Annotated in this window: 42 protein-coding genes and 1 riboswitch (1 of these 43 running past the window's edge); of the genes, 21 read left to right on the forward strand and 21 right to left on the reverse strand. The window is 67.6% G+C overall.

Annotated elements, in window-relative coordinates:
* Positions 1–28: 28 nt before the first annotated feature.
* Both ARC23_RS12880 and ARC23_RS12885 read right to left on the reverse strand, forming a co-directional pair.
* Positions 29–2671 carry a hybrid sensor histidine kinase/response regulator gene (locus ARC23_RS12880; RefSeq protein WP_057497562.1) on the reverse strand — a complete coding sequence of 881 codons (2643 nt, stop codon included), beginning with the start codon at positions 2669–2671 and terminating at the stop codon, positions 29–31.
* A 66-nt stretch (positions 2672–2737) separates the two neighbouring features.
* On the reverse strand, positions 2738–3907 hold the full coding sequence (locus ARC23_RS12885; RefSeq protein ID WP_057497563.1) for an OprO/OprP family phosphate-selective porin: 1170 nt from the start codon (positions 3905–3907) through the stop codon (positions 2738–2740).
* Positions 3908–4239: 332 nt separating this feature from the next.
* Between ARC23_RS12885 and ARC23_RS12890 the strand changes: the two genes are divergently transcribed.
* Together ARC23_RS12890 and ARC23_RS12895 are read left to right on the forward strand one after the other, a co-directional pair.
* On the forward strand, positions 4240–5583 hold the full coding sequence (locus ARC23_RS12890) for a dicarboxylate/amino acid:cation symporter (protein WP_057497564.1): 1344 nt from the start codon (positions 4240–4242) through the stop codon (positions 5581–5583).
* 230 nt (positions 5584–5813) lie between these two features.
* Positions 5814–8105, forward strand: coding sequence for an NADP-dependent malic enzyme (locus ARC23_RS12895; protein ID WP_057497565.1), 2292 nt, complete (start codon positions 5814–5816; stop codon positions 8103–8105).
* A gap of 450 nt (positions 8106–8555) precedes the next feature.
* Here the strand turns inward: ARC23_RS12895 and ARC23_RS12900 are convergent, their stop codons facing one another.
* Entirely contained in the window at positions 8556–9299 is a 744-nt protein-coding gene (locus tag ARC23_RS12900; protein ID WP_057497566.1) for a basic secretory protein-like protein, read from the reverse strand.
* On the reverse strand, positions 9296–12640 hold the full coding sequence (locus ARC23_RS12905) for a GH92 family glycosyl hydrolase (RefSeq protein WP_057497567.1): 3345 nt from the start codon (positions 12638–12640) through the stop codon (positions 9296–9298). Before ARC23_RS12905 ends, ARC23_RS12900 begins: the two co-directional genes overlap by 4 nt.
* Before the next feature lie 387 nt (positions 12641–13027).
* Between ARC23_RS12905 and ARC23_RS12910 the strand changes: the two genes are divergently transcribed.
* From ARC23_RS12910 to ARC23_RS12920, 3 genes are read left to right on the forward strand one after another with little or no spacing between them, the layout of a single operon-like run.
* The gene (locus tag ARC23_RS12910; protein WP_057497568.1) at positions 13028–13225 is read left to right on the forward strand and encodes a zinc-finger domain-containing protein; all 198 of its coding nucleotides are present in this window, start codon (positions 13028–13030) and stop codon (positions 13223–13225) included.
* A 15-nt stretch (positions 13226–13240) separates the two neighbouring features.
* A complete protein-coding gene (locus ARC23_RS12915; RefSeq protein WP_057497569.1) occupies positions 13241–14356 on the forward strand; it encodes a glycosyltransferase in 1116 nt (371 codons plus the stop codon).
* Positions 14337–15668, forward strand: coding sequence for an O-antigen ligase family protein (locus ARC23_RS12920; RefSeq protein ID WP_057497570.1), 1332 nt, complete (start codon positions 14337–14339; stop codon positions 15666–15668). The genes ARC23_RS12915 and ARC23_RS12920 overlap by 20 nt, the downstream gene beginning before the upstream one ends.
* Positions 15669–15768: 100 nt before the next feature.
* Here ARC23_RS12920 and ARC23_RS12925 read toward each other — a convergent pair whose 3' ends face one another.
* Positions 15769–16686, reverse strand: a complete 918-nt coding sequence (locus tag ARC23_RS12925) for an LpxL/LpxP family Kdo(2)-lipid IV(A) lauroyl/palmitoleoyl acyltransferase (protein WP_057497571.1) — start codon at positions 16684–16686, stop codon at positions 15769–15771.
* Positions 16687–16746: 60 nt separating this feature from the next.
* Here ARC23_RS12925 and waaA point away from each other — a divergent pair, with 60 nt between their 5' ends.
* Together waaA and ARC23_RS12935 are read left to right on the forward strand one after the other, a co-directional pair.
* Positions 16747–18045 carry a lipid IV(A) 3-deoxy-D-manno-octulosonic acid transferase gene (waaA, locus tag ARC23_RS12930; protein WP_057497572.1) on the forward strand — a complete coding sequence of 433 codons (1299 nt, stop codon included), beginning with the start codon at positions 16747–16749 and terminating at the stop codon, positions 18043–18045.
* Positions 18046–18263: 218 nt separating this feature from the next.
* The gene (locus ARC23_RS12935) at positions 18264–19505 is read left to right on the forward strand and encodes a hypothetical protein (protein WP_057497573.1); all 1242 of its coding nucleotides are present in this window, start codon (positions 18264–18266) and stop codon (positions 19503–19505) included.
* A 96-nt stretch (positions 19506–19601) separates the two neighbouring features.
* On the opposite strand, the gene ARC23_RS12940 is transcribed toward ARC23_RS12935, so the two are convergent.
* The 3 genes from ARC23_RS12940 to ARC23_RS12950 all read right to left on the reverse strand — a co-directional run bounded on the left by ARC23_RS12940 (position 19602) and on the right by ARC23_RS12950 (position 22441).
* Complete coding sequence (locus ARC23_RS12940) at positions 19602–20960, reverse strand: TolC family outer membrane protein (protein WP_057497574.1); 1359 nt, start codon at positions 20958–20960, stop codon at positions 19602–19604.
* 16 nt (positions 20961–20976) lie between these two features.
* A complete protein-coding gene (locus ARC23_RS12945) occupies positions 20977–21624 on the reverse strand; it encodes a protein-L-isoaspartate O-methyltransferase family protein (protein ID WP_057497575.1) in 648 nt (215 codons plus the stop codon).
* A gap of 136 nt (positions 21625–21760) precedes the next feature.
* On the reverse strand, positions 21761–22441 hold the full coding sequence (locus ARC23_RS12950) for a TetR/AcrR family transcriptional regulator (RefSeq protein WP_057497576.1): 681 nt from the start codon (positions 22439–22441) through the stop codon (positions 21761–21763).
* Between the two features lie 119 nt (positions 22442–22560).
* On the opposite strand from ARC23_RS12950, the gene ARC23_RS12955 reads away from it, so the two are divergent.
* Positions 22561–23691 (forward strand): efflux RND transporter periplasmic adaptor subunit, encoded by a 1131-nt coding sequence (locus tag ARC23_RS12955; protein WP_057497577.1) that lies wholly within the window; start codon positions 22561–22563, stop codon positions 23689–23691.
* Between the two features lie 4 nt (positions 23692–23695).
* Positions 23696–26857, forward strand: coding sequence for an efflux RND transporter permease subunit (locus tag ARC23_RS12960; protein WP_057497578.1), 3162 nt, complete (start codon positions 23696–23698; stop codon positions 26855–26857).
* 90 nt (positions 26858–26947) lie between these two features.
* Here ARC23_RS12960 and ARC23_RS12965 read toward each other — a convergent pair whose 3' ends face one another.
* Entirely contained in the window at positions 26948–27853 is a 906-nt protein-coding gene (locus tag ARC23_RS12965) for a LysR family transcriptional regulator (protein WP_057497579.1), read from the reverse strand.
* A gap of 117 nt (positions 27854–27970) precedes the next feature.
* Here ARC23_RS12965 and ARC23_RS12970 point away from each other — a divergent pair, with 117 nt between their 5' ends.
* Positions 27971–28744 (forward strand): SDR family oxidoreductase, encoded by a 774-nt coding sequence (locus tag ARC23_RS12970; RefSeq protein WP_057497580.1) that lies wholly within the window; start codon positions 27971–27973, stop codon positions 28742–28744.
* 107 nt (positions 28745–28851) lie between these two features.
* Here the strand turns inward: ARC23_RS12970 and leuB are convergent, their stop codons facing one another.
* The 9 genes from leuB to ilvC form a co-directional block, all read right to left on the reverse strand.
* The gene (leuB, locus tag ARC23_RS12975; RefSeq protein ID WP_057497581.1) at positions 28852–29913 is read right to left on the reverse strand and encodes a 3-isopropylmalate dehydrogenase; all 1062 of its coding nucleotides are present in this window, start codon (positions 29911–29913) and stop codon (positions 28852–28854) included.
* Positions 29903–30481 carry a 3-isopropylmalate dehydratase small subunit gene (leuD, locus tag ARC23_RS12980; RefSeq protein ID WP_057497582.1) on the reverse strand — a complete coding sequence of 193 codons (579 nt, stop codon included), beginning with the start codon at positions 30479–30481 and terminating at the stop codon, positions 29903–29905. The genes leuB and leuD overlap by 11 nt, the downstream gene beginning before the upstream one ends.
* On the reverse strand, positions 30481–31899 hold the full coding sequence (gene leuC / locus ARC23_RS12985; RefSeq protein WP_057497583.1) for a 3-isopropylmalate dehydratase large subunit: 1419 nt from the start codon (positions 31897–31899) through the stop codon (positions 30481–30483). The genes leuD and leuC overlap by 1 nt, the downstream gene beginning before the upstream one ends.
* Positions 31900–31959: 60 nt before the next feature.
* Positions 31960–32739, reverse strand: coding sequence for a class I SAM-dependent methyltransferase (locus tag ARC23_RS12990; RefSeq protein ID WP_057497584.1), 780 nt, complete (start codon positions 32737–32739; stop codon positions 31960–31962).
* Between the two features lie 10 nt (positions 32740–32749).
* Positions 32750–34339, reverse strand: coding sequence for a 2-isopropylmalate synthase (locus ARC23_RS12995; RefSeq protein WP_057497585.1), 1590 nt, complete (start codon positions 34337–34339; stop codon positions 32750–32752).
* Complete coding sequence (locus ARC23_RS13000) at positions 34336–35427, reverse strand: threonine dehydratase (RefSeq protein WP_057497586.1); 1092 nt, start codon at positions 35425–35427, stop codon at positions 34336–34338. The genes ARC23_RS12995 and ARC23_RS13000 overlap by 4 nt, the downstream gene beginning before the upstream one ends.
* A gap of 96 nt (positions 35428–35523) precedes the next feature.
* Positions 35524–35775, reverse strand: a complete 252-nt coding sequence (locus ARC23_RS13005) for an ACT domain-containing protein (protein ID WP_049428486.1) — start codon at positions 35773–35775, stop codon at positions 35524–35526.
* A complete protein-coding gene (gene ilvG / locus ARC23_RS13010) occupies positions 35759–37495 on the reverse strand; it encodes an acetolactate synthase 2 catalytic subunit (RefSeq protein WP_057497587.1) in 1737 nt (578 codons plus the stop codon). The genes ARC23_RS13005 and ilvG overlap by 17 nt, the downstream gene beginning before the upstream one ends.
* Before the next feature lie 39 nt (positions 37496–37534).
* Positions 37535–38509: a ketol-acid reductoisomerase gene (gene ilvC / locus ARC23_RS13015; RefSeq protein ID WP_057497588.1), complete on the reverse strand. Its 975-nt coding sequence runs from the start codon at positions 38507–38509 to the stop codon at positions 37535–37537.
* A 696-nt stretch (positions 38510–39205) separates the two neighbouring features.
* Here ilvC and ggt point away from each other — a divergent pair.
* On the forward strand, positions 39206–40924 hold the full coding sequence (ggt, locus tag ARC23_RS13020) for a gamma-glutamyltransferase (protein ID WP_057497630.1): 1719 nt from the start codon (positions 39206–39208) through the stop codon (positions 40922–40924).
* A gap of 493 nt (positions 40925–41417) precedes the next feature.
* Here ggt and ARC23_RS13025 read toward each other — a convergent pair whose 3' ends face one another.
* Positions 41418–42995, reverse strand: a complete 1578-nt coding sequence (locus ARC23_RS13025) for a BCCT family transporter (protein WP_057497589.1) — start codon at positions 42993–42995, stop codon at positions 41418–41420.
* A gap of 264 nt (positions 42996–43259) precedes the next feature.
* Positions 43260–43361: riboswitch (TPP riboswitch) on the forward strand.
* Between the two features lie 82 nt (positions 43362–43443).
* Between ARC23_RS13025 and thiC the strand changes: the two genes are divergently transcribed.
* From thiC to ARC23_RS13050, 5 genes are all read left to right on the forward strand, one after another.
* Entirely contained in the window at positions 43444–45288 is a 1845-nt protein-coding gene (thiC, locus tag ARC23_RS13030) for a phosphomethylpyrimidine synthase ThiC (RefSeq protein WP_057497590.1), read from the forward strand.
* Between the two features lie 94 nt (positions 45289–45382).
* Positions 45383–46054, forward strand: a complete 672-nt coding sequence (locus ARC23_RS13035; protein WP_057497591.1) for an ion channel — start codon at positions 45383–45385, stop codon at positions 46052–46054.
* A gap of 259 nt (positions 46055–46313) precedes the next feature.
* Positions 46314–48629: a winged helix-turn-helix domain-containing protein gene (locus ARC23_RS13040; RefSeq protein WP_057497592.1), complete on the forward strand. Its 2316-nt coding sequence runs from the start codon at positions 46314–46316 to the stop codon at positions 48627–48629.
* 115 nt (positions 48630–48744) lie between these two features.
* Positions 48745–49644: a helix-turn-helix transcriptional regulator gene (locus ARC23_RS13045; RefSeq protein ID WP_057497593.1), complete on the forward strand. Its 900-nt coding sequence runs from the start codon at positions 48745–48747 to the stop codon at positions 49642–49644.
* Positions 49645–49693: 49 nt separating this feature from the next.
* Positions 49694–52543, forward strand: a complete 2850-nt coding sequence (locus ARC23_RS13050) for a TonB-dependent receptor (RefSeq protein ID WP_057497594.1) — start codon at positions 49694–49696, stop codon at positions 52541–52543.
* 145 nt (positions 52544–52688) lie between these two features.
* On the opposite strand, the gene ARC23_RS13055 is transcribed toward ARC23_RS13050, so the two are convergent.
* Both ARC23_RS13055 and ppa read right to left on the reverse strand, forming a co-directional pair.
* Positions 52689–53810 (reverse strand): HDOD domain-containing protein, encoded by a 1122-nt coding sequence (locus ARC23_RS13055; RefSeq protein ID WP_057497595.1) that lies wholly within the window; start codon positions 53808–53810, stop codon positions 52689–52691.
* A 151-nt stretch (positions 53811–53961) separates the two neighbouring features.
* Positions 53962–54498, reverse strand: a complete 537-nt coding sequence (gene ppa / locus ARC23_RS13060; RefSeq protein WP_057497596.1) for an inorganic diphosphatase — start codon at positions 54496–54498, stop codon at positions 53962–53964.
* Between the two features lie 184 nt (positions 54499–54682).
* On the opposite strand from ppa, the gene ARC23_RS13065 reads away from it, so the two are divergent.
* The 5 genes from ARC23_RS13065 to ARC23_RS13085 all read left to right on the forward strand — a co-directional run.
* Positions 54683–55174: a hypothetical protein gene (locus tag ARC23_RS13065; protein ID WP_057497597.1), complete on the forward strand. Its 492-nt coding sequence runs from the start codon at positions 54683–54685 to the stop codon at positions 55172–55174.
* A 26-nt stretch (positions 55175–55200) separates the two neighbouring features.
* Positions 55201–55665, forward strand: coding sequence for a hypothetical protein (locus ARC23_RS13070; RefSeq protein ID WP_152985268.1), 465 nt, complete (start codon positions 55201–55203; stop codon positions 55663–55665).
* An 85-nt stretch (positions 55666–55750) separates the two neighbouring features.
* Positions 55751–56251, forward strand: coding sequence for an RNA polymerase sigma factor (locus tag ARC23_RS13075; RefSeq protein WP_057497599.1), 501 nt, complete (start codon positions 55751–55753; stop codon positions 56249–56251).
* Between the two features lie 104 nt (positions 56252–56355).
* Positions 56356–57288: a FecR family protein gene (locus tag ARC23_RS13080; RefSeq protein ID WP_057497600.1), complete on the forward strand. Its 933-nt coding sequence runs from the start codon at positions 56356–56358 to the stop codon at positions 57286–57288.
* Between the two features lie 227 nt (positions 57289–57515).
* A protein-coding gene (locus ARC23_RS13085; protein WP_057497601.1) for a TonB-dependent receptor crosses the window boundary here: on the forward strand, positions 57516–57671 show its 5' end (the start). It continues 2763 nt past the right edge of the window; only the first 156 of its 2919 coding nucleotides appear in the window; its start codon is at positions 57516–57518; its stop codon lies beyond the right edge, outside the window.

Raw genomic sequence — 57671 nt, forward strand, 5'->3', positions numbered from 1 at the left:
CCACGAGGGGCTGCGCCGTTGGCTGGAATCACCCGCGATGCCGGATCAACAACTGACTCATCAGCGCCCGCAGCGCCGGCGGCTTCACCGGCTTGGCCATCATGCCCCAGCCACGCTCGGCAGCCATCTCACGTAATCCCGCATCGCGCTCGGCAGTGACCAGCACCACTGGCGGGCGGGCCTGCCACAGCACCGCCAGCGTCTCGTACAGCACCGGCCCGTGGTGATCGCCCATGCGCACATCCAGCAGCACCAGCTCCGGTGCCGCGCCTGTTGCCGCCAGCTGCAGCGCCGCCTGCGGGCCGTCGGCCAGCGCCACGTCGCAGCCCCAGCGTTCCAGCAACGCGCGGCTGGCGGCGCAGACGTGCGGATCGTCGTCGATCACCCACACCCGGCGCCCTCGCAGCGGATTCTCCGCGGCCGGCTCCTGCACCAGCACCGGCGCGGGTGCCGTGGCGGGAATCGCGCTGGCGTCGCCGAACGGCACACCCACCGCGAACACGCTGCCCTGGCCCACGTGCGAGCGCAGCCGGATCGGATGCCCGAGCAGGCGGCCGATGCGATCCACGATCGCCAGGCCGAGGCCGGCGCCGCGCTGCTGGCCGTCGTGCAGGCGGCGGAACTCCTCGAAGATCTCGCCCTGCAGCGCATCGGGAATGCCGGGGCCCTGGTCGTGCACTTCGATCCACAGCAGCCCTTCGCGGCGCCGGCATCCGAGCAGCACGCGACCACGTTCGCTGTAGCGCAGCGCGTTGGACAGGAAGTTCTGCAGGATGCGGCGCAGCAACGCTTCATCGCTGACCACCACCGCACCGGTGTCAATCCAGTCCACCACCAGCCCGCGTGACTGCGCGGTGATGCCGAACTCGCGGGCCAGCGTCTGCAGCAGCGGACCCAGCCGGAATGCCTGCACGCGGGTGGGCAGGCTGCCCGATTCCAGGCGCGCGATATCCAGCAGGCTGTTGAGAATCGCGTCCTGCGCGGCCAATGCTGCGTCGATATGGTCGGCGGTCTGCTGCTGCGCCGGGTCGCTCAGTTTGCCGCGCAGCACCGAGACGAACATGCGCGCGGCGTTGAGCGGTTGCAGCAGGTCGTGCACCGCCGAGGCGACGAAGCGGGTCTTGTAGCGGTTGGCCTGCTCGGCTTCGCGGCGCGCCTCATCCAGATCACGGGTGCGTTCGGCGATGCGGTGCTCCAGCGCGTCGGCCAGCGAGCGCAGTTCGCGCGCGGCATTCTTGTAGCTGGTGATGTCGGCGTAACTGGTGACGAAGCCGCCGTCGGGCAGCGGGTTGCCGCGGATCTCCAGCACCGTGCCGTCGTCCTTCTCGCTCTCGCGCATGTGCGGGCGGCCACTGCGCAGGTGATTCAGGCGGCGCTCGATGGCTTCATCGACCGGACCGGGCCCGAGCAGGCCGCGGCGGGCATTGAAACGGAACAGCTCCTCGATCGGACGCCCGACGCGCACCAGGTCTGCCGGGAACCGGAACAGTTCCAGATAGCGCGCATTCCATGCCACCAGCCGCAGTTCGCGGTCGATCACCACCACGCCCTGCGGCAGGTGCGCCAGGCTGCGGCTGAGCCCGCTGTCGGCATCGGTAGCGGCCTGCAGCAGGCCATCCTGTGCGGTGCGCAGTTCCTGTGCGTGCTGCTTGAGCAGGGTCTCCAGCTCGCGGCGGCTGCGCAGGCGATGCTTGGCCAGGCGCCGGCGCTGTTGCACGAACAGCACCAGGAACCCCAGTGCCAGCCACGCCGCGCCCCCGGTGACGGCGGCGGCCCGGCCGGCGCTGCTGGCGGCGCCGGCGTCGTGCAGCAGGTGCAGGTTCCAGCCCTCGGCCGGCAGCACCAGGGTCTGCCACAGCATCGGCTGCGGCAATGCCGGGTCGAGCAGGCGCACCATGCGTCCGCCGTCGGCCAGCACGTCTTCGGTACGCGCGCGCAACGGCTGCAGGGCACGATCGGCGTACTGGCGGGCGTCGAGCATCTCGCGGCGTTCGTCGGCACCCAATGGGCGCAGCAGCCGGTAGCGCCAGGCATCGCGGTTGGCCAGGAACACCACATCGTGGTCGTCGCTGGCCAGCACCACGTCGGGGCTGCTCAACCATTCCTGTTCCAGCGCGGACAGCTCGACCTTGATCACCACCACGCCCAGGCGCTGGCCGTCTTCCTCGATCGCCTGCGACAGGTAGTAGCCGGGCACGCCGGTGGTCATGCCGATGCCGTAGAAGCGGCCACGGCCCTGGGCCAGCGCCTGGCGGTAGTAGGGCCGGTAACTGTAGTTCTCGCCGACGTTGCTGGTCGGCTGGTCCCAGTTGCTGGCCGCCACCGCTACGCCGTCGTGGCCGACCAGGGTCAGCGTGGAGGCGCGGGTAACTTCGTTTGCACGTTGCAGCTTGAGGTTCAGGCGCTGCCGTTCGGCAGGCGAGGGCGGCACGCGCAGGGCGTGCAGCAGGTCTGGATCAAGCGCCAGCACCTGCGGCAGGGTGCCGAAGCGGTCGATGCGCTGCTGCAGTCCCTGGCCATACAGCTGCAGCTGGCGTTGCACCTGGCTGCTTTCTTCGCCAAGCGCGCGCCGCCAGGCGTAGTGTCCCGCCGCGACCGCGCACAACACGGTGCCACCGACCATCGCCAGCAGGGTCAGCAACAGCATCCGGTGGCGGCTCAGCCAATACATGGCGGCAGTCTACGCAGGGCCGGCGGGCGTGGCGTGCACGCCCGCCGGGGTCTGACGTGGAAGGGGTCAGAAGTGCATCTGCGCGCGCAGTTCGAAGATCTCCGGCGTGCTGTGCACGCCACGACGGCTGGCGTCGACCTTCACGTAGTTGGCCTGGAACTTGAAGTGGCTGGTCAGGTACCAGTTCGCGCCCAGGGTCAGGTCGTGCTGGCGGCCACCGAGGATGCTGCCATCGTCGAGGTCCATGCGGCTGTAGCGGGCCACCAGTTCCACCGCGCCGTAGTCGTGTGCCGGCTTGATGTTGGCCACGGCACCGGCGTTGTACGGGCGGGATTCGCCGGTCAGTACCCAGCTGGCCATCGCGTACTGGCCACTGCCGGTGTAGTCGGGCTTGCCGTCATGGCGGGTGACCGTGGCGCGCAGCGCTTCGGCCTGCAGCGAGAACGGGCCGCGGATCCAGATGCCTTCCAGGCCGGTGCGGCGGATCTGGTCGGCGGTGACCAGCGCGCCGGAATCGACATAACGGATGTCGGTCAGGCCGGCTTCGGGGCGTGCGCGCAGGCGCGCGCTGGCTTCGTGGTGCACATCGCGGCCATCGCTGTAACCGCGCGGATTTTCCTGCGAGTAGGCCAGGCCCAGGTGGATCACATCTCCCGGCGCCTTCACCGGCGTCCACACCGCACGCACCGCCTGGGTGGTGCCGGGGTTGTCACCCTGCAGGTCCTTGCCGCCATAAGCGCCGGCCTGCAGCAGGTACTGCGGGCGCTCCAGCACCCATTCCACACCCGTGCGGCGGCCTTCGTAGAAGGCCTGCACAGGCAGTGCGGTTTCCAGGAAGCTGCCGGCGCGCGAAGACGTGTTCGCATCCAGGCCGACCGGGGTCTTCATGTAGCCGAAGCGGAAGCGGCCGATGTCGCGGCCGAAGAAGGCCTTGCTTTCAAAGCGCACGAACACGTCCAGCCAGGTATCGGACTGGAAGTCGTAGTAGACCATTGCGTCGTAGACGCCCTTCTTCTTCAGCGTCGCACCGAATTCCTTGCGGCGCACGGCGTCGTCGTCCTCAAGGCCGCTGGCCGAGGAGAAATCGTTGTAGTCGTAGGCGATGTTGGCGGTAGCGGCCAACTCGGTGCCGTCGCCGAAGGCGTACTTGGTCGGCCAGTTGTCGAAATCGGCAGCCGAAGCGAAGGCGGGAAGCGCGGCCAGCGACAGGGCCAGCAAGGTGGGAATCGGGCGCATGTTGGGTGCGGCTCTCTCAGATTGCGTGTGGACAGGACAACAACGGCCGCAAGGGCCGGAACTTTCGCAATGACGCGCCCAGCCGTTCAGCTCGGGCCACCGGCCTCCCCGTGATCGGGCGGTGCGGCGCCAGTGTAGGCATCGCAGCCACCTGAACCGGGGGGCTAGTACCAATAGGTTATCTGCGCCAGCGTGCCCGGCGCGTACAAAGGCGTCCATTGGTCGCACCCCCTGCGCGTGCAGTACAGGGCCTGCGGTCAGTTTCCACGGTAACGGTTCCCGTGCAGTCCCGGGGCCGTACGTGCCTGAAAACGCCCCTTCCGGAGTCCGCCATGCACATCCCGACCGCAGCACCGGTGCCTGCAAAGCCGTTGCCGATCTATCGCCAGCTGTACTTCCAGGTGATCGTGGCGATCGTCCTGGGCGCCATCCTCGGCCACTACGAACCGTTGATGGGCGAGAAGATGAAGCCGCTCGGCGATGCCTTCATCAACCTGGTGAAGATGATCATCGCCCCGGTGATCTTCCTGACCATCGTCACCGGCATCGCCGGCATGACCCACCTGCGCACGGTGGGCCGGGTGTTCGCCAAGGCGATGGCGTACTTCCTGTTCTTCTCCACGCTGGCACTGATCGTCGGCATGATCGTGGCGCACGTGGTGCAGCCCGGCGCCGGCATGAACATCAATCCGGCCGAGCTGGACCAGACCGCGGTGCACAGCTACGTCGAGAAGTCGCATGACCTGACCCTGGTCGGCTTCCTGATGGACATCATTCCGAAGACGCTGCTCAGCGCCTTCGTCGACGGCAACATCCTGCAGGTGCTGTTCGTGGCCGTGCTGTTCGGCATCGCACTGGCCTCGGTGGGCGAGAAGGGCAAGCCGATCGTGAACTTCCTGGAGGCGCTGGTCGCTCCGGTGTTCAAGCTGGTGCACATCCTGATGAAGGCCGCTCCGATCGGTGCCTTCGGCGCAATCGCCTTCACCATCGGCAAGTACGGCGTCGGCTCGCTGATCAACCTGGCCTGGCTGGTGGGCTCGTTCTACCTCACCGCCTTCCTGTTCGTGGCGGTCATCCTGGGCCTGGTCTGCCGCCTGTGCGGGTTCTCGGTATTCAAGCTGGCGCGCTACCTGAAGGCCGAGCTGCTGCTGGTGCTGGGCACGTCGTCGTCGGAATCGGCGCTGCCGTCGCTGATGGAGAAGATGGAGCGCGCCGGCTGCAGCAAGTCGGTGGTGGGCCTGGTGGTCCCGACCGGCTACTCGTTCAACCTGGACGGCACCAACATCTACATGACCCTGGCCGCGCTGTTCATCGCCCAGGCCACCAACACCGAACTGACCCTGGGCCACCAGATTGCCCTGCTGCTGGTCGCCATGCTCAGCTCCAAGGGCGCGGCCGGCGTCACCGGCGCCGGCTTCATCACCCTGGCCGCCACCCTGGCCGTGGTGCCGGAAGTGCCGGTGGCCGGCATGGCGCTGATCCTGGGCGTGGATCGCTTCATGAGCGAATGCCGCTCGCTGACCAACTTCATCGGCAATGCGGTGGCGACCGTGGTGGTCTCGCGCTGGGAAGGCGCGCTGGACCGCAACCGCCTGCAGCTGGCGCTGGATGGCCGCGAAAGCGAACTGCCGCCGCCGGTCGATGCGCTGCCCGAGGCGCTGCCGGCCAAGGGCTGACCCAGGTGTGTGGTACCGCGGGGCCGATCACGACAGTGGTACGGCCCCGCGGCGTTTCAGGGCGTCCCCTGGCTGTCATGGGAGGCGCCGAAGCTGGTATCGCGGTACCGTCGCATACGGCACGGAATTGTGCGGTCGCAGCATGGCTGCGACAGGATAGCGACAGGTCCGGACGCTCCAACGGGGGTATCATCCCCTGTCCCTTCTGCCCATTCATGTAACCCACATCGATGTCCAACGAAGATTTCAAACAGGCCGCCCTCGATTACCACCGGATGTCCCCGCCGGGAAAGATCAAGGTTTCCGCTACCAAGCCCATGCTGACCCAGCGCGACCTGTCGCTGGCGTATTCGCCGGGCGTGGCGTACGCCTGTGAAGCGATCAAGGCCGACCCGCAGCAGGCCAGTGAGCTGACCGCACGCGGCAACCTGGTGGCGGTGATCTCCAACGGCACTGCGGTGCTGGGCCTGGGCAACATCGGTGCGCTGGCCGGCAAGCCGGTGATGGAAGGCAAGGGCGTGCTGTTCCAGAAGTTCGCCGGCATCGATGTGTTCGACATCGAGGTGGATGAAACCGACCCGGACAAGCTGGTCGACATCATCGCCTCGCTGGAACCGACCTTCGGCGGCATCAACCTGGAAGACATCAAGGCGCCGGAATGCTTCGTGGTCGAGCGCAAGCTGCGCGAGCGCATGAAGATCCCGGTGTTCCATGACGACCAGCACGGCACGGCAATCATCGTCGGCGCGGCGGTGCTCAACGCGATGGCGATCACCGGCAAGAAGATCGAGGACGTGAAGCTGGCGACCACGGGCATGGGCGCGGCCGGCATCTCCTGCGTGAACATGCTGGTGCAGCTGGGCCTGAAGCCGGAGAACATCCTGGCCTTCGACCGCGAGGGCGTGATCCACACCGGCCGCACCGACCTGGATCCGGAAAAGCAGCGCTATGCGCGCGACACCGACAAGCGCACGCTGGCCGAGATCGTCGACGGCGCGGATATCTTCCTGGGCCTGTCGGCACCGGGCATCCTGACCGCCGACATGGTCAAGACCATGGCGCCGGATCCGGTGATCTTCGCGCTGGCCAACCCGACCCCGGAAATCATGCCGGAAGTGGCGCGCGCCGCGCGTCCGGACGCGATCATCGGTACCGGCCGTTCGGACTATCCGAACCAGGTCAACAACGTGCTGTGCTTCCCGTACCTGTTCCGCGGTGCGCTGGACGTGGGCGCGACCGCGATCAACGAGGAAATGAAGATCGCCTGCGTGCGCGCCATCGCCGCGCTGGCGCGCCGTGCCGCCACCGACATGGGCTCGGCCTACGGCGGCGAGACCCCGAGCTTCGGCCGTGAATACCTGATCCCGCGTCCGTTTGACCGCCGACTGCTGGTGGAGCTGTCGGCCGCCGTAGCGCATGCCGCGATGGATTCGGGCGTGGCCGCACGCCCGATCGCCGACATGGGCGCCTACCGCGACAAGCTCGCCCAGTTCGTCTACCGCACCAGCCTGATGATGAAGCCGGTCTACGACCGCGCGCGCAGCGACAAGCAGCGCGTGGTGTACGCCGAAGGCGAAGAGGAAGTGGTGCTGCAGGCGGTGCAGAACGTGGTCGATGACGGCCTGGCGCACCCGATCCTGATCGGTCGGCCGGAGGTGATCGAATCGCGCATCGAGCGCCTTGGCCTGCGCCTGAAGATCGGCGAGAACGTTGAAGTCACCAACATCAACGACGATCCGCGCTTCAACGAGTACTGGCAGTACTACCATGGCCTGACCGGCCGTCGTGGCGTGACCGTGGCCGCAGCCAAGAACCTGATGCGTTCGCGCCCGACCCTGATCGCGGCGGTGATGGTGGCCCGTGGCGAAGCCGATGCGATGCTGACCGGCATCGTCGGCCGCTTCCACAAGAAGCTGGGTTACGTGCGCAGCGTGCTGCCGCTGGAACCGAAGGTCACCTCGACCTCGGCGATGACCGGGGTGATCAACCAGCAGGGCGTGTTCTTCTTCGTCGACACCCACGTGCAGGAAGACCCGACCGCCGAACAGCTGTGCGAAGCCACGTTGCAGGCGGCCTACCGCATGAAGCTGTTCGGCATCGAGCCGAAGGTGGCGCTGCTGTCGCACTCCAACTTCGGCAGCCACGACTCGAAGGATGCGCTGAAGATGCGCCAGGTGCGCGAGCTGCTGCTCAAGCGCAACCCGCGTCTGAACGTGGACGGCGAGATGCAGGGCGACACCGCGTGGGATGAAGCACTGCGGCAGAAGCTGCTGCCGGGCTCGACCCTGCAGGGCCGCGCCAACCTGTTCGTGCTGCCGAACCTGGAAGCGGCCAACATCGCCTACAACCTGGTGCGCGTGTTCACCGACGGCGTGGCGATCGGCCCGATCCTGATGGGCGTGAACAAGCCGGTGCACATCCTGACCACCAGCGCGACCTCGCGCCGGATCCTGAACATGACCGCGATTGCGGCGGTCGATGCGCAGATCAGGAAGCAGATCGAAGCGGAGAAGAAGGCCTGAGGCCTTCTTCCCGGTTCGATCTGCAGAAGCGCGCCCCCGGGGCGCGTTTCTGTTTCCGCAAAGCGGAAACGGGTAGAGTCGACTGTTAGTCGACTGCCTTTCGTACAACCACCGAAAATCCCGCGCGATCGCGCGATAGTCGACTAACAGTCGACTCTACCGGTCCCGATGCCGGTCCCACCGCTGCCACACGCACTACGCAACCCGGTCATTTGCCTGCAACCCCGCTGAGGCCCAATACGCCCACGCGGCCCGGCCGTGGGAAGGGACCGGACCGGCCTTCCCACCCTGGGCCCGACCAACTTTCCATGGGCGAGGGTGTCATGCGCAATCGAGTGACGCGGCGGTACTTCCAGCAACTGTTCGCGCTGTACGCCGGCTTCGTGCAGTCGCGCTGAGGCGCCGACGACAGCGCCGGGCAATGCCCGGCGAATCGGCGGTACGTGGGTGTCAGTGCCGCTTGTCGCGCCGCCCAGGGGCCGGCGGCGGTGCATCCGAACGCGGCCTGGCGTACTGCGCCCACAGCACCGGCAGTGCCTTGCCGGTGTGCTTCTGCCACAGCGCCGGTGCATAGCGGCCGTCGCGCAGGGCCTTGTCCAATGCCAGCACCAGGCCCGGGTATTCGGCGTCGGCCCACTTCAGGAACGCGCCGGTCACCCGGTAGCCGCTGTCGACGTTCTGGCCCTTCTCGACCTTGACCGGCAATGCCCAGCCGGCGGCGGCGTTATCCCTGCCATAGCGGTCGCGGGCGTAGTCGGCGATGCCTTCCACCAGCCAGCCCGGTACCCGCGCATCGCCGTAGCCGGGATACCCCTGCACGATGTGCATCGCTTCATGGGTGACCAGGTCGATGTCGTTGGGGTGCTGCACCAACCAGCCCGGATTGATGGTGATCGTTGCTGCCTGGTCCTTGTCGCCGACGAAGGCGATCCCGGTGTAGGCCGGATCGATCACGATGCGCACTCTCGACGGCGCCGCCGGGTGAAAATCGGCGCGTTCGCGCACGTAGGCGGAGTAGAACGTATCGATCACCCGTTCCCGCTGCGGCGCGGCCAGGGCGCCGCGGGCGTCCTGGTAGTTCAGCGTCACGCCTTCACGGGTCAACTGCGTATCGAACGCCTGGGCCTGGCCGACGCTGGAAAAGGAGAGGGCGGCAAGGGCCACGGGCAACAGGCGGAAGCGCAGGAGGGTCATTGCACGGCACCAGGTGCCAGCAGTTCGATCTCCGCCAGCGGCATCCTGCCCGGTGCCACCAGGCGCAGGCGGTACTCGCTGTAGCGACCGGGCCTGGCGATGCGGAACGGCCGGGTCTGGCGGGCCGATTCGAAGTCTTCGCCGCTGCGCTGGTCGAGCAGCGTCCAGCTGCCGTCGCCGCTGCGGGCCTCCAGCGCCCATTGGCCACCGCGGATGCCGCTGTCGCCGCTGGTCAGCGTGTACAGCGTCGGGGTGCCCTCGGCCAGGCCGGTCAGCGCGATGGTTGCGCCGCCGCCCAGGCCGACCGTGGTGCCGGCATCGTCATCGACCAGCGCCGGCAAGGCGCGGCCATCGGCCAGCGTCGCCCTCGCGCCGGTGCCGAGCAGGTCATGCAGCAGCTGCGGGCGCTGGCCGCGCGCGGTCAACGAGCGCGGCACGTCATCCACGCCACTGCCCCAACGCGACGGCTGCGGTCCCATCACGAAGTCGAGGGTCGCGCCCTTGGCGATCAGCTCGTGCGGCACCCAGGTCTTCGTCCACGGCTTGCCGTTGATCTTCAGCGACTGCACGTAGACGTTCTCGCGCGAATTGTTGGCCGCGTTCACGGTCAGCACCGCGCCGCCCTGCAATTCCACCCGCGCGTGGCGGAAGGCCGGCGAGCCGATCACATACTCCGGGGCGCCCATGCGCAGCGGGTACAGGCCCAGCGAGGCCAGCACGTACCACGCCGAGGTCTCGCCGTTGTCCTCGTCGCCCGGATAGCCCTGGCCGATCTCGCTGCCCACATACAGGCGCGACAGGATCTCGCGCACGTGCTGCTGGGTCTTCCAAGGCTGCCCGGCGTACAGGTACATCCACGGGATGTGGTGCGCCGGCTGGTTGCTGTGCGCGTACATGCCCATGCGCACGTCGCGCGCTTCGGTCATCTCGTGGATGGTGCCGCCATAGGAGCCGGCCAGTGCCGGGTCCGCGGTTTCCGGCGTGGCGAAGAAGGCATCCAGCTTCGCCGCCAGCTTGTCGCGGCCTCCGTACAGCGCGGCCAGGCCTTCGCCATCGTGGGCGGCGGTGAAGGCGAACGTCCAGCCGTTGGATTCGGTGTAGTCGTGGCCCCACACACGCGGGTCGTAGTGCGCGGCGTCCACGCGCCAGCGGCCATCGGCGTTGCGGCCCTGGAAGAAGCCGGCGGCCGGATCGAACATCGTCGCGTAGCTGGCGGCGCGATGGCGGAAGTAGTCGGCCTCGGTGCGGTAGCGCTCGCGCGCGGCCGGTGTGGTCGCACGCTTGGCCAGGGCATCGGCCATGTTGGCGATGCCGAAGTCGTTGAGCGCGCCTTCCATCGTCCACGACATGCCTTCATGCACCTCCGCGCTGGCGTAGCCACGGAAGGTCGAACGGTCCATGCCCTTGCGGCCGACATGGCGGTCGGGCGGTACCACGGTCGCGTTCTTCAGCGCAGCGGCATACGCCTCGGCCGGATCGAAGCCGCCGATGCCCTTCAGCCACGCATCGGCAAAGGCCACATCCGAGCTGGTGCCGACCATCAGATCGGCGTAACCCGGCGACGACCAGCGCGCGATCCAGCCACCGGCGCGGTACTGCTCGATGAAACCCTGCACCAGCTGCCCGGCATCGTCGGGGGTGAACAGTGCATAGGCCGGCCAGGTGGTGCGGAAGGTGTCCCAGAAGCCGTTGTTGACGAACACCTTGCCATCGCGCACGCCGGTGAAGCTGCGGTTCGCGTTGCCCTCGGTGTTGTCATCGCTGGCGCTGGCCTGGTTGGCGTAGCGCCAGTCAGGCGCGGCCGCGCTGCCGGCGTTCTCGTGGCCGGAGTTGGGGTACAGGTACAGCCGGTACAGGCTGGAGTACAGCGTGGTCTTCTGGTCGTCGCTGGCGTCGCCGATGTCGAAGCGGGCCAGGCGTGCGTCCCACGCATCCTGTGCGCGGCCGGCCACGCTTTCCAGGGTATCGGTGGCGGCGATTTCCAGGGCGAGGTTGTGCCGTGCCTGCTCCAGCGAGATCAGCGAGGTGGCGATGCGCATGGTCACCCGCCGCTCGCTGCCGGCGTCGAACTTGATGTAGCCGGTCGGGCGGCCGGTCTCAAGACGCCCACTGCTGCGCCAGGGCCTGTCGAAGCTGGCCACCACGTACATGCGGCTGGCGCCGTTGGACAGGCCGCTGCGGGTATCGGTGTAGCCGCTCAGGGTCTGCGTGGCCGCATCCAGGGTCAGGCCACCGCGTGCATCGACATTGTCGAACAGCAGGTTGGCGTCGCCGCCCTCGGGGAAATCAAAGCGGAACAGCGCGGCATGATCGGTCGGCGCGATGGCGGCCGCGATGCCGTTGTCGAAGCGAACGTCGTAGCGATAAGGGCGCGCGCTTTCGTGGCTGCGGTCGAACGACAGCGCGCGCTTGCGGCGGTCGGCCTCCGGCACACCACGACTGGCCGAGGGCATCACCTGGAAGGTCTGGCGGTCGCCCATCCACGGGCTGGGCTGGTGGCTCAGTGCGAGCGCCTGCAGTTGCGGGCGATTGCGGGCGTCATTCTGCTCGTTCCAGCGATACAGCCAGTTGAGCGCACCGGCATCGGTCACCGGCGTCCAGAAGTTGAAGCCATGCGGCACCGCCGTGGCCGGGAAATTGTTGCCGCGCGAGAAGGTGCCGTTGGCCTGGGTGCCGCGGGTGGTCAACACCCAGTCGGAGACGCGCTGAGGCGTCTGCCGCGGCTGCGCATCCAGCTGCACATCGTCGATCCAGCCCGACACAGGCGCGCCGTTGGCGCTGGCCACCTCCAGCTCGATCGCCACCACACGGCGGCCCTTCAGCGCCGGCACATCGCCCAGGCGAACCGACTTGCGTGCCCACTGCTGCGGGTACAGCGTCTTCGATTCGCCCTGCGCGCGCGCACCGAGCGCCACGCCGTGCTGGTCGCGCGCCGCGCCGGCTGAAACGCGGCTGCCATCGTCCAGGCGCAGATCCAGCGACACATAGGTCGAGGCGACGCTGTCCTTGCCGACGATCTCCGGCAGCACCAGCCACGACAGGGTGGTATCGGCCTCGATCGGCAGGTCGGTCTTGAACAGCTCGCGCCGCGCGCTGCCGCCTTCGCTGCTGTAGCGCAGTGCATGCAGGCCGCTGTAGCCGGCGTTGCGCTTGGCGGCGTAGGGCGCGTCCGGGCCGCTGCCGATGGCAACCTGCAAGGCAGCGGCGGCCGCAGCCGGGGCCGGTTCGCCGGGTTCGAACGAGGTCTGCAGTCCCTGTGCCAGTACCGGCATCGCAGTGGTCGCACAGGCCAGGGCCAGGGCGAGCGGAAGCAGGGCGCGGCGTGGGTCGGACAGGGTCATGCAGGGGTCTCCCGGAAGGGCAGGCGGCGGGCAGAACCCGCATCGGCGGACACCACGGACAGCAGCACCCCGCCCGCCATGATCGCAGCGGAAGAGGAGATGCTGGTCCGGTGGGGGCGGGCCATGCGATCGGGTCGGATTGGACAGGTCGAGTGCTGACCTGGCCCGATCCTGCAACAGCCGCCGCAGCCTGACAAGTGCCATTTAGTTCGATCCAAATGCGGGAAATATGCCCAAGGCCCGTTTGGTGCCTGGAACCGGCGGATCGATGCAGGCATTTTCCCGGTGCAGGCCTGCCGGCACGCCCGGCCACCTGCGGCGGCGCAATGTCCGGGCGGCCCGGATGCTAGAATCACAGCCCTCGCAACCCGTCCATCGACTTCCGCCATGAGCCATACCGCCACCGCGCCCGCCAACGCCGAGAAGCGCTACACCGTGCACCGCAGCGAGCTGCCGCTGAGCTGCCCGACCCCGGAAATGGCGCTGTGGAACTCGCATCCGCGCGTGTACCTGCCGATCGAAGACGAGCCCAACGGCGAAGCGCAGTGCCCGTACTGCGGTTCCGTGTTCGTGCTGGCCGACTAAGCGGCCGCCGCTTCGATGCGCCGATTGACCGTGGTGCAGTTGCTGCCGGCGCTGCACTCCGGCGGCGTCGAGCGCTCGACCCTGGAAATCGCTGCGGCCCTGGTCGCTGCCGGCCATCGCGCGCTGGTGGTGTCCGCCGGTGGCCGCCTGGTGCAGCCGCTGCTGGACAGTGGTGCCGAGCATCTCACCCTCGACATCGGCCGCAAGTCGCTGCTCACGCTGCGGCATCTGCCGACCCTGCGCAGGCTGTTTGCCGAGGTGGGTGCAGACATCGTGCATGCCCGCTCGCGGCTGCCGGCCTGGCTGGGCCTGTACGCGATCCGCGCCATGCCCGCAGCGCAGCGCCCGCACTGGGTGACCACCGTGCACGGCCTGAATTCACCCAGTCGCTACAGCGCGGTGATGACCAGTGGTGAACGTGTGATCTGCGTGTCCAACACCGTGCGCCAGTACGTGCAACGGCATTACCCGACCGTGCCCGGCGCCAGGCTGCAGGTGATTCCGCGCGGCGTCGATGTCGGCCAGTTCCCGCGCGTGGCACGTGCCGACCGCCGGCCGCGATTGGCGCTGGCCGCCGATCATCCGTGGCTGGCCCAGGTCGAGGGCCCGCTGCTGCTGCTGCCGGGGCGCGGCACCCGCCTGAAGGGCCACGCCCACGCGTTGCAGCTGCTGGCCGATGTGCGCGCCGCGGGCGTGCCGGCCCAGCTGTGGATGCTGGGCACCGATGAACCCGGGCGGGAAGCCTACGTGGCCGGCCTGCGCCGGCAGGCCGCCGCGCTGGGCGTGGCCGAGGCCGTGCAGATCAGCACGCCGACCACGCGCATTGCCCAGGCCTATGCGGCCAGCGATCTGGTGCTGCAGTTGTCGGACAAGCCCGAAGCATTCGGCCGCACCGTGGTCGAAGCGCTGTCGGTGGGTCGTCCGGTGCTGGGCTGGGACCATGGCGGCGTGGGCGAACTGCTGCGGCAGCTGCAGCCCAGCGGCGCGGTGGCGTTGGGCGATGCGCGCGCGCTGGGTGAACGTGCGCTGGCCCTGCTGGCGCAGCCACCGTCCTTGCCGGGCCGTATCCCGTTTACCCTGCAGGCCATGCAGCGTGACACCCTCCGCCTCTATGCCGACCTCGCCGGCTGATCCCACTGCCATCGTGCGCGAGGACCGTGCCGGGCGCTGGGCGCCCTGGTGGGTGCTGGCGTACGTCGCGCTGTGGCCGTTGCCGGGCATCGCCGAGACCGTGCTCGGGCTCGGCGCGCTGTATGCCGCCGCGCGCATGGTCACGCGCCGCTTCCAGCGCCGGCCGCATCTGCTGAGCACGGCCGCCTGGGCGCTCACCTCGATCCTGTTCCTGGGCTATTGGCTGCCGCAGGCGTTTTCCGCGTTCGATGCCATCGACCCGGCGGCCTCGTGGACCAAGGCGGCCGCCGGCCTGCGCTACCTGCCGTTCATGTGGCTGGTGGCGATCGCGGTGGCCACGCCGGCACTGCGGCGGCTGACTTTCGCCGGGCTGGCGCTGATCATCGGCGCATGGACGCTGGATGCGCTGGTGCAGGCGGTGGCCGGCACCAGCCCATGGTTCTGGTCGCTGGATCAGCTGAAGCTGGCGGTGAGTGGTCACGCCTTGTGCCCGGCCGGCGAAGCGGCACGGGTCGACCGCCTCAGCGGTGCGCTGGGACCGTGCAACCTGAAGTTCGGCCAGGTGCTGGCCAGCCTGTCACCGTTCCTGCTGCTGCCGGTGGCGCGTCGCTTCGGCACCCCGGGATGGCTGCTTGCGGCCGCTGCGCTGGGCTGCGTACTGCTGTTGGCCGGTTCGCGGGCGTCGTGGATCACCTTCGCGCTGGTGCTGGCCTACAGTGGCATGCGCCAGTTGGGTTGGAAACGATTGGCGGTGCTGGCACTGATCGCCCTGCTCGGCGCCAGTGCGCTGACCGCCAGCGTGCCGCAGCTGCGCGAACGCGTTGCGCGCACGGCAATGGCCTGGGACGGTGGCGAACGCGGTGTCGACCAGGCGTTGTCCGGGCGTGCGCGGATCTGGGAAGCGGCCGCGTGCATGATTGAAGAACACCCGTTCAACGGCGTCGGTGCCCGCGGTTTCCGCGATGCCTACCCGGCCTGTGTGGCCGGCGAGGGGCCCGCCGTGTGGGGGGACCTGCCGGCGCTGCATGCCCATCAGATCGTGCTGGAGATCCTCGCCGAAACCGGGGTGCTGGGCCTGCTGCTGTGGCTGGCGGCCGTGGCCCAGGCCTGGCGTGCCTGGCGCTATGCCCCGGCCGCTGCACGTGAGCGGGCGCGACCGGCGATGCTGGCCCTGGCGGTCACCGTGTTCCCGCTCAATACGCACCTGGCGTTCTATTCGGCGTTCTGGGGCGGGCTGACCGTGCTGTTGGCAGCGCTGTTCGCCGGCAGCCTGCTGGCGCGCGAGGCGGACGAATCCGCGCCGATGCAGTAGTTGCCAACCTTGGTGGGCTCCCCGGGACCGGCCTCGGTTCATCGGCGCCAACCAAGGTTGGCGACTACCCCGGGCACGCCGGCCCTTCCACCGCATCCGGTTACTTGTAGAAATCGCTCCGGCCGCCGGGCTGGCGCTTGAACCGGCGGTGGATCCACAGGTACTGGTCAGGCGCTTCGCGCACCATGGCTTCGATGGCCTGATTGACCCGCGTGGTATCGGCTTCCACATCCTCGCTGGGGAAGTTCTGCAGCGGCGCGCCGATCTTCAGGAAATACTTCCCGCCTTCGCGGCGATGGAAATACGGAATCACCGCGCAACCGGTCATCCGCGCCAGCTGGTGGGTGGCGGTGATGGTCGAGGCGGTGTGGCCGAAGAACGGCACGAACACGGTGTCCTTGCCACGCATGTCCTGGTCCGGCGCATACCAGAGGAAACCGCCCTTCTTCAGGTGGCGCACGGTGGCGCGGATGTCCTCGTTGGCGAACATCGCCTTGGCATAGCGCAGGCGGCCGAACTTCACCGCCCACTCGTAGACCGGGTTCTTGTGCTTGCGGTACATGCCGGACAGGTCGACGTAGTCGCACAGCAGGCGCCCGCACATTTCCAGGGTCATGAAGTGGCCGGACACCAGCAGCACACCACGGCCCTCGGCCTGCATCTGCCGCAGGTGTTCCAGCCCTTCGATCCGCACCTGCGGGCGCAGGCTGTCGATGCTGCCCCACCAGGCGCGGATGCACTCGAACACGCCCACGCCCAGCGCATCGAAACTGTCGCGCACCAGGCGCTGGCGCCAGGCTTCGTCCTTCTCGGGGAAGCACAGCTTCAGGTTGACCTCGGCGGCGCGGCGGCGGCTGCCGAGCAGGCGCCAGCTGATCCAGCCGACGCCGCGGCCAAGCGCCCGCTGCAGCAACCACGGCAGGCGGGCGAGGGCGAAGGCGCCGAGCATGGCGGCGAACATCGGCCAGTTGCAGGGATCGCGCAGCGACGGGCGGATGGCGGTGGTGGCATCGGACATTGCCCCATTCTACCAACCCGGCTGCGTGTCTTTCCCGGGGGGCTCCCGTATCCTTGCCGCATGCGTAAAGACCCTGTCGAATGGATCCTGCGTGGCCTGTACTCGGTCGTGCTCTACATCCTGCTGCCGATCACCGTGTACCACCTGGTCTGGCGCGGTTTCCGGGTCCGCGAGTACTTCCGGCGCTGGGACGAGCGCTATGCCTCCTATCCGCAGCCCAGCGGCCAGCCGCGGGTCTGGCTGCACGCGGTCTCGGTGGGCGAGGTCAATGCCGCTGCACCGCTGGTCAATGCATTGCGCGAGCAGCGCCCCGACATCCGCTGGGTCATCACCACCATCACCCCGACCGGCTCCGAGCGCGTGCGCGCGCTGTGGGGCGATGCACTGGACCACGTCTATCTGCCTTACGACGTACCGGGCAGCGTCAACCGCTTCCTCGGCCACTTCCAGCCCAGCCTGGCGCTGATCCTGGAAACCGAGCTGTGGCCGAACATGCTGTTCGGCTGCCGCGACCGTGGCATTCCGGTCTACATCCTCAACGCACGCCTGTCGGCGCGCTCGTTGCGCGGCTACCGGCTGCTGGCGCCACTGATCCGGCGCGCACTGCGTACCGTCACCTGCGTGGCCGCGCAGTCGCACGACGACGCCGAGCGGTTCGTGCAGCTGGGGGCAGCGCCGGAACAGGTGCAGGCGCTGGGCAATCTGAAATTCGACATCACCACCCCCGACGTGCAGGGCTTTGTCGGGCAGTTCCATGAGCGCATCCCGGCCGGGCAGCCGGTGTGGATCGCCGCCAGCACCCATGAAGGCGAAGAGCAGGCGGTGGTCGAGCTGCACCGGCGCCTGCGCCAGCAGCATCCGGACCTGCTGCTGCTGTGGGCGCCGCGCCACCCCGAACGGTTCCCGAAGGTGGAAGCGCTGGCGCGCGAACAGGGCTGGAATGTGGCCACCCGCCGGGTAGAGCGGTGGCCGCAAAGGGGGACCGATGTGTTCGTCATCGATACCCTGGGCGAACTGATGCCGTTCTACGCCTGCGCCCAGGTTGCCTTCGTCGGTGGCAGCCTGCAGGCCATCGGTGGCCACAACCTGCTGGAGCCTGCGGCCATGGGGACCGCGTCGGTGACCGGCCCGCACCTGCACAACTTCGCCGAAATCTCCCGGCGCATGCGCGAGGCCGGCGCGCTGCTGATCGGCGAGGACGCGCAGGCCGTTGGCGATCTGCTGCAGCATCTGCTCGACAACGCCCAGGCCCGCCAAGACATGGCCCGTGCCGGGTGCACGCTGGTCAGCAATGGCCGCGGCGCGCTGCAGCGGACCCTGGCCCTGGTGGCGCCGCATCTGCCGCCACCGCGTGAGTGACCTCTGCGCTGCGGTGATCAGGCGGCGCACTGTCGTGATCGACTTCATCAAATCCACTTAGCGATGCCTGGCCTGTCGCGGCTGGACCGGCTCCGCCGCTTGCAGCGTGCCTGTGATCACAACATGGCGCATGCGGAACAGATTTCGATATCGCGCCGGCGGTGCAGCCTGCCAGCCTGATGTCCACCGCGCTTGGGTGGATATCAAGGGAACTTGGGATGGACGGCAACGGCGGCAGGGACGGCATCAATGACGATCGGCCGGGACTGGACCACCTGGCAGTGGTGGCATTGACGCTGCTGGTCGGCGGCAGCGTGATCGCGCTGGTCGGGCAGCACACGGCCGCGCAGGCCGGCCCGGCCATCGTGCTGAGCCTGCTGCTGGCCGCGCTCGGGGCAGGCCTGGTGCTGTGTTGCCTGCACGATCTGGTGGTGCGGCAACCCGACGCGCAGGGCCTGCATGGGTTGCTGGTGGCCGGCTGGGGGCCGCAGCTGGCCGGCGTGCTCGGCGGTGTGCTGCTGCTGGAACTGGTGGTGACCGCGGCGGGTGCGGCGCAATCCTCCGCCAGCCACCTGCACGCAATGCTGGCCCTGTTCGGAGTCCAGGCCGATCACACGGTGCCGGTACAGCTGACCGCCACGGTGGCATTGCTGGTGCTGGGCGCAACCGCCCTGCTGCCAGCGCGGGTGGTGGCGCTGGTGGCCTGTGCGCTGCTGACGGTAAAGATCGGCATCGGGCTGCTGCTGCTCACGCTGGCGGCGCGGTATGTGCACTACGCGCACTGGGTTCCCTGGCTGCCGGACGCCACCGCACCGTATCGCTTCGGTCTGGGCGGCGTGCTGGCCGCTGCGGTGCCGCTGCTGGGCGTGTTTGCCAGCGTCGGGTTGGCACTGGGCTTTCCCGCGCTGCGGCGGCAACAGCGGCGCGGGCATCCCGGCGTACTGACACTGTCGTCGCTGCTGGCGATGGTATGGCTGATCCTGCTGGCGGCGCTGCAGGCTGGCCTGGTCGAGTTTCCGGCGCTGGCCAGTACGCGGCCGTTGTCGGTGGCCCTGCAGGGCCATCCGCCGTTGCAGTGGATGCTGCCGCTGCTGCCGTTGGCCGGCGCCGCTGGCCTTGCCGCGTTGCAGGTGGTGCTGCTGACGCTGGCGGTGCAGCTGGCGATGGCACTCCGGCCTGCACCGTATGCCACTGCGTGGCGACCAAGGCTGGTGGCGGTGGTGCTGTCGGCGACGTTGCTGGCGTTGTGGGTACCGGCGGGGGCGTTGCCGGTGCTGCCGGGCGCAGCCGCGCTGCTGGTGATGGGCATGCTGTGCCTGGCGGTGCTGCGACCGCGCCCGCCTGCAGCGGCGCAGGGTCCGTTGCGCTGGCCGGCCCTGCTGATGCCGTTGCTGGCGCCGATGGCGGCGATCCTGTGCCTGCTGGCGGCACTGGCGCGGCTGCGGGCGTGGCCGGGCTGAGCACAGGCTGCGCCCGGCGTGCAGGCGCCCACGCCATCGGCCACAAAAAAAGCCACCCTTGCGGGTGGCTTCTTCGTTGCAGGCGGGGGCCCCGACTCAGCGCGTGGTCGTGGCCGGATTGCCGGCATCCTGGGTCAGCAGGCGGTTGACGTCCTGCAGCTCGGCCACGTCCAGTGCGCCCAGCGACTGGCTCAGCAGCAGCCGGTTCTGCAGGAAGGTGTAGCGGGCCTGGGCGTAATCCAGCTGCGCCGAGAACAGGATGCGCTGGTTCTGGATCACGTCCAGCACGGTACGGGTACCGACTTCCAGGCCGACCTGCGAGGCGTCGTAGGCGCTCTGTGCCGAGACCACGGCCAGACGGCGCGCTTCCACCTCGCTGATGCCCTGCACCAGGGTCTGGTAGGCATTGCGGGTGTTGCGGTCCAGCGCACGCTTCTGCTGCTCGTAACCGTCCTGGGCAATGTCACGCTGGGCCAGCGCCTGGCGCACGCCGGACTGGGTGGCACCGCCGGAGAAGATCGGCACGCTCAGGGTCAGGCCGATGCTGTTGGTGCGTGCGTCCGGCGACAGCGAGCCGGCACCGGTGCTGTCACCCCAGGTGGCGGACTTGCCCCAGCTGCCGCCCAGCGACAGGGTCGGGTAGTGGCCACCACGGGCAGCCTGCACGCCGGCTTCGGCCGCGCTGACTTTCAATTCCTGCGCCTTCAGCGCCGGATTCTGGGTCGTGGCCTGCTGCACCAGCTCATCGATGTTGCCGCGGTTGGCCGGCACTTCCGGGCGGAAGTCCGCCGGCAGGCCGCGCAGGTTGACCACCGGCTGGCCGGTCAGTTCGGTCAGGGCCTGATAGTTATCGGCCAGGGTGTTCTGCGCAACGATGGTGTTGGCACGCGCCTGGTCGTACTGGGCGCGTGCTTCGTGCACGTCGGTGATCGGCGCCAGGCCCACTTCCAGGCGCTTGTCGGCGAAGTCGAACTGCTTCTTCGCGGCCGCTTCGTTGGTCTGTGCGGCGTTCAGCGATTCGATCGCCACCAGCACGTTGAAGTAGGCCGCCGAGGTGCGCACGATCAGGCTGTCGTTGGCCGAATCGAGGGTGAAGTCCGCCGCCTTGCTCAGCTCGCGCTGCGAACGCAGGTTGTTGATCTGGGTCCAGTTGAACAGCGTCTGGCTGCCGTCGATCGTGTAGGTGCGGCGCTTGCTGGTGACCGTGCCGGAGTTGGCATCGGCATTGGCTTCGCTGCGCGAACGGTTCAGCGTGGCCTGGCCGTTGATCTGCGGCAGCAGGGCGGCGCGCGCCTGCACGGCGCCTTCCTTGTCGTACAGCCGGGTCGATTCGGCGGCAGACAGCTGCGGATCGCCGTTGCGCGCCATTTCGTAGACCTGCAGCAGGTCGGCGGCATGGGCGGACAACGGCAGCAGGGCAGTGGCCAGCGCAACAGCGAGGGATCGGCGGATCATTGCGGCTTCCTTGGACTCAGAGGTGGAACTGGGGTGCCGGGGCGGCACCGCGCAGGTAATCGATATCAGTCTCGAACAGGGACTCGGTGCTGCCGTCGGCCTTGACCAGCAGGGCCTCCATCGCCGGCGAACGGCCGTGGATCACGAACAGGCGGCCACCCGGACGCAGCCACGAAGCAAACTGTGACGGCACCACGTCGACCGCACCAGTGACACAGATCACGTCAAAACGGCGGTCGGTCTGCCACGACAGGGCGTCGGCCACCTCCACGCGGATATTGTTGCCCAGGCCGGAGGCGTCCAGGCGCGCGCGCGCGGCAGCGGCCAGTTCGGCATCGATTTCCAGGCTCAGCACATCGCGCGCCAGCGCGCCGATGCAGGCGGCCAGGAAGCCGCTGCCGGTGCCGATTTCCAGCACTTCGTCACCCGGCTGCAGATCCAGCGCCTGCAGGGTACGGCCCTCGATGACCGGCTTCATCATCTTCTGGCCATGGCCGATCGGCAGTTCGACATCGGCGTAGGCCAGTGCCCGGTGTGCATCGGCGACAAAGGCCTCGCGCGGCAGGCGGGCCAGGACGTCGAGCACCTTGATGTCCAGCACGTCCCAGGGACGGATCTGCTGTTCCACCATCAGTTCGCGGGCGTGGGCGTAATCAATCGTCATGAGGTTCAAATCCAGCGCAGTGGGCCGGCCATTTTACCGGTGCCGGAGGCCGGCGGCGCGCCCAGAGCATCAGCTGCCGGGTGGCCGGGGTCGCAGTGCCGGAAGTCATCGCGACCTCCGGTTCGTTCAGTTTTGGTTATTCAGCCGTCCCGGCCCCTCGCGGCGCATAGGCGCGCAGGAAGAAGTCGATGCTGGCGGTCACATGGGCAAGAGGGTCACACGCCACCGGTGACAGTGGCATGCCGCACATCATATGCATGTGCACTTCGCCCTTGACCAGGGTCAGGAACTGCTCGCCCGCTAGCGAATAATCAGTGATGTCCAGTTCGCCGCGCTCGGCGCGTGCCCGCAGGAAGTCAGCCAGGGCTTCGCAGGTACGTTCCGGGCCTGCCTTCCAGAACAGCTCGCGCAGGCGTTCGTCGGTCTCTGGCGCCATCATCATGCGCTGGATCGAGATTGCCGCGTCGGAGGTGATCAGTTCGAAGAAGGCCAGTCCGATGCCGATCAGCTGGTCGCGGAGCGGGCCGTCCGCATCGGCCACGAACAGGGCATCGGGCAGCATTTCAATGCACTTTGACTGCACGGCCTCGGAGAACAGGGTCTCCTTGTCGCCGAAGTGGCTGTACACAGTCAGCTTCGAAACGCCCGCCTGAGCAGCGATGGTGTCCATGCTCACGCCGGTATAGCCCTGTTCGATGAACAGTGCCTTGGCTGCTTCAAGGATCGCCGCGCGCTTGCCGAGGTCCTTGGGACGCCCGGGTCCGACGGCCTTGGCAGCGGGCTTGGCCGACGGCTTGCGGGAAGTGGGAGAACTCATCGCGACAATACTAGACCAAGCGGTTCGATATTTATACTATACCGGCCGGTTTATTAAATTGGGCCGGCAGTCGCGGCTCTCCCCTTAGTTGCAACCCTGCGTTTTCAGGACGTTGACCGATGAAGATCGTGCGCTGGATGGGCGGTATGGTGTGGGTGGCTGCGCTGGCAGCCTGTTCGGGACAGGAACAGGCGCCACAGGCGGCCGTGCCGGTACTGGTGGTTCACCCCGGCGAACAGGCCGGGCAGGCCCCGGCGGCGTTCCCGGGCACGGTACGTGCCCGCCAGGAAAGCCCGCTGTCGTTCCGTGTCGGTGGCAACCTGGTCAAGCGTCATGTCGATGCTGGCCAGCGGGTGAAGAAGGGCGACGTACTGGCCGAGCTGGACGTGGCCGACTTCGCACTGCAGGCGCGTGCCTCGCAGGCCCAGCTGGCCGCGGCCGAAGCCGATCTGGTGCGTGCCCGTGATGACCTGAAACGCTACCAGGTGCTGGCCGACCAGCAGCTGGTCAGCCGTTCACAGCTGGACCAGCAGTCTGCCGCCTTCAAGGCGGCGCAGGGCCAGGCCAATGCCGCCCGCGCCAACCTCGATGTACTGCGCAACCAGGCCGACTACGCGCAGCTGCGCGCACCGGCCGACGGTGTGATCGCCAGCCGCGAGGCCGAGGCCGGGCAGGTGGTCTCCGCCGGCCAGACCATCTTCAACCTGGCTGCCGACGGCGGGCGCGAAGTGCTGATCGATCTGCCCGAAGCCACCATCCGCGACTACGCGGTCGGCCAGCCGGTCGAAGTGGAGCTGTGGAACCGTCCGGGCCAGCGCCTGCCGGGCACGATCCGCGAGATCGCCGCCGCCGCCGATCCGCAGGCACGCACCTACGCCACGCGGGTCAGCCTGGCCGCCGATGCGCTGGCCGATGTCGAACTGGGCCAGAGTGCGCGCGTCTACAGCAGCGCCGGCCGCCACGGCACGCTGCAGTTGCCGCTGGGCGCGCTGCAGCGTGGTGCCAATGGTGCCGCCAGCGTGTGGGTGGTCGATCCGGCCAACAGCACATTGAAGGCTGCCGCGGTCACCACCGGTGCCTACGGCAGCGAGACGGTGCCGGTGCTGTCGGGTGTGGGCGCGGGTGACTGGGTGGTGGCTGCGGGTGGCCATCTGCTGCGCGCCGGCCAGCCGGTGATCGCCGTGGACCGGCAGAATCGTCCCGTGCTGAAGCCGGCCGCGCCGCCGGCTGCCGCCAAGGCCAAGGAGTAAGCCGGTGCGCCGCTTCAATCTTTCCGAGTGGGCGCTGGCCAATCGTCCATTGGTGCTGTTTGCGATGCTCGCCTTCGCCCTGATCGGTGCGTGGTCGTACAAGCATCTGGGCCAGTCCGAAGATCCGCCCTTCACCTTCAAGGCGATGGTGGTGCGCACGTTGTGGCCGGGGGCCACCGCCGAGCAGGTCTCGCGGCAGGTGACCGAGCCGATCGAGAAGGCGTTGATGAACACCGGCGAGTACGAGTTCATCCGCTCGTATTCGCGCCCGGGTGAATCCCAGGTCATCTTCATGGCCCGCGACAGCCTGCGTTCCAGGCAGATTCCGGACCTGTGGTACCAGGTCCGCAAGCGCGTGGGCGACATCCGCGCGACGCTGCCGCGCGAGATCGTCGGCCCATTCTTCAACGATGAGTTCGGCGACACCTACGGCAACATCTATGCGTTGACCGGCAAGGGCTTCGACTACGCGGTGATGCGCGACTACGCCGACCGCATCCAGCTGGAACTGCAGCGCGTGCCCGACGTCGGCAAGATCGACCTGGTCGGCCTGCAGGACGAGAAGGTGTGGATCGAGTTGTCCAACACCCGGCTGGCAACGCTGGGCGTGTCAATGCAGCAGGTGCAGCAGGCGCTGGCCGACCAGAATGCGATCACCGGCACCAGCTTCTTCGAGACCGCCACCGATCGCGTGCAGCTGCGCGTGACCGGCCAGTTCAACGATATCGAAGCGATCCGCCAGTTCCCGATCCGCGCCGGTGACCGCACCGTGCATCTGGGCGACATCGCCGAGGTCAAGCGCGGCTTCGCCGATCCGGCGTCGCCGAAGATGCGCTTCATGGGCGAAGAGGCCATCGGGCTGGCCGTGGCAATGAAGGATGGCGGTGACATCCTCAAGCTCGGTGCCAACCTCGATGCCGAGTTCCAGCGGCTGCAGAAGACCCTGCCGGCCGGCATGCAGCTGCGCAAGGTGTCCGACCAGCCGCAGTCGGTGGAGGAGTCGGTCGGCGAGTTCGTGCAGGTGCTGACCGAAGCGGTGGTGATCGTGCTGCTGGTCAGTTTCTTCTCGCTGGGCCTGCGCACCGGCCTGGTGGTAGGCGTGACCATTCCGCTGGTGCTGGCGATGACCTTCTTCGTCATGCACTACTTCGACATCGGCCTGCACAAGATCTCGCTCGGCGCGCTGGTGCTGGCGCTGGGCCTGCTGGTGGACGATGCGATCATCGCGGTGGAGATGATGGCCACCAAGATGGAGCAGGGCTACGACCGCCTGCGCGCGGCCAGTTTCGCCTGGGAATCGACCGCGTTCCCGATGCTGACCGGTACGTTGATCACCGCTGCCGGCTTCCTGCCGATCGCCACGGCGGCATCGAGCACCGGTGAATACACCCGCTCGCTGTTCCAGGTGGTGACCATCGCGCTGGTGGTGTCGTGGATCGCAGCGGTGTTGTTCATCCCGTACCTGGGCGACAAGATGCTGCCGGACCTGTTCAACCCGCAGCCACCGAAGCCGGGCAGCCTGTCCGCGCGCTGGCACGCCAAGCGCCAGCAGTGGGCTGACCGCTACCCGGCGCTGGCCAACCTGATCGCGCCGCCGCAGCACGGGCACGACCATGATCCGTACCAGCGCCCGTTCTACCGCAGCTTCCGTCGCTTCCTCGACGCCTGCCTGCGCCGTCGCTGGTGGGTGATTGCCGCGACCGTCGCGCTGTTCGTGTTCTCGCTGATGATGTTCCGCTTCGTGCCGCAGCAGTTCTTCCCGGATTCGACCCGGCCGGAACTGATGGTGGATATCGAGCTGGCCGAGGGCGCGTCGCTGCGCTCGACCCAGGCCCAGGCCGAGAAGCTGGAAAAGCTGCTGCAGGGCCGCCAGGACATCGCCAACTACGTGTCCTATGTGGGCACCGGCTCGCCGCGCTTCTACCTGCCGCTGGACCAGCAGCTGCCGGCGACCAACTTCGCCCAGTTCGTGATCCTGGCCAAGGACACCAAGGCGCGTGAAACCGCCCGCAGCTGGCTGCTGAAGGAGGTGATCCCGCAGTTCCCGGACGTGCAGATGCGCGTGACCCGCCTGGAAAACGGCCCGCCGGTCGGCTACCCCGTGCAGATGCGCATTTCCGGCGAGCACATCGAGCGGGTGCAGGCGATCGCCCGCCAGGTCGAGGCCAAGGTGCGCGAGAACCCGCACGTGATCAACGTCAACCTGGACTGGAGCGAGCCGAGCAAGGTGGTGCGCCTGGTGATCGACCAGGAGCGCGCCCGCGCGCTGGGCGTGAGCAGTGCCCAGGTCAGCCAATTCCTGTCCAGCTCGCTGGCCGGGCAGTCGGTAAGCGTGTACCGCGAAGGTAACCGCCAGATCGAGATGCTGCTGCGTGGCCCGACCGACGAGCGCAACCAGCTGGAGCTGCTGTCGAGCCTGTCGATGCCGACCGCCAACGGTGGCAGCATCACGCTGTCGCAGGTGGCGACGATGGAGTACGGCTTCGAGGACGGCATCATCTGGCATCGCAACCGCCTGCCCACGGTGACCGTGCGTGCCGACATCGGCGATGGCATGCAACCGCTGGACGTGGTGCACCAGATCCTGCCGACGCTGGACGGCATCCGTGCCGAGCTGCCGAATGGCTACCTGCTGGAAACCGGCGGTACGGTGGAGGATTCGGCGCGTGGCCAGAACTCGATCAAGGCCGGCATGCCGCTGTTCCTGGTGGTGGTGGCCACGCTGCTGATGCTGCAGCTGCGCAGCTTCTCGCGTGCGGCGATGGTGCTGGTGACCGCGCCGCTGGGCATCATCGGTGCGACCCTGTTCCTGCTGCTGTTCCGCGCGCCGTTCGGCTTCGTGGCCTTGCTGGGCACGATCGCACTGGCCGGCATGATCATGCGCAACTCGGTGATCCTGATCGACCAGATCCAGCAGGACATCGATGCCGGGCATGATCGCTGGCATTCGATCATCGACGCCACGGTACGCCGTTTCCGCCCGATCGTGCTGACCGCGCTTGCCGCGGTGCTGGCGATGATTCCGCTGTCGCGCAGCGCGTTCTACGGCTCGATGGCGATCTCGATCATGGGCGGCCTGATCGTGGGTACGGTGCTGACCCTGGTGTTCCTGCCGGCGCTGTACGCGGCCTGGTTCCGGGTCAAGCCGGACGAATCCGGGGCGTAACCCTTTGGGTTCGCCCGTCGGGGTCGGATCCCTTTCCCTCTGGGAAAGGGATCCGACCCCATGCATGAAGCATCCACGCAGGCCGTGGTTCTACTGCAGGTGCAGGCCGATCCGCAGCACCGGCAGCAGCCATTCAATGAACACCTGCACGCGCAGCGCACGGTGTTGCCGATGCGGTTGCAACAGGGTCACCGGCAAGGGCTGCGCCACGTACTGCGGCATCACCTCCACCAATGCGCCTGATTCCAGTTCGGCCTGCACGTCGTAGCGCGGAATCTGCAGCAGCCCCAGTCCGGCCACGCAGCACGCGATCGACGCCTCGGCGCTGTTCACCCGCACCCACCCAGGCATCGGCAGCGTGCGCAGCTGGCCGCCCTCCTGCCATTCCCACGGTTCCACCCGCGCCGTGGTCGGCGATGCGTAGTTCACCGCGCGGTGCTGCTGCAGGTCGTCAGGATGCTGCGGTACGCCGTGCCCGCGCAGGTAGGCCGGTGCGGCAACGTTGACGAAGTGGAGCTGGCCCAGCGTGCGGGCCACCAGGCTGGAATCGCCCAGCTGGCCAACCCGCAGCACCGCATCGCAACCGTCTTCGATCAGGTTCACCGCGCGGTCGGTCATGCCCAGGTCCACCTCCACCTGCGGATACCGCGCGAAGAAATCCGGCAGCGCCGGGGCGATGATGCGACGGCCGATGCGGCTGGGCACGTCGATCTTCAGCAGGCCCATCGGTTGCGCGTCGTCCTGGCGGAACAGGGTTTCGGCGTCTTCAACCTCGGCGATCAGGCGCAGGCAGCGGGCATGGAACACGTCGCCGTCGTGGGTGGTGGACACCCGTCGGGTCGAGCGCTGCAGCAGGCGGGTGCCGAGCCGCTGCTCCAGCTCCGCAATGGCCGCCGAGACGGTGGAGCGGGGCAGGCCGAGCTGGTCGGCGGCGCGGGTGAAGCTGGCGCACTCCACGACCCGGGTGAAGATGCGGAAGCGATCGATCCGGTCCATTGTTCGCTGGCTCTGGAAAGTTAAGTCAATGTGGCGGGCTTTATCCGCATTTTCTGCACGATATCGTCGTCAGGGCAGGGTTGCCACCCCGGGCAGCCCCCTCCCGAGACCGAAGCCATGACCGACCATTCCCTCAAGGGCAAGACCGTGCTGATCGCCGGTGGCGCCAAGAACCTGGGCGGACTGATCGCCCGCGACTTCGCCAGCCAGGGCGCCAAAGCCATCGTCATCCACTACAACAGCGCCGCCACCCAGGCCGAAGCAGAGGCGACCGTCGCCGCCGTGCAGGCCGCCGGCAGCAAGGCGGTGGCCCTGCAGGGCGACCTGACTTCGGCGGTGGCGATGGAGCGCTTGTTCGCCGATGCCGTGGCCGCAGTCGGCCGTCCCGACATCGCCATCAACACGGTGGGCAAGGTACTGAAGAAGCCGCTGCTGGACATCAGCGAAGCGGAGTACGACCAGATGAGCGCGGTCAACGCCAAGGCGGCGTTCTTCTTCCTCAAGGAAGCCGGCCGCCACGTCAACGACGGCGGCCGGATCTGCACCCTGGTCACCTCGCTGCTGGGTGCGTTCACGCCGTTCTACTCCAGCTATGCCGGCACCAAGGCGCCGGTGGAGCATTTCACCCGCGCGGCATCGAAGGAGTTCGGTGAGCGCGGCATCTCGGTGACCGCGATCGGGCCCGGTCCGATGGATACGCCGTTCTTCTATCCAGCCGAGAGTGCCGACGCGCAGGCGTATCACAAGACCGCAGCGGCGCTGTCGGCGTTCACCCGCACGGGCCTGACCGACATCGCCGACATCGTGCCGTGGATCCGTTTCCTGGTCACCGATGGCTGGTGGATGACCGGGCAGACCATCCTGGTCAATGGTGGGTACACCACCAAATAATGCAGCCACGCGTGGCGTGGCTGCGGCCTCCCTGTAGAGTCGAGCCGTGCTCGACTCAGGCAACAGCAGTCGAGCATGGTTCGACTCTACAGGTGTTGCCGGACAGGTCAGCCCAGCCTGGCCAGCACCGCGTCGGTCGCGGCGGCGGTGCTTACCGCCTGGCCCTTGGCGGCCAGATCGGCGGTGAACACGCCGTCGTCCAGCACCGCGTGCACGGCCGCTTCCACCGCCGCAGCCTCTGCTTCCAGCCCGAGCGAATGGCGCAGCAGCATCGCGGCGCTGAAGATCGTCGCGTACGGATTGGCGATGCCCTTGCCGGCGATGTCCGGGGCCGAACCGTGGATGGGTTCGTAGATGCCGACCGCACCCGCCTCGCCCAGCGAGGCCGAGGGCAGCAGGCCCAGCGAACCGGCCAGCATCGAAGCTTCGTCGGTGAGGATGTCGCCGAACATGTTCTCGGTCACGATCACGTCGTACTCGCGCGGCTTGGCCAGCAGGTGCATGGCCATCGAATCGACCAGCTGGTGTTCCAGCGCCACGTCCGGGAACTCCTCGCGGCCGATGCGCGCGGCCACGTCACGCCACAGGCGCGAGGTTTCCAGCACGTTGGCCTTGTCCACCGAGGTGACCTTGCCGCGGCGTTGCCGGGCCAGGCCGAACGCACTGCGCAGCACGCGTTCGATTTCGGCCACGGTGTAGCGGCACAGGTCGCTGGCGCTGTCGGCGTCGCGGGTCTTGTCACCGAAGTAGATGCCGCCGGTCAGTTCGCGTACCACCACGAAGTCCACGCCCTGCAGCAGCTCAGCCTTGATCGGCGAGGCGTGCAGCGCGGCCTCGTGGGTGCGCACCGGGCGCAGGTTGGCGTACAGGCCCAGTGCCTTGCGGATCGCCAGCAGGCCCTGTTCCGGGCGCACCTTGGCGTTCGGATCGGACCACTTCGGGCCGCCGACCGCGCCCAGCAGCACCGCGTTGGCGGCCTTGCAGGCTTCCAGGGTCGACGCCGGCAGTGGCTCGCCATGGCGATCGATGGCGATGCCACCAATGTCATGCTCGCTGAAGGTGAAGGTGTGGTTGAAGCGTTCGGCGACGGCCTTCAGGACGGCGACCGCCGCGGCGGCCACTTCCGGGCCGATGCCATCACCGGGCAGGACAACAATCTCAGCGTGCATGCTCACTCTCGTAGCGTTCGATTTCGGGGACACGGCCCAACAGATAGCCCAACTGGTCGACACCTTCCAGCAGGCAGGTCTGCGAGAAGCCATCCAGCGGGAAGGAATAGACGCGGCCATCCGGCGTGCGCAGTTCGCGCGCGGCCACGTCGATGGTCAGCTCATCGTCCGGGCGCTGCATCAGCGCCTGCACGTCGGCTTCGTCCAGCACGATCGGCAGCAGGCCGTTCTTCAGCGAGTTGCCGCGGAAGATGTCGGCGATCTCGCTGCTTACAATGGCGCGCAGGCCGAGGTCGGTCAGCGCCCACGGTGCATGCTCGCGCGATGAGCCGCAGCCGAAGTTGCGGCCCGCCAGCAGGATGCTGCGGCCGGCATTGCGCGGCTGGTTGAAGGCAAAGTCGGCCACCGGCGCACCATCGGCCTGCCAGCGCCAGTCGTTGAACGCATTGCGGCCCAGGCCGGCACGCTCGGTGGTGGACAGGAACCGTGCCGGAATGATCTGGTCGGTGTCGATGTTGGTCTGGCGCAGCACCACGCTGGCCGAGGTCAGGGTACGGAAACCGGCCATCACGCCACCTCCTGTGCGAACAGTTCGCGGGTATCGGCAACGTGCCCGTTCACTGCGGCCCACGCCGCGCTCATCGGCGAGGCCAGCAGCGTGCGCGAACCGGGACCCTGGCGGCCCTCGAAGTTGCGGTTGCTGGTGCTCACGGCCAGCTGGCCGGGCGCCACCAGATCACCGTTCATGGCAATGCACATCGAGCAGCCCGGCTCGCGCCATTCGGCACCCGCAGCGCGCACGATCTCGTGGATGCCTTCGGCTTCAGCCTCGCGCTTGACGATCTCCGAGCCCGGCACCACCAGCATGCGCACGCGCTCGGCGACGCGGCGTCCACGCAGCACCTGCGCCACTTCACGCATGTCGCTCAGGCGGCCGTTGGTGCACGAGCCGACGAACACCACGTCCACCGGCGTGCCGGCCAGTGCCTTGCCGGCCTGGAAGTGCATGTAGTCCAGGCCCTTCTGTGCGGCGGCATCGTTGGCGGCGGGAATCGGTGCATCCACCGCGATGGCCGTGCCCGGATGGGTGCCCCAGGTCAGGGTCGGGCGGATGTCGGCGGCGTCGATGTGCACCTCGCTGTCGAAGCGCGCACCGTCATCGCTGCGCAGCTGTTGCCAGCGGGCGACGGCGGCATCGAAGTCGGCGCCCTTGGGGCCGCGCGGGGTATTGGCGACGAAGTCGAAGGTGACCTGGTCCGGGGCGACCATGCCGGCACGCGCGCCGGCCTCGATCGACATGTTGCACAGGGTCATGCGCTGTTCCATGTCCATCGCTTCGATGGTGCTGCCACGGAACTCGATCACATGCCCGGTGCCGCCGTTGACGCCGATCACGCCGATGATGTGCAGGACCACGTCCTTGGCGCCGACGCCGGATGCCAGCGCACCGTCAACGGTGATTGCCAGGGTCCTGGCCTTGCGCTGCAGCAGGCACTGGGTGGCCAGCACGTGGCCGACTTCACTGGTGCCGATGCCGAACGCCAGCGAACCGAACGCGCCGTGGGTGGAGGTGTGGCTGTCGCCACAGACGATGGTCATGCCGGGCTGGGTGAAGCCCTGCTCGGGCGCGATCACGTGGACGATGCCGCGGTTGTCCGAAGCCATGTCGAACAGCTCGATGCCGTGCTCGGCGCAGTTGCGCGCCAGCGTGGCGACCTGCGCTTCGGAGGCGGCGCTGGCATAGGGCAGCGTGCCGTCGGCGCCGGCCGGCAGGGTCGGCGTGGAATGGTCCATCGTCGCCTTGGTACGGTCCGGGCGGCGCGGCGACAGGCCACGCTCGCGCAGCTCGGTGAACGCCTGCGGCGAGGTCACCTCGTGGATCAGGTGCAGGTCGATGTACAGCACGGCGGGCGCGCTTTCAGATTCGGGAACCACCACGTGGGCGTCCCACAGTTTGTCGTACAGGGTGCGGGGTGCGGAAGTCATGCGTATGCCTGGCAGAAGTACGAAATAGCGGACATCAGGAAAGATAGCGAAAAGGTCATGTCAGCGGCGGCGGGCGAGCACGCGCAGCCGCACGTAGTCGGCCAGCGGCTGGCCGGTGGCGCTGCGCGGCAGATCGGCCAGCAGCGCGGTGGCGGCCTCGCGCACGGTGGCGCGGGCATCGGCCGGCAGGTCATCCAGCAGCGGCGCGGCGAACACCCGCAGCCAGCCGGCAACGCCGGTCGGCAGCGCGGTCGGGCGCGGCGTGCACTCGATCAGTTGAATCTGGAAACCATGCTGGCGCAGGCGGTCGGCGTAGGCATCGGCCGTCGGGAAATACCACTGGAACGTGCTGGAACCGTGGCCGTGGGCCACGCGCGCAGCCTGTACCGCAGCAATGATCGTTGCGACGTTGCCGTGGCCGCCGAACTCGGCGACGAAACGTCCACCCGGGCGCAAGGCCCGGCGCACGCCTTCCAGCACCCGGTCGGGGTTGCCCATCCAGTGCAGCGCGGCGTTGCTGAACACCGCATCGAATTCACTGTTGAAGGTCAGCGCGTGGCCATCCATCACCTGCGCATCGACGCCACGCGCGCGGGCGGCGACCACCAGTTCCGGCGAAGCATCCACGCCGTGGATGCGTGCACCGCTCAGGGCCAGCTCGGTGCTGAGCACGCCATCGCCACAGCCCAGGTCGAGGATGCGCTCCCCGGCGCGCGGGTCGAGCAGGCGCGCGACCGCACCGCCGAGCAACGGCACGAAGCCGGCGTCGATCGCATAGTCCTGGGCGTTCCACTGCTGGCCAGCGGCGCTGGCCGGGGTGGGGGTGTCGAAGGCGCTCATCTCGGCTTCCTCAGGCGGTGGCGGCGGTGGCAGCGTCGGTGCTGCTGCTGTGGGCGGTGGCCTGGCGCTGGCGCAGCAGGCGGTTGGCCACGTCCAGCCAGGCCAGCGCGGAGGCTTCGATGATGTCCTTGCTGGTGCCGGTGCCGTCGTACTCCACACCCTCGTGGCGTACGCTCAGATTGGCTTCGCCGCGCGCATCGGCGCCGATGCCCACGCTGTGCACGTGGTAGCTGTCCAGCATCAGCTGCACGCCGGTGGCGGCTGACAGTGCGCCGAACAGCGCATCGACCGGACCGTCGCCCTGCGCGGTCTCGGCCACGCGGTTGCCGTCCGGATCGGACAGTTCCACCAGCGCGTTGGCGCGGCTGCCGACGTCGCTGATGGTCATCGAGGCCAGGCGGTAGCCCTGGGTGTTGGAGCCGCCCTGCATCAACGCCTGCAGGTCGGCATCGGTGACCACGCGCTGCTGTTCGCACAGGCCCTTGAACTGCTCGAACACCAGCTTCAGTTCGTCCTCCTCCAGCCAGAAGCCCAGCGCCCGCAGGCGCGCTTCGACGGCGGCGCGGCCGCTGTGGCGGCCCAGCACCATCTGCGAATCCTCCCAGCCCACATCCTCCGGGCGCATGATTTCGTAGGTGCCGCGGTGGCGCAGCATGCCGTGCTGGTGGATGCCCGATTCGTGGGCGAATGCGTTGGCACCGACGATGGCCTTGTTGCGTTGCACCGGCATGCCGACCAGGCGTTGCAGCAGCTGCGAAGTGCCGACGATGCGCGGGGTATTGATCGCGCTGTCCTGCTCGTAGAAAGCCTGGCGCACCTTCAGCACCATCGCGATTTCTTCCAGCGAGCAGTTGCCGGCGCGCTCGCCGATGCCGTTGACGGTGCATTCGACCTGGCGCGCGCCGCCTTCGATGGCGGCCAGCGAGTTGGCCACGGCCAGGCCCAGGTCGTTGTGGCAGTGCGCGCTGAAGATCACATTGGCCGCGTTCGGTATGTCGGCGACGCCGGCGATGACCTGCTGGAACATCGCGCGGATTTCCTCCGGCGTGGTGAAGCCGACGGTGTCGGGCAGGTTGATGGTGGTGGCGCCGGCGGCGATGGCCACGCGCGAGACCTCGATCAGGTAGTCCAGCTCGGTACGGGTGGCATCCTCGGCCGAGAACTCGACATCGTCGATGTAGGAGCGGGCCAGCGAGACGTGCTTGCGTACCGATTCCAGGACCTGCTCGCGGCTCATGCGCAGCTTGTGCTCGCGGTGCAGTGGGCTGGTCGACAGGAACACGTGCAGGCGCGGATTGGCGGCGGCTTCCAGGGCCCGCGCCGAGGTCTCGATGTCGGCCTGCAGGCAGCGTGACAGCACCGCCAGGCTCAGGCTCGGACGGCGCAGTTCGCGGCCGATCAGTGCCATCGCCTCGCGGTCGGACTGCGAGCTGGCCGGGAAGCCGGTCTCGATGATGTCCACGCCCAGTTCGTCCAGCGCACGCGCCATCACCAGCTTCTGCGGCGGGCTCATGCTGCAGCCGGGGGACTGCTCGCCGTCACGCAGGGTGGTGTCGAAGATGCGGATGCGCGGGGTGGTAATTCGTTCGATGGTGGTCACAGGGAAATCTCCTCGACAGCGGGTGCGACGGCTTGCAGGGGGGAAGGGGAAGATGTGCGGGATGGGGGCGCGCTGGCCTTGGCTGGCGAGCGCGGGGGTTCGCTGCGCCGTCGCCGCGGTTTGCGCGGCGGGCGTGGACGGATGTCGGTGAGCAGGCCGGCCAGTACGCCGGCATCGATGTTGCCGCCGGACACCACCGCGCACTTGCGACGGCCTGCGACGCGACGACCGGCCGCCAGCGCCAGCGCGCCGGCGCCCTCGGCGATGATGTGTTCTTCCAGCGCCAGCCGGACCAGGGTTTCGCGCAGTTCGGCCTCGCGCACGATCACCACATCGTCCAGCAGCGAGCTGCACAGGCGGCGGGTCAGGAAGCCGGGGATCTTTACCCGCACGCCGTCAGCCAGCGAGGCTGCGGGGGCAATGTCGCGCAGATCACCGCGGATCGCGCGCGCCATCGAATCGACACCTTCCACCTGTGCGCCGATCACGCGCACGCCCTGTGATTTCAGCGCCAGCGCAACGCCGGAGGCCAGCCCGCCGCCGCCGATCGGCACGATCACCACGTCGGGAGCGTGCGCGGCCAGCTCGATGCCGACCGTGCCCTGGCCGGCGATCACGTCGGCATCGTCGAACGCGGACAGGAAACGGTAGCCATGGCGCTGTGCCAGTTCCACGGCGAAGGCATAGGCCTCGTCATAGCTGTTGCCGTGCTGGCGCACGGTGGCGCCCCAGTGGGCGACACCAGCGATCTTGGTGGCCGGGGCGCCGTGCGGCATCACGGTGATCGCCGGCACGTCCAGGCGGTAGGCGGCCCAGGCCACGCCCTGGGCGTGGTTGCCAGCCGAAGCGCAGATCACCGGCCGGCTATCGCCGCGCTCGCGGCCGGCCAGCAGCGCGTTCAGTGCACCGCGCACCTTGTAGGAGCCGGTGCGCTGCAGGTTCTCCAGCTTCAGCCAGGTACCGAAGCGTTCGGCATGGTGCAGTGGGGTGGGCGGCAGGAAGCGGCGCAGGCGGGCCTGCGCGGCCAGGACATCGGCGACGCTTACGTCGCCGACATCGCTTTCCTGGCTGGTATCAGCGGCCGGCATGGGCCACCGGCGGGGTGCGGGCGACCACCGCATGCGGGCACGGGCGGCGAAGAAGACGCCTCCGTACCGGCACCGTGGTCATTACGGTACGGGTGTTCATGGCGATACTCCTTCCACCGCGGTGACCTGCACGGACACGCAGTCGTAGATCTTCTCGATCTGCCGGCACAGCGTTTCGGCCGGGCGCTGACCATCCACCACCAGTTGCAGGTGCCAGCGGCCATCGTCGGCGGCCACCGGCGCACCGCTGATCGCACGCGGCGCGAAGCCGCGACGCTCGGCCATGCCGATCACGCGCAGCAGCGCGCCCTCGGCCGGGTGCAGCACCAGGTCAAGCCGGTAGTGCATTGGGGGTCTCCTGGCGGGCGTGGGCGGGGTTGCTTTCCAGCATGGTGCTGTTGGCGGTGTTCGGCGGCACCAGCGGCCACACGTTGGCGCGTGCATCAATGGCGACGTGCAGCAGCGCCGGGCCGGGTTCGGCCAGCAGCGCGGCCAGTCCACCCTCGACGTCGTCGCGCGCCTCGATGCGGGTGGCGGCAATGCCGAATACCTGCGCCAGTGCGACGAAGTCCGGGTTGTCGGACAGGTCGATTTCGCTGTAGCGCTCGGCGAAGAACAGCTCCTGCCACTGCCGCACCATGCCCAGCGAACTGTTGTCCAGCAGCACGATCTTCACCGGCAGGCGGCAGCGGGCAATGGTCGCCAGCTCCTGCACGTTCATCATGAAGCTGCCATCGCCGGACACCAGCACCACGGTGCGGTCCGGGCAGGCGAACTGCGCGCCCATCGCCGCCGGCAGGCCGAAGCCCATGGTGCCCAGCGCGCCACTGGTCAGGTGGTTGCGCGGGTGGTTGAAGCGGCAATGCTGGGCCACCCACATCTGGTGCTGGCCGACGTCGCAGGCGATCACCGCATCGGCCGGCGCCAGCTCGCTCAGGCGCTTCAGCAGGGCCGGCGCGTAGATGTGCTGGCCCGGTGCGTCGTAGCGTGCGGCGAAGCGATCGCGATGCTGCGCACAGCGCCTGCGCCATGCGTCCTGGTGGGCCCTGGGGGAGGGGAAGGCCGCACGCAGGGCACGGATGGCATGGCCGACATTGCCGGGCACGGCGACATCGGCACTGCGCAGCTTGGAGATCTCGTACGCATCGGCATCGATGTGGACGACACGGGCGAAGGGAGCGAATTCGGCCAGCTTGCCGGTGGCACGGTCATCGAAGCGGGCACCCAGTACCAGCAGCAGGTCACTTTCCTGCACCGCCATGTTGGCCGCGCGCGTGCCATGCATGCCCAGCATGCCCAGCGACTGCGGGTGCTGCGGGGGCAGTGCGCCCAGGCCACGCAGCGTCATCACGGTAGGGATGGCGCTGGCCTCGACGAAGTCACGCAGGTCCTGCACGGCATCGCCCAGGGCGATGCCGCCACCGGCGTAGACCACCGGCTTCTCGGCCGCCGCCAACGCGGCAATGGCCTCGGCGATGGCCGCCTCGGTTGGGGCCGGCGGCGGTTCGATGCTGCTCGGAACATGCATGGGCAGATGGCTGGCATCGGCCAGCTGCACGTCCTTGGGCAGGTCGATCAGCACCGGGCCGGGGCGGCCCTCGCGGGCGATGCGGAACGCATCGGCCACCACGCGCGGCAGGTCATCGACGCTGCGCACCAGCCAGCTGTGCTTGACGATCGGCATCGTCAGGCCGAACACATCCAGTTCCTGGAAGGCGTCGGTGCCCAGCAGCGGCGTGCCGACCTGGCCGGTGATGCAGACCATCGGCACCGAATCCAGCATCGCGTCGGCGATGCCGGTGACCAGGTTGGAGGCGCCCGGGCCGGAGGTGGCCACGCAGACGCCCACCTGGTTGCTGGCGCGGGCGAAGCCGTTGGCGGCCAGTGCCGCGCCCTGCTCATGGCGCACCAGGATGTGCTTCAGCGACGAATCCACCAGCGCGTCGTAGAACGGCATGATGGTGCCGCCGGGATAGCCGAACAGCGTGCGGACGCCTTCGGCCTCCAGTGCCTGGGTCAGCCAGCGCGCGCCGTTGGGCGGCGCGCTGCGGTGTGTGGAAGAGTTCATGGGGGAACCTTGCAGAGCGGGTGGGGGAGGGCCGCGCGGTTACGCGGCCTGTCCTTGCAACCAGACCATCTTGGCGCGCAGTTCCTTGCCCACCTTTTCGATCGGGTGCTCCAGGTCGGCCTGCTTGAACCGGTTGTAGTTCGGCAGGCCCGCTTCGTACTCGGCCACCCAGTTCTTGGTGAAGGTGCCGTCCTGGATGTCCTTCAGCACTTCCTTCATGCGCGCCTTGGTGCCGGCGTCGATCACCCGCGGGCCGCTGACGTAGTCGCCGTACTGCGCGGTCTCGGAGATGAATTCCAGCATGCGCGAGATGCCACCTTCGTAGAACAGGTCCACGATCAGCTTCAGTTCGTGCAGCACTTCGTAGTAGGCGATCTCCGGCTGGTAACCGGCTTCGACCAGGGTCTCGAAACCGGCCTGCACCAGCGCCGAAGCGCCGCCGCACAGCACGGCCTGCTCGCCGAACAGATCGGTTTCGGTTTCTTCCTTGAAAGTGGTCTGGATCAGGTTGGCGCGGGCGCCGCCGAGGCCAGCCGCATAGGCCTGTGCATGCTGCGCTGCCTTGCCGCTGGTGTCCTGGTAGACCGCCCAGATGCAGGGCACGCCGCGGCCGATCTCGTACTCGCGGCGCACCAGCGCACCCGGGCCCTTGGGCGCGACCAGCACCACGTCCAGGTCGGCGCGCGGCTCGATCATGCCGTAATGCACGTTCAGGCCATGGGCGAACAGCAGGCAGGCGCCCTGTTTCATGTTCGGTGCCAGTACCTCGTTGTAGAGCTTCTTCTGCACCATGTCCGGGGTCAGCACGGCCACCAGGTCGGCCTCCTTCACCGCCTCGGCGGGGGCCACCACGGTGAAGCCGTCGGCCTGTGCCTTGGCTTCGGTGGGGCCGCCCGGACGCAGGCCTACCACCACGTCGAAGCCGGATTCGCGCAGGTTCAGTGCGTGGGCGCGGCCCTGGCTGCCGTAGCCGATGACGGCGATCTTGGTCTGGGGCAGGTCGTTGGTGCTCATGGGGGAGGTTCCTTGCGGTGGGAAGAAAAAAGAACGGCCGGTCGTCGAGGTGACGTGCCGGCCGGTCAGGGGAAAGCGGTGGAGGAGGCGCCGCGCATCGCACAGGCACCGGCACCGGCACCACGAGGCGTCGTGGTGGTGTGGGTCCGGGTTTTGCGATGGGCGGTGTGCATGGTGGTTGCGTCTGAAACCAGGTCCTGAAATGAAAAAACCCGCACCGGGGCGGGTGCGGGTTTTTGATGAGTTCCGGTGTGTTTGTTGCTTACACGCTGGCTCGTCCCGCACCTGTAGGTTGGGTAATAAGTACGAGCACAAGAATCGAACGCAGCGAGGCGGCGCCGGTGTCGGCGGCTTCGATGTGGGTTCGCGGTGGCGTGTTGTGATGCAGCATGTAATCGAGAGAAACACAGCCATTTCGGCGGTGTCAACCCTCGCGACAGATTTTTTATCGGTTTCCGCGGCATCCAGCGGAATGGCTTGTGGCGCAAGGATGGTTGCCGTTGAAATTGTTTCGGTGAACCGGAATTCACTCCTTTCAGCGCGGTTTTTGCGCGGATTCCGGGCCGTTTTCGCCCTGGTGAGTGCGGCCCAAGGGCCGCGCCCACCGAAAGGCCACGGCCCATGACCTCTGCCCGATACCGCATGAAGGCCGCAGCGGCGAAGATCGGGGAACCACCCTTCCATCGGAACCCGACCGTGTCCCGACGCCTTGCCCGTTCCCTGCTGGCCGCTGCCGTGCTGGCCTCCGTGCCCGCACTGTCTTCCGCCGCCGATCGCATCACCGGCCACACCTTCGCCACCCGTTCGGAGGTGATCGCCCCGCATGCGATGGCCGCCACCTCGCAGCCGCTGGCCACCCAGATCGCGCTGGACGTGATGAAGGGCGGTGGTTCGGCGGTGGACGCGGCGATTGCCGCCAACGCCGCGCTCGGCCTGATGGAACCGACCGGCAACGGCATCGGCGGCGACCTGTTCGCCATCGTCTGGGACCCGAAGACGCAGAAGCTCCATGGCTACAACGGCTCGGGCCGCTCGCCGAAGTCGCTCACCCTGGCCGAGTTCCAGCGCCGTGGCCTGAAGGAGATCCCGGCCACCGGTCCATTGCCGGTGTCGGTGCCCGGTGCCGTCGACGGCTGGTTCGCGCTGCACGAGCGCTTCGGTCGCAAGCCGATGGCCGACAACCTGGCGCCGGCCATCCGCTACGCCCGCGAGGGCCACCCGGTGGCCGAGGTGATTGCCTACTATTGGGACCGCTCGGTGCCCAAGCTGTCGCAGTACCCGGGCTTCAAGGAGCAGTTCACGATCAACGGCCACGCCCCGCGCAAGGGCGAGATGTGGAAGAACCCGAACCTGGCCAACACGCTGCAGCAGATTGCCGACGGCGGCCGCGATGCCTTCTACAAGGGCGCCATCGCCCACACCATCGGTGACTACTTCAAGGCCAACGGTGGCTACCTGAGCTACCAGGACATGGCCGACCACCACGGTGAGTGGGTCGAACCGGTCAGCAGCAACTACCGTGGCTACGACGTGTGGGAGCTGCCGCCGAACAGCCAGGGCATCGCCGCGCTGCAGATCCTCAACGTGCTGGAAGGCTACGACTTCTCGAAGATCCCGTTTGGTTCACCGGAACACGTGCACCTGTTCGTCGAAGCGAAGAAGCTGGCCTTCGCCGACCGCGCGCGCTTCTATGCCGACATGGCCTTCCAGCCGGCACCGGTGCAGAAGTTGATCTCCAAGGACTATGCGGCGCAGCGCCGTGCGCTGATCTCGATGGACAAGGCCCTGAAGGAAGTGCAGCCGGGCACGCCGAAGCAGTTGGAGGAAGGTGACACCATCTACATGACCGTGGCCGATGCCGACGGCATGATGGTCTCGCTGATCCAGTCCAACTACCGGGGCATGGGCAGCGGCATGGCACCGCCCGGGCTGGGCTTCATCCTGCAGGACCGTGGCGAGATGTTCGTGCTGCAGAAGAACCATCCCAACGGCTACGCACCGGGCAAGCGTCCGTTCCAGACCATCATCCCGGCGTTCATCACCAAGGGCGGCAAGCCGTATGCCAGCTTCGGCGTGATGGGCGGTGCGATGCAGCCGCAGGGCCATGCGCAGATCGTGATGAACCTGGTGGACTTCGGCATGAACCTGCAGGAAGCCGGTGACGCACCGCGCATCCAGCATGAAGGGTCGACCGAGCCGACCGGGCAGGCCACGGCGATGACCGACGGTGGTGAAGTGAACCTGGAAACCGGCTTCCCGTACGAGACGGTGCGCGCGCTGATGCGCAAGGGGCATCGCATCGTGTTCGCCGACGGCCCGTATGGCGGGTACCAGGCGATCATGCGCGATCCCGAGACCGGGGTTTACTACGGGGCTTCGGAGAGCCGCAAGGACGGGCAGGCGGCGGGGTACTGAGGTTTCCCGGCCACCGGGCTGAGCCCCCTCGTGGCTGATCGCCAGAGCAGTTTCATGCGCTGGGGCGTGTGGGTGGGAGTGTCGGGGGACGCCGTGAATACGTCCTTGTAGGCTTAGCCGCGCCATCCATGGCGCGGATACCCCCGCCACTCCCACCCGCACGCCCCCGAAAGTTTCCTTGCGCGTCAGCCACGGAAGAAAAAGAAGAAGATCAAAAGCAAAGGCAACGGCAACAGCCGTGCGCTGTGGGTTGGGGTCGGATCCGTTTTCCCAAGGAAAACGGATCCGACCCCTTCTTGTTTTCCGATACACCTGATCCACGCATGGCGTGGAAAACCAACCGTCACCAGGAAATCGTCGGAGGCGGGGAGGGGGGCGATGGCGGGACCGTCCACGGCATGGATGCCGTGGACGAGCCTACAGGGACGTACTTGCGGCGTGTCCCGCCATCGGCCCCCTCACCGCCAGACCAGCAGAAATCTGCAAAACCCCCTCAATCCTGATCGTGCGCGCGTGCGGCCTCGGCCTGCGTCTCCTCCTGCGCCGCCATCTCGCGTGCGATCCACGCATCGATCATGTGCCGCTGGCGCTGCGCCTGCCGCCGCTCGCGCGTGTACTCCTGGTCAAGCACCCGATACAGCGACACCATCACCAGCACCATCAGCAGCGCGAATGGCAACGCCGCAATCGTGATCATGCCCTGCAGTGCATCCAGGCCACCGGCCAGCAGCAACGCACCGGCGATCAACGCGACCCCCACGCCCCAGGCCAGCTTGCGCCTGGGCGGCGGATCGCCGGCTTCATCGGTGGACATGCTCGCCAGTACCAACACTGCGGAATCAGCAGAGGTCACGAAGAAAATCATCAGAAGCACCAGCGCGATGCACGACAGCAGCAACGGCAGCGGCATGCTGTCGAACATGGTGAACAGCACTGTTTCATAGCCATTGCCCAGTGCCTGCAGCAGATCGGCCTGGCCGAAGATCTGCATCCAGATCGCTGTGCCGCCGAACACCGAGAACCAGAAGAAGCCCAGCAGCGTTGGTGCCAGCACCACGCCGATGACGAACTCGCGCACGCTGCGCCCGCGCGAGATGCGGGCAATGAACGAACCGACGAACGGTGCCCAGGAAATCCACCAGGCCCAATAGAAGATCGTCCAGTCGGCCACCCAGGTGCTGGACGAGAACGGCGACATGCGCAGGCTCATCGTCACAAGCTGGTTCAGATACGAGCCCAGCGTGGTGGTGAAGGTATTGAAGATCGCGCCGGTGGGGCCCAGCACCAGCACCAGCGCCAGCAGCAGAGCGGCCAGCGCCAAGTTGAAGTTCGACAGCCACTTCACGCCACGCTCGACACCACTCAGCGTGGAGGCCATGTACAGCACGAACGCGACTGCGATGACGGTCAGTTGCAGCGGAACGCCTGCGTGCAGGCCGAACACACGCTCCATTCCGGCCGCGATCTGGATGGTGCCGAAGCCAAGCGTGGTAGCGACACCAATCGCGGTGGCCACGACCGCGGCGATGTTGACCACGCGGCCGATCCAGCCGCGGTGATGGCGGCCGATGATCGGCTGCAGCATGTCGCTGACCAGGCCGCGGCCGTTGCGGTTGAACTGGAACCAGGCCATCGCCAGGCCGATCAGCGCATAGATGGCCCAGGGGTGCAGGCACCAATGGAAGAACACGTAGCGCATGGCAGCACGCGCCGCGTCCATGCTTTCAGGTGCCAGGCCTTCCGGTGGCTTGCTGAAATGCGAAATGGGCTCAGCGGCGCCCCAGAACACCAGGCCAATGCCCATGCCGGCCGCGAACAGCATCGACATCCAGCTGGCTCGCGAGAATTCGGGTTCGGCGTCTTCGCCACCGATGCGCAGGTTGCCGAAGCGGCCGAAGGCCAGGTACATCAGGAACACCAGGGCCAGGAACACCACCAGCAGGTACAGCCAGCCGACACTGCGGATGACCTCCGCCAGCATGGATTGCACAACGGTATTGAAGGGGTCGGGGGCGATGCCGGCAAGCAGCACCAGCAGCAGGACCAGTGCGATGGAAACGCGAAACACCATGAAGGAGCTTCTCCGATCAAGGGGATTGAGGGGAGCGAGCAGAGCTTGCAGCGAGGGGCCGGCGGCATGCAGCACGGACCGGGCAGGGGCCGCACGGGCGGCGGGGAGCATCGGTCGCAGCGACACGATGGGCGTGCACGTTACTGAACGCGACGTCATGGTTCTGTTAACGAATAGAGATTGGGGCCAGATCCGCTTTCCGCAGGAAAGCGGATCTGGCCCCGGGGGCAACTCCGGAGGCGGGCGGTCTATGCTCTAATGCACGCCAAGAAGCGGGGGTACCGCGGCCCGATGGCCACGGTTGAGACAGTCCCTTGGAACCTGATCCGGCTCATACCGGCGTAGGGAAGCTTTGCAGTGCAGCCATGCCCGGACTCCGCCCAAGGACCGTCCGCGCGCGGGCGCAGTGCGCCGCCGCTTCGTCCCTGACCTTCCTGGACGATGCCCGATGAACGCACAGCTCTCCGCCCTGCAGCAACAGGCCCAGCAACTCTCCGAATCCGTGACCCGGCCCATCCCCGGTTCGTGCAAGATCCACGTGCCCGGCTCGCGCCCGGATCTGCAGGTGCCGATGCGCGAGATCGCGTTGACCCGCACGCCGACGCTGTTCGGCGGCGAAGAGAATGCGCCGGTCACGGTCTATGACACGTCGGGCCCGTATACCGATCCGCAGGTCCGCATCGATCTTTCCGTGGGCCTGCCTGCGCTGCGCCGTGGGTGGGTGGAGGAGCGTGGTGATACCGAGCAGCTCGACGGCCTCACCTCTTCGTTCGGCCGCGACCGGGAGCATGACCCGAAGCTCGACGCGGTGCGTTTCCCCGCGCGCAGCCTGCCGCGCCGTGCGCGCGCTGGCGCCAACGTCACCCAGATGCACTATGCGCGGCGCGGCATCATCACGCCGGAAATGGAGTTCGTCGCCATCCGCGAGAACCAGCGCCTGGACGCGATCGGTGATGCCGGCCTGCTGCGGCAGCACCCGGGCGAGGCCTTCGGTGCGTCGATCCAGAAGATCATCACCCCCGAATTCGTGCGCGACGAGATCGCACGTGGCCGCGCGGTGCTGCCCAACAACATCAACCATCCGGAAAGCGAGCCGATGATCATCGGCCGCAACTTCCTCACCAAGATCAACGCCAACATCGGCAACAGCGCAGTCTCTTCCGGCATCGCCGAGGAAGTGGAGAAGCTGGTGTGGGCGATCCGCTGGGGCGGCGACACGGTGATGGACCTGTCCACCGGCAAGCACATCCACGAAACGCGCGAATGGATCATCCGCAACTCGCCGGTGGCGATCGGTACCGTGCCGATCTACCAGGCGCTGGAGAAGGTCGATGGCCGCGCCGAAGCGCTGACCTGGGAGATCTTCCGCGACACCCTGGTCGAGCAGGCCGAGCAGGGCGTGGACTACTTCACCATCCACGCCGGCGTGCTGCTGCGCTATGTGCCGCTCACCGCCAAGCGGGTGACCGGCATCGTCAGCCGCGGCGGTTCGATCATGGCCAAGTGGTGCCTGGCGCATCACAAGGAGAACTTCCTCTACACGCATTTCGAAGAGATCTGCGAAATCATGAAGGCCTACGACGTGACCTTCTCGCTGGGCGATGGCCTGCGTCCCGGGTGCATCGCCGATGCCAACGATGCAGCGCAGTTCGGCGAACTGGAAACGCTGGGCGAGCTGACGAAGATCGCCTGGAAGCATGACGTGCAGACCATGATCGAGGGCCCTGGCCACGTGCCGATGCAGCTGATCAAGGAGAACATGGACAAGCAGCTGCGCGAGTGCGGCGAGGCGCCGTTCTATACGCTGGGCCCGCTGACCACCGATATCGCGCCCGGCTACGACCACATCACCAGTGCGATCGGTGCGGCGATGATCGGCTGGTTCGGCACCGCCATGCTCTGCTACGTGACGCCGAAGGAGCATCTGGGCCTGCCCAACCGCCAGGACGTGCGCGACGGCATCATGGCCTATCGTATCGCCGCGCATGCGGCCGACCTGGCCAAGGGCCATCCGGGCGCGCAGGTGCGCGACAACGCGCTGAGCAAGGCACGCTTCGAGTTCCGTTGGGAGGACCAGTTCCACCTCGGCCTGGACCCGGAGAAGGCCAAGGAGTTCCATGACGAGACCCTGCCCAAGGATGCGCACAAGCTGGCCCACTTCTGTTCGATGTGCGGCCCGCACTTCTGCTCGATGAAGATCACCCAGGATGTGCGCGACTATGCCGAGGCCGGCATGAAGGAGAAGTCCGCCGAGTTCCGCGCTTCGGGCGCCGAGGTCTACCGCCAGGGCTGACGCACGGCGGGGGTGCCGGCCGCTGGCCGGCATTACCGCCCCTCACGCCTGTCACCGCTATGCTCGGCCCATCGTTCCCAGAGGAAAGGACGCCATGCCTGTTGCCGTGACCACGCGTTGGCTGGCCATTGCCCGCCGCCACCCTTCGGCATGGCTGCTGGCGGCGCAGCTGCTGGCGGTGATGCTGTATCCGGCCCTGGACGACACCGCCGGCGGACGTGCCGCACTGGGCATGTTCGGCATGGCGGTGCTGGGACTGGCGCTGTGGGTGGTGCAGCGCAGTCCGTTGGGAAGCTGGCTGGCCCTGCTGCTGGCGATCCCTGCGGTGGTGTTTTCGTTGGCAGGCGCGCTGCTGGAGCGCGACGCGCTGCTGACCACCGCACAGTTGCTGGAAAGCCTGCTGTATTTCTATACGGCAGGTGCGCTGATCGCGTACATGCTGCAGGACCACAAGGTCACCCGCGACGAACTGTTCGCCGCCGGGGCCACTTTCACCCTGTTGGCCTGGGCCTTCGCGTTTGCGTTTTCGGTCTGCCAGCAGTGGTACCCGGGCAGCTTCCACGGCGCCAGCGAGGGTCCGCAGCGCAGCTGGATGGAGTTGCTTTATCTGAGCTTCAGCTTGTTGTCAGGCGTGGGGTTGAGCGATGTCGTGCCGCTGCATCCACAGGCCCGCGCGCTGGTCATGCTGGAGCAGTTTTCAGGCGTGATGTACGTAGCTTTGGTGGTTTCGCGGCTGGTCGGACTGACCATGCTGAGGCGTGCCTGAAAATGAACGCCAGATAAAAATTTCGCGCCCGGAAGGGCGCGAATGGTGCTGCAAATTATGTGAATGCGTCGGCGAGAGAGAGCCTGATGTCGACCACGCGATAGGCGAGGTAACCGGCATAGGCTAGTATTCGCGCGCTCAATTGTTTTTGCGGTATGCGCCGATGCTTTGTGCGGAGTCTGGCTTTTCGCTGTTCCCGGAACGGGGCGGTTTCAAAGGCAAACGCTGCCCGGAACCTGTCTCTACTGTGTAGCAGAAAATGAACAGCAGCGAAATCCAGCCCCCCGGATCCGATCGGATCCGGATAGGCGAGTGCATCGTCACTCTGTCCTCGCGTGAGGTTGAGGTGGTCGGCGCGCGCCGGCCGCGTCGGCTCACGCCGAAGGCGCTGGGCGTACTGCGCGTGCTGCTGCGGCAGCCGGGCCGCGTGGTCACCCGCGATGAACTGTTCGCGGAGGTGTGGCCGGACACGCTGCCGACCAACGACGTGCTGACCCAGGCCGTTACCCAGCTGCGCAAAGCGTTCAGCCACGACGAAGACAACGGCCAGGCGTACATCGAGACCATCGCCAAGACCGGTTATCGCCTGCTGATGCCGGTGCAGGTGCTGGACGACCTGCAGACGCCGCCACCTGCGCCGGTCGACGACGAGGCAGAAGACGCATCGCCGGTGATCGCCGCCGCTCCCATGCCAGCGGAGGCGTCGCGCCGCCGCTGGCGCCATGTGCGTCGCCGTGTGCTGCTGGCGCTGGGCGTGGTGATGCTGGTGGCGCTGGTGGTACTGACCGCGCTGCTGTTGCGGCGCGCCCCGGCCAGCAGTTCGCCGGTGGATGCTGCCGTGGAGAACGGCACGCGGGTGATCGGCAGCCCGCAGCGTCCCTATCGGCTGATCACCGCGACAAGCGGCTTTGAAACCTATCCCACCCTGTCGCCCGACGGCTCGCTGGTGGCCTACGAAGGCGCCAACGAAGACGGCAATGGCGGCGGTGCGATCAAGGTGCAGACCTCGGGCAATGCGCCCGCACGCCAGCTGCTGGTGCCGCCGGCCGGCGCGGTCGATCGTTTCCCGAACTGGTCGCCGGATGGACGTGAGATCGCCTTTGCACGGTTCTCCGCCGATGGCGGTTGCCAGGTGCTGGTGGCCAGCGCCACCGGTGGCGCGCTGCGCCAGGCCACGCGCTGCGATGGCACTGAACTGCTCAGCTTCGACTGGACGCCCGATGGTCGTGGCCTGGTGTTCGGCAGCATGGTCGGGCGCTACGCGCATCGCGGCATCCGCGTGCTGGACCTCGGCAGTGGGCAGTGGCGCGCGCTGGACTACGGCGTGGACCAGGATGATTTCGACTACGCGCCGCGCTATTCGCCGGACGGGCAGTGGCTGGTGTTCGTGCGCAATCCGCAGCTGGGCGATCTGTGGCGCGTGCCGGCCAGTGGCGGAACACCCGAGCGCCTCACCAACGAAGCGGCCGAGCTGCGCGGGTGGGCCTGGCTGGACGATGGCCGTACCATCGTGTTTGGTCGCCGCGTCGACAGTGAAGCGCGGCTCTATTACCTGGATGTAGAGCGCCGCACCCTGCGCGATGCGGGCCTGGACGATGCGCAGTGGCCGGCCGTGTCGCGCCGTGGCGGCATGCTCGCTTTCGTTCACCGCCGCGCGCAGTTCGGCGTGTTCAAGGTGCCGATCAACGGCAATGGCGAGCCCGAACGCCTGTTCGCCTCCAGCGGCCGCGATGGCCAGCCGATGGCGGCACCGGATGGCCGCCAGCTGGTATTCACCTCCGATCGTTCCGGCAGCTTCGCGCTGTGGTGGGCCGACATGCAGCGACCCGACTCGCTGCGACCGATCGAAGGGCTGCGCCCGGAAGCGCGGCAGGCGCCGGACTGGTCGGCCGACAGCCGCCAACTGCTGGTGGTCGGCCGCGATGAGCACGGCAGGACCGTGGTCTACGAGATCGCCCCGCGCGATGAACGCCTGCAGCCGTTGCCGGTCCCCGGCGAGCAGCCGCTGCAGGCACTGTATGGCGCGACGCCGGAGCAGCTGCTGGTGGTTGAACGCGATGCCGACCAGCGCATCCGGCTGAGCCTGTACGACCGCAGCGTGCAGCCATGGCGTCGCCTGGGCAGTGTCGACGGCGTTTCGCAGGCGCGCTTCGACCGCAGCACCGGACGGGTCTTGTTCACCCGCTTGGCCGCCAGCGGCCTGTGGTCGGCCGATGCGGCGTTGTCGCCGGCCAGCGTGCAGCAGATCAGTGATGACCGGCCCAGCCGCTGGCGCTACCGGGCCTGGACGGTGGCCGGCAGCAATGCGATCGGCTATCTCGGCACGTCCACCACCTGTGGCACCACGTTGATACGGATCCAGGCCGGTCACGAACAGCCCGAACACTGCCTGGACACGCAGCGCCTCAGCGCAGGCAACGGGCTCAGTGCCAGCGCCGACGGACACCACCTGTTCGTGGCGATGGCGGTCAGTGACGGCGCCGACATCGGCGTGATGCGTTTGCCCGAACGTGCCCCGGCGCTGTTCCCTGCGTTCTCCAAGTTGTTGTTGTTCAAGGGAAATGGGCCTTCGTAATTTTTTCGTCGCGATCTCGTGGCGAATTCGTGGCGATCTCGTCCAACCTTCCTGACGTGGTACCGCCTGATTTGGCAAAACGGAGGCCTGTACTAGGCAAATCCGTGGTGCCCCCATGCGTCAACTCTCGCTGGCCGATCGTGGCCAAACCGTCTCCCTGGACCGCGCGCTCGACGATGCCGCGCCGACCTGCCTGGGCGTGGCCCGGCTGGGCAGCCTGCAGACCGCCGGCACCAGCTTCACTGTCTGGATGCAGGTGCGGGGCAGTTCGTGGGTCGAGGCCAAGGAAGGACGCTTCCGCCTGCGCCAGGGCGAGTGGATTGCCTTCGAGAAGGAATCACGCCCGTTGGTGCAGGCCGGTCGCAATGGGCTGTGCATCGGCCTGAACCTGAACGTCGAGGCGCTTCGGGTGCTGGCCGAGATGGCCGACTGCGGTCTGTATGCCGGTCGCGGCCGCATGAACCGCGGTGATGCCCGCGTTGCGCTGCGGCTGTGGCGCGATGCGCTGGCCAGCGGCATGCCGGCACAGGCACTGCGCCCGTTGCTGCTGCATCTGGCAGGCCTGCAGCGCGGCCTGGCCGACAACGTGCAGCGTTGCCCGGGGCGCTCGCGCAGCCGCAAGCGGCAGGTGTTCGGCCGCATGCAGCGCGCCCGCCTGTACCTGGAGGGCAACAGCCACCGCGTGGTGCGCATCGGCGAACTGGCCGAGCTGACCAACTTCTCCAGCTGGTATCTCTCCAAGACGTTCCAGAGCCTGTACGAGGAAAGCCCGCAGTCGCTATCGGCACGGTTGCGCCTTGAGCGCGCCGCCGATCTGCTGCGTGACACCGACATGATGGTCGGTGAGGTCGCCGCCGCCAGCGGTTTCGACAACTGCTGCAGCTTCGCGCGTGCGTTCCGCGCCCGCTACGGCCAGTCCGCATCGCGCTTCAGGGAGAACGGCGGCTTGCTCCCGCCACAATCTGCAAAGTCTCTGGTTGGTTCGCGCAAATACAGCGCTGCAACGCAATCGTAACGTGCTGGGGTGTTTTAACACGCTGCTAACACGTACCTTGGAGAGATTGATGAACGTTCGTAATCCCGCAGTGCGGTTCGGCTTGCTGCCGGCCGGCATTGCGCTGGCGCTGGCGCCGGCCTTTGCTTCCGCCCAGGAAGCAAAGGGCACCACCGATCTGGACCGCATTTCGGTCACCGGCTCGCGCATCCGCGGCGCCTCGGTGGAAACCCAGCAGCCGATCCTGACGATGACCCGTGAATCCCTGGAAAAGCAGGGCTTCTCGAGCGTCGCCGACGTGCTGAACAACCTGACCTCGGCCGGCTCCCCGGCCATCTCGCGTTCGGAGTCGCTGGCTTCGGGCGAGAACGTGGGCGGCTACTACGTCGACATCCGCAACCTGGGCGCTGAGCGCACCCTGGTGCTGATGAACGGCAAGCGCCTGGGCGCTTCGACCTCGGGCCTGCAGGACCTGAGCCAGATCCCGATGTCGGCCGTTGAGCGCATCGAGATCCTGAAGGATGGCGCTTCGTCGATCTACGGTTCCGACGCCATCGCCGGCGTGGTCAACGTGATCACCCGCAAGAACTTCGACGGCGGCGAAGCCAATGTCTACGTCGGCCAGTACGGCAAGGGCGACGGCGACACCGAAACCTATTCGATGACCCTCGGTGCCCGCGGCGAGCGCGGCAGCCTGACCCTGTCGGCCGAGTACTCGAAGCAGGATCCGGTGTGGGCCAAGGACCGCTGGTACAGCCGTGACGGCTCGCTGGGTCCGAACTCGACCTCGGCTGACTGGAGCCCGATCAGCCAGAACGGCAGCTGGTGCAACCCGAAGCTGTACGACTGCACCAAGTCGAGCGCCGTGTGGCAGACCCTGAACCCGGGTGGCAATCCGAAGAACCCGAACGACTACCACGCGATCACCGAAGACGAGTTCGCCAACTCGAACGAGCAGATGACCCTGCTCACCGGTGTGAAGCGCAAGTCGGTCTACATCAACGGCACCTACGACTTCACCGATTCGATCAGCCTGAACACCGACGTGCTCTACAACGAGCGCAAGACGTTCCAGCAGATTGCCGGTTACCCGTACCAGTCCGCTTCCAACTCGATCAAGACCCCGTTGTCGGCCGCCAGCGCCTTCAACCCGGTCGGCCAGGACGTCAGCTTCCGTCGTCGCCTGTGGGAAGTGCCGCGTACCACTGACAGCCAGCTGAAGACCCTGCGCTTCGCTCCGACCCTGACCGGCTTCTTCGAGCTCGGCGGCAAGACCTTCGATTGGGATGTCGGCGCGCTGTGGAACCGCAATGAGTCGATCAAGAGCAACCGTGGTGACATGAGCCTGATCGGCGCGCGTCAGGCCCTGGGCCCGTCGTTCATCGATGCCGGCGGCGTTGCCCGCTGCGGCACCGCGGCCAGCCCGATCCTGGGCGACTGCCGCCCGTGGAACCCGCTGCTGCCGTACGGCGTTGATGGCCAGGGCTCGCTGGCGAACCAGGAGCTGCAGGACTTCCTGTTCCCGACCTTCACCACCCGTGGCGTCACCAAGACCACCAGCTTCACCGCCAACCTGTCCGGTGCCATCGTGACCCTGCCGGCCGGTGACCTGGGCTTCGCCCTGGGCGTCGAGCACCGCAAGGAAGAAGGCAGCTACGTGCCGGACGCCTTCGCGCAGTCGGGCCAGTCCACCGGCCTGGGCCAGAAGCCGACCCGCGGCGAATACGATCTGAACGAGGTCTACCTCGAACTGAACGTGCCGCTGCTGGCCGACATGGCCTTCGCCAAGGAACTGACCTTGAACGTTGCCAGCCGTTATTCGGACTACAGCAACTTCGGTGGCACCACCAACAGCAAGTTCGGCCTGACCTGGCGTCCGCTGGATGAACTGCTGGTCCGCGGCACCTACGCCGAGGGCTTCCGCGCTCCGACCATCAGCGACCTGTACGGTGGCCTGAGCTCGAGCTTCGAGTCGTACATCGATCCGTGCGGCGTGAAGGCTCCGGGCAGCGTTGCGGGCAATGCCGCGTGCTCCGGCGCGGGCGTGCCGGCCAACTACGTGCAGCTGGGCCAGGCGGGCAAGGAGTGCTCGACGCTGCCGTGCCAGTCGGGTGACCAGTTCATTTCGGGTGCCAACCCGAACCTGAAGCCGGAAACCTCCAAGAGCACCACCTTCGGCCTGGTGTGGAGCCCGCGCTGGGTGCAGGGCCTGGACGTCTCGCTGGATTGGTACAAGTACGAAATCAGCGACATGATCATCGCTGACAGCGTCGACCGCATCCTGCGTGACTGCTACGTGCTGGGCAACTCCGAGCGTTGCTCGAGCGTGACCCGTGCGGCTGACGGCCACGTCAGTGCGATCACCTACGGCACCGCCAACCTCGGCAAGATGGAAACCGAAGGTTACGACCTGGGCATCAAGTACCGCCTGCCGGAACTGGCCATCGGTCAGTTCAACATCGACTGGACCACCAGCTACACCTCCAAGTACGACGAGCAGCGCCAGAACAGCGACGGCGACAACATCATGGTTGGCCGCGTCAGCGAGCCGGGCCTGTTCCGCGTCCGTTCGAACCTGGGCGTCAACTGGCAGTACGGCGATTTCGGTGTGAACTACACCGCTCGCTACTACTCCGGCATGAAGGAAAGCTGCATCTCGCTGGATGACGGCTGGTGCGATGCGCCGAACCACATGGCCAACGGCGAGACCGATCCGCTGCGTCACACCGGCTCCAACACCTTCCACGACCTGCAGGTCAGCTGGAAGGCTCCGTGGGATGCGACCATCGCCCTGGGCGCGAACAACGTGTTCGACCACAAGGGTTCGCTGCAGTACTCGGCTCCGAACTCGGCGTTCGCCTACTACGGCGGCTTCGATGTGGGTCGCTTCCTGTACATGAAGTACACCCAGCGCTTCTGATCCATCGAAGTGCGGTAGCAACACGAGGAGGGCGGGCCGCAAGGTCCGCCCTCTTTCTTTTGCAGGAACGCACGTGCGCGGACCACAAAAAAGGGCGCACCCGGTGGGTGCGCCCTGCGATTGTCCGTGCGGGTTGGTTCGCCGCTCAGGCGTCGCTTGGCACCAGGCCCATCAGTGCGTTGGCATGCTCGCGCCATTGCGGCAGCCGGTTCAGTACACCTGCGCGCTGCAGGTAGTCCTCATCCACCGGATCGCCGTTGACCAGCGCCAGGGCCACGTGCACCGCGCCGGTCACCCAGAAGCTGCGCGTGTTGGCGCGCTGCGGCTGCAGATGGAACGCCACCGCTTCGATGATCGGCATCGGCAGGCCCCACAGGCCCAGCAGGTAGGCGCCGGCCTCGGCGTGACCGGGGCGGGTATCGCCGGCCAGCGCCGGTTCGCTGCGCTCGTTGCGCACGCCCGGCAGCAGCAGGCCGATGTCGGCCAGCAGTGCGGCGGTCGCGCCCAGCTCGGCGCTGGATTCGGGCAGCAGCCGTGCCGCCAGCCGCGAGGCGAGCAGGGCGCGCTGCTGCAGCGAGTTGCGCTCGGCCGCCGACAATGTCGGTGCCGAGAATACTTCGCTGGCCAGCACCAGGTCGCGCAGCGTGGACAGGCCCAGGCGCGTCACCGCAGTGCGCAGGTCGGCGATGGTGCGGCCCTGGCTGAAGAACGCCGAATTGGACAGCTGCAGCACCTTGGCCGCGATCGCCGGATCGGCAGCGACCAGCTTGGCCACGTCGGCGCTGTCGGCATCGTCGTCATGTTCCAGTGCCTGGGTCAGGCTCAGGTACAGGTGCGGCGGCGAGGGCAGCTTTTCGATGCGGCCGATGGCATCGCGCAGCCGCGGGCTGTCCAGCACCTCGCGCAGCTCTTCCAGGCTGGTCAGTGCTTCCAGCAGTACTTCCGGCGCCAGTGGCAGCGGCAGGAAGCGGTGGGCGACGCCGATCAGGCGCGCCGGCGGTGGCCGGTTGCCATGCTGGGCATCGATCAGCGCGATGCGGATGGTCTCCGGGCGCAAGGTCCGGATCTGGCCCAGCAGCGTGGTGGCATTGAGATCGGGCAACTGCGGGCAGACGATCACCGCGTCCACGCCCTGCGCAGCCACCACGCTCATCGCGCTGTGGCCATCGGTGGCGGTCAGCGGTTGCCAGTCTTCCCCAAGATCGGCAATGAATTCGGTCAGCTCAGCCGGCAGGCTGGCTGCATCCCCAACAAGCAGAATACGCACGACACATTCCCCTGGCTGTCTCGACGATGGATGTCGACGACGTGTGAAGTGACGCAATTTACCTAATACGGCGGCAAGAGTGATATGCCGTCGTCATGAAACGTGACCCGCATCGCTCCGGCAGGGCCTGCCGGAGCGATCCGGTTCAGGCTCAGGCCTTGCTGTCCAGATGGCGCTGGTGCGCCTCGACCAGGATCTGCTTGGCCTCGGCGGCGCCGCCCCAGCCATCGAGCTTCACCCACTTGCCCTTTTCCAGGTCCTTGTAGTGCTCGAAGAAGTGGCCGATGCGCTCCAGCCAGTGGCTGGAGACCTGGGCGATGTCTTCGACATGGGCGTAGCCACTGAAGATCTTCGACACCGGCACCGCCAGGATCTTCTCGTCGCTGCCGGCCTCGTCGCTCATCTTCAGCACGCCGACCGGGCGGCAGCGCACCACCGAACCCGGCACCAGCGGCAGCGGCAGCACCACCAGCACGTCGGCCGGGTCACCGTCGCCACACAGGGTGCTCGGCACGTAGCCGTAGTTGCACGGGTAGCGCATCGGGGTGGACAGGATGCGGTCGACGAAGATCGCGCCGGTTTCCTTGTCCACTTCGTACTTCACCGGCTCCGAGTCCTTCGGGATCTCGATGATGACGTTGATTTCTTCCGGCGGGTTCTTGCCGGGCGAGACGAGTTCCAGACCCATGGGGTACTCCAGGTGGGGATATAGACGGATAGCCCCCCATTTTATGCCTTTGCCGGGCGCCGTGCAGGGTAGGGCGGCGCCGACCTGCGCGGCCGCCTCCGGCGGAGCGGGCGGGGCGGGGTTTCCCGATGGGTTCGACCCGGTCCCTGCGGCAGGCTGGACGTCCTTGCCAAGGAGCCTTGCCATGAACTGGAACCGCTTGGGCTGTTGGGCCTTGCTGCTGCTGGCGCCGTTGCCTGCGCTTGCGCGCGGGGCGCATGTCAATCTGATCGACTATCCCTCCGACGAGGCCGGATGGGACCGCGCCTTTGCACTGGAGGACGCGGTCGCCGGTGAATTCGCCGCGTGGTGTGCCGACACCTTGTGCGAAGGCGATTACAGCAACTACCGGGTGATGGAGTTCCGCTGCGCCGTGCTCGCCCACCGGGGCACCGTGCAGCGCTGTGTCTGGGTGGTGGCCGCCAGCGAGCTGGAGGTGCAGCCCGATACGGGACACGTGCGGGTCGACAACGGCAGCTGGGTCTGCCCGGTTGAAATGCAGCCCGGGGTGCCCGTTGAAGCGTTCTATGCCTCTCTGGAAGCGCCGGGCGGCCTGACCGCGCCTCTGCCCGGGCTCGACCATGGCCTGTTCGATGGGCTGCCTGACTGCCTGCGCACGCAGGGGAGGGTGGGCTGATGGGCGGCTTCCGTGCAGGTGGGCTGATGTGTGGCGCGCTGTTGGGCGGCGTGCTGTGCGCCAGTGCCGCGCAGGCCGCCCCTGTGTTCGTCGACGCGCGCGATTACACCGGCCCGGGCGGCGGCCACGAGCGCTTCCTGGCCGCCGAGCGGCAACTGGTACGCGGCTTTGACGCGGTCTGTGGCGATACGTTCTGCGAGGGGCAGTACATCAATCTGTGGGCCATGCGCCTGCGCTGTTCCGTGGAACGGGCCACGGGTGTGGTGGCCCAGTGTGTGTGGACCTTCGCCGGCAGCGACACCCGGGTACACACCAGTGGCCTGATCACGGTCGACCGTGGGCGCTTCGCCTGTGTGCTGCCGCTGGCGCCGGGAACACGCCTGGAAGCACTGCTGCAGGCGTGGGAAACAGGGGACGGCCACGACGCATTGCGCGCGCCACTGCCCGGAACGACGGGCAATACCTACGACGCGCTGGTCGATTGCCTGTAGCCAGTGGAATCAATGCGAACGTGACGGATTCGCATTTACGGAGTAGCATGCGCGGCGCCTTCCGTCTGTCGTCCCGGCTCCGCGCATGTCCTCCAATGCCGTCACTCTTACCGAACTGCTGATCCGCGAGCGGCCGGCATTGCTGCGCCGGGTGCAGCGCATCCTGGGCGGCGACAACGGCGCCGAGGACGTGATCCAGGCGGTCTGGTTCAAGGCCCGTGGGGTCGATGACAGCCAGGCGATCGACAATCCGCGGGCCTATCTGTATCGGCTGGCCGCCAACCTGGCCACCGACCACGGCCGTGAATCGACCCGCCGCAACCGGCTGCTGGCTGATCACTACCTGTGGGGGCCGGACGAGGTGATCTCCACCGAGGAGCAGGTGATGGCACAGGACGAGCTGCAGCGGGTGCTCGATGCGGCCGGTCATCTGCCGGAGCCGACCCGCACCATCTTCCGGCTCAACCGCCTGCAGGGCCTGACCCAGGCCGAGATCGCACACCGCTTGGGGGTGTCGGTGACCACGATCGAAAACCACGTGCGCAGCGCGCTGCAACGACTGGCGTGGGCGCGCAGCGGCCGATGATCACGTCGCCTTGGGAGCGTTCGCCGCTGCAACGTCTTGATCACTGGACCGTGGATGCGGTCTAGTTCCCCCGCCCGCGCTTGAATGCGCCTGTCTGCCAGCCGATGAGCCCGCCGAACATGCTGCCCGCCGCCAATGACGATGCCCTGGCCGAACAGGCCCGGGGCTGGATCGCGTGGTTGGCCTCGGGTGACCACAGCGATGCGCGCATGCAGGCGTTCGAGCGCTGGCTGGCACAGCCGGGCCACCGCCGCGCGTTCGAGCACGAGCGCGCGCTGTGGCGCAGTGTCGGGCCGCGCCCGCAGGTCACGCCGGTCGAACGCTGCCGGCCACGGCAGCTGCGCTGGGCCATGGCCGCAGCGGCGGCACTGGCGACGCTGGTTGCCTGGCCCGAGGCCTGGTTGCGTCTGCAGGCCGACCATCGCAGCACGCATGTCGTGCAGAGCGTGCAACTGCCCGATGGCAGTCGCGCGGTGCTGGATGCGGACAGCGCGATTGCCGTGCGCTTCGATGCACATGCACGCGAGATCGAGCTGCTGCGGGGGCGTGCCTGGTTTGACGTCACTGCCGATGCACAGCGGCCTTTCAGCGTGCATGCGGGCAACGGCGTGGTCGAGGACATCTCGACCGCGTTCTCCGTCGCGCGCGGCGATGACCGGGTGGAAACCCAGGTCGGGCAGGGCAGGGTGCGTGTGGCCAGCCCGGCCGATGGCGGTTGGACCTACCTGAAGGCGGGCCAGCGTGCGGCCTATGGCGAGCACAGCGGAGTGACACGCCTGGCCGGTGTGGCGGCCGACAGCGTGGGGGCGTGGCGCCAGGGCGAGCTGCTGCTGGATCAGGCCAGCGTCGCCGATGCCGTGCAATGGGTGGGGCGCTATCGCGCCGGCCCGACCTTCGTGCGCGGTGACCTGTCGCGGCTGCCCGCAGTGAGTGCCGCATTGCGCATCGATCGCCCGGAGCAGGCGCTGAATGCGTTGGCGGCAACAGCAGGTCTTCGGGTTACCCGTCTTCCATTCGGCGTCGCCATCGTGCAGTAGATCCACGCCATGCGTGGATGATCGTCCCTGAGCCGACCGACGACCGGCACCCACCACGACCCTCGGCCGGTCGGCACCCATCGCGACTGCAAATCGCTCTTGGGGTTGCCGCGCGCCCAACCGTCTTACCCCGCGAACGTACCCGCCGCCGCCACGTACGTCGCCGTGTCCGTGTCTGCCGCGGATGACGCCGCGCCTGCGGCACCGATTACCTGACAGGTTTCTCCATGTTCGATTTCCATCGTCCGGGCCGCATGCCGCGCCCGTCCCGCCTGTGCATCGCCCTGCTGGCGGCCGGCCTGGCCGGCGCCGCACCGTCAGTGCTGGCACAGAGTGCCACCGGCAACCACGCTGCCGTGCAGCGCTTCGACATTCCGGCGCAG

This window comes from Stenotrophomonas beteli, assembly GCF_001431665.1.
Lineage (GTDB): Bacteria > Pseudomonadota > Gammaproteobacteria > Xanthomonadales > Xanthomonadaceae > Stenotrophomonas > Stenotrophomonas beteli.

Excerpts from the sequence above, each read along its gene's own strand:
- ARC23_RS12895 (WP_057497565.1), top strand. The coding sequence starts at position 5,814 with ATGTCCAACGAAGATTTCAAACAGGCCGCCCTCGATTACCACCGGATG.
- ARC23_RS12940 (WP_057497574.1), bottom strand. The coding sequence starts at position 20,960 with ATGATCCGCCGATCCCTCGCTGTTGCGCTGGCCACTGCCCTGCTGCCG.
- leuD (WP_057497582.1), bottom strand. The coding sequence starts at position 30,481 with ATGGCCGGTTTCCGTACCCTGACCTCGGCCAGCGTGGTGCTGCGCCAG.
- ARC23_RS13035 (WP_057497591.1), top strand. The coding sequence starts at position 45,383 with ATGCCTGTTGCCGTGACCACGCGTTGGCTGGCCATTGCCCGCCGCCAC.
- waaA (WP_057497572.1), top strand. The coding sequence starts at position 16,747 with ATGCGTAAAGACCCTGTCGAATGGATCCTGCGTGGCCTGTACTCGGTC.
- ARC23_RS13045 (WP_057497593.1), top strand. The coding sequence starts at position 48,745 with ATGCGTCAACTCTCGCTGGCCGATCGTGGCCAAACCGTCTCCCTGGAC.
- ARC23_RS12880 (WP_057497562.1), bottom strand. The coding sequence starts at position 2,671 with ATGTATTGGCTGAGCCGCCACCGGATGCTGTTGCTGACCCTGCTGGCG.
- ARC23_RS13040 (WP_057497592.1), top strand. The coding sequence starts at position 46,314 with ATGAACAGCAGCGAAATCCAGCCCCCCGGATCCGATCGGATCCGGATA.
- ARC23_RS12990 (WP_057497584.1), bottom strand. The coding sequence starts at position 32,739 with ATGAGCGCCTTCGACACCCCCACCCCGGCCAGCGCCGCTGGCCAGCAG.
- ARC23_RS12885 (WP_057497563.1), bottom strand. The coding sequence starts at position 3,907 with ATGCGCCCGATTCCCACCTTGCTGGCCCTGTCGCTGGCCGCGCTTCCC.
- ARC23_RS12915 (WP_057497569.1), top strand. The coding sequence starts at position 13,241 with ATGCGCCGATTGACCGTGGTGCAGTTGCTGCCGGCGCTGCACTCCGGC.
- ARC23_RS12970 (WP_057497580.1), top strand. The coding sequence starts at position 27,971 with ATGACCGACCATTCCCTCAAGGGCAAGACCGTGCTGATCGCCGGTGGC.
- ARC23_RS13000 (WP_057497586.1), bottom strand. The coding sequence starts at position 35,427 with ATGCCGGCCGCTGATACCAGCCAGGAAAGCGATGTCGGCGACGTAAGC.
- ARC23_RS13080 (WP_057497600.1), top strand. The coding sequence starts at position 56,356 with ATGAGCCCGCCGAACATGCTGCCCGCCGCCAATGACGATGCCCTGGCC.
- thiC (WP_057497590.1), top strand. The coding sequence starts at position 43,444 with ATGAACGCACAGCTCTCCGCCCTGCAGCAACAGGCCCAGCAACTCTCC.
- ARC23_RS12900 (WP_057497566.1), bottom strand. The coding sequence starts at position 9,299 with ATGACCCTCCTGCGCTTCCGCCTGTTGCCCGTGGCCCTTGCCGCCCTC.
- ARC23_RS13050 (WP_057497594.1), top strand. The coding sequence starts at position 49,694 with ATGAACGTTCGTAATCCCGCAGTGCGGTTCGGCTTGCTGCCGGCCGGC.
- ARC23_RS12965 (WP_057497579.1), bottom strand. The coding sequence starts at position 27,853 with ATGGACCGGATCGATCGCTTCCGCATCTTCACCCGGGTCGTGGAGTGC.
- ilvC (WP_057497588.1), bottom strand. The coding sequence starts at position 38,509 with ATGAGCACCAACGACCTGCCCCAGACCAAGATCGCCGTCATCGGCTAC.
- ARC23_RS13025 (WP_057497589.1), bottom strand. The coding sequence starts at position 42,995 with ATGGTGTTTCGCGTTTCCATCGCACTGGTCCTGCTGCTGGTGCTGCTT.
- ARC23_RS12905 (WP_057497567.1), bottom strand. The coding sequence starts at position 12,640 with ATGACCCTGTCCGACCCACGCCGCGCCCTGCTTCCGCTCGCCCTGGCC.
- ARC23_RS13070 (WP_152985268.1), top strand. The coding sequence starts at position 55,201 with ATGTGTGGCGCGCTGTTGGGCGGCGTGCTGTGCGCCAGTGCCGCGCAG.
- ARC23_RS12920 (WP_057497570.1), top strand. The coding sequence starts at position 14,337 with ATGCCGACCTCGCCGGCTGATCCCACTGCCATCGTGCGCGAGGACCGT.
- ARC23_RS13005 (WP_049428486.1), bottom strand. The coding sequence starts at position 35,775 with ATGCACTACCGGCTTGACCTGGTGCTGCACCCGGCCGAGGGCGCGCTG.
- ARC23_RS12945 (WP_057497575.1), bottom strand. The coding sequence starts at position 21,624 with ATGACGATTGATTACGCCCACGCCCGCGAACTGATGGTGGAACAGCAG.
- ARC23_RS12950 (WP_057497576.1), bottom strand. The coding sequence starts at position 22,441 with ATGAGTTCTCCCACTTCCCGCAAGCCGTCGGCCAAGCCCGCTGCCAAG.
- ppa (WP_057497596.1), bottom strand. The coding sequence starts at position 54,498 with ATGGGTCTGGAACTCGTCTCGCCCGGCAAGAACCCGCCGGAAGAAATC.
- ARC23_RS13075 (WP_057497599.1), top strand. The coding sequence starts at position 55,751 with ATGTCCTCCAATGCCGTCACTCTTACCGAACTGCTGATCCGCGAGCGG.
- ARC23_RS12925 (WP_057497571.1), bottom strand. The coding sequence starts at position 16,686 with ATGTCCGATGCCACCACCGCCATCCGCCCGTCGCTGCGCGATCCCTGC.
- ARC23_RS12910 (WP_057497568.1), top strand. The coding sequence starts at position 13,028 with ATGAGCCATACCGCCACCGCGCCCGCCAACGCCGAGAAGCGCTACACC.
- ARC23_RS12890 (WP_057497564.1), top strand. The coding sequence starts at position 4,240 with ATGCACATCCCGACCGCAGCACCGGTGCCTGCAAAGCCGTTGCCGATC.
- ARC23_RS13065 (WP_057497597.1), top strand. The coding sequence starts at position 54,683 with ATGAACTGGAACCGCTTGGGCTGTTGGGCCTTGCTGCTGCTGGCGCCG.
- leuC (WP_057497583.1), bottom strand. The coding sequence starts at position 31,899 with ATGACTTCCGCACCCCGCACCCTGTACGACAAACTGTGGGACGCCCAC.
- leuB (WP_057497581.1), bottom strand. The coding sequence starts at position 29,913 with ATGCACGCTGAGATTGTTGTCCTGCCCGGTGATGGCATCGGCCCGGAA.
- ilvG (WP_057497587.1), bottom strand. The coding sequence starts at position 37,495 with ATGAACTCTTCCACACACCGCAGCGCGCCGCCCAACGGCGCGCGCTGG.
- ARC23_RS12935 (WP_057497573.1), top strand. The coding sequence starts at position 18,264 with ATGGACGGCAACGGCGGCAGGGACGGCATCAATGACGATCGGCCGGGA.
- ARC23_RS12955 (WP_057497577.1), top strand. The coding sequence starts at position 22,561 with ATGAAGATCGTGCGCTGGATGGGCGGTATGGTGTGGGTGGCTGCGCTG.